The 57,234-nt window shown below is 61.5% G+C and carries 42 protein-coding genes; 19 read left to right on the forward strand and 23 right to left on the reverse strand.

The window, feature by feature from the left end; genetic code table 11:
• Window positions 1–106: 106 nt before the first annotated feature.
• The 3 genes from folD to xylB form a co-directional block, all read right to left on the reverse strand.
• On the reverse strand, window positions 107–988 hold the full coding sequence (folD, locus tag BV034_RS25595) for a bifunctional methylenetetrahydrofolate dehydrogenase/methenyltetrahydrofolate cyclohydrolase FolD (RefSeq protein ID WP_050029801.1): 882 nt from the start codon (window positions 986–988) through the stop codon (window positions 107–109).
• Window positions 989–1,332: 344 nt separating this feature from the next.
• Complete coding sequence (locus BV034_RS25600; protein ID WP_050029802.1) at window positions 1,333–1,986, reverse strand: lysophospholipid acyltransferase family protein; 654 nt, start codon at window positions 1,984–1,986, stop codon at window positions 1,333–1,335.
• A 31-nt stretch (window positions 1,987–2,017) separates the two neighbouring features.
• A complete protein-coding gene (gene xylB / locus BV034_RS25605; RefSeq protein ID WP_050029803.1) occupies window positions 2,018–3,523 on the reverse strand; it encodes a xylulokinase in 1,506 nt (501 codons plus the stop codon).
• Window positions 3,524–3,682: 159 nt separating this feature from the next.
• Between xylB and BV034_RS25610 the strand changes: the two genes are divergently transcribed.
• On the forward strand, window positions 3,683–4,060 hold the full coding sequence (locus BV034_RS25610; protein ID WP_038171508.1) for a VOC family protein: 378 nt from the start codon (window positions 3,683–3,685) through the stop codon (window positions 4,058–4,060).
• Between the two features lie 157 nt (window positions 4,061–4,217).
• On the opposite strand, the gene BV034_RS36445 is transcribed toward BV034_RS25610, so the two are convergent.
• Window positions 4,218–4,433 carry a hypothetical protein gene (locus BV034_RS36445; protein ID WP_265593466.1) on the reverse strand — a complete coding sequence of 72 codons (216 nt, stop codon included), beginning with the start codon at window positions 4,431–4,433 and terminating at the stop codon, window positions 4,218–4,220.
• Between the two features lie 301 nt (window positions 4,434–4,734).
• Between BV034_RS36445 and BV034_RS25615 the strand changes: the two genes are divergently transcribed.
• Entirely contained in the window at window positions 4,735–7,773 is a 3,039-nt protein-coding gene (locus tag BV034_RS25615) for a PVC-type heme-binding CxxCH protein (protein WP_050029804.1), read from the forward strand.
• A 1,028-nt stretch (window positions 7,774–8,801) separates the two neighbouring features.
• On the opposite strand, the gene BV034_RS25620 is transcribed toward BV034_RS25615, so the two are convergent.
• Window positions 8,802–9,686: a sugar phosphate isomerase/epimerase gene (locus BV034_RS25620; protein ID WP_050029805.1), complete on the reverse strand. Its 885-nt coding sequence runs from the start codon at window positions 9,684–9,686 to the stop codon at window positions 8,802–8,804.
• A 186-nt stretch (window positions 9,687–9,872) separates the two neighbouring features.
• On the opposite strand from BV034_RS25620, the gene BV034_RS25625 reads away from it, so the two are divergent.
• Window positions 9,873–10,829 (forward strand): TlpA disulfide reductase family protein, encoded by a 957-nt coding sequence (locus tag BV034_RS25625; RefSeq protein ID WP_050029806.1) that lies wholly within the window; start codon window positions 9,873–9,875, stop codon window positions 10,827–10,829.
• A gap of 11 nt (window positions 10,830–10,840) precedes the next feature.
• On the opposite strand, the gene BV034_RS25630 is transcribed toward BV034_RS25625, so the two are convergent.
• Window positions 10,841–11,821 carry a hypothetical protein gene (locus tag BV034_RS25630; protein ID WP_265593467.1) on the reverse strand — a complete coding sequence of 327 codons (981 nt, stop codon included), beginning with the start codon at window positions 11,819–11,821 and terminating at the stop codon, window positions 10,841–10,843.
• 111 nt (window positions 11,822–11,932) lie between these two features.
• On the opposite strand from BV034_RS25630, the gene BV034_RS25635 reads away from it, so the two are divergent.
• The 7 genes from BV034_RS25635 (at window position 11,933) to BV034_RS25665 (ending at window position 21,071) form a co-directional block, all read left to right on the forward strand.
• Window positions 11,933–13,261, forward strand: a complete 1,329-nt coding sequence (locus BV034_RS25635) for a PQQ-binding-like beta-propeller repeat protein (protein ID WP_050029807.1) — start codon at window positions 11,933–11,935, stop codon at window positions 13,259–13,261.
• 86 nt (window positions 13,262–13,347) lie between these two features.
• Entirely contained in the window at window positions 13,348–14,553 is a 1,206-nt protein-coding gene (locus BV034_RS25640; RefSeq protein WP_050029808.1) for a PQQ-binding-like beta-propeller repeat protein, read from the forward strand.
• A gap of 40 nt (window positions 14,554–14,593) precedes the next feature.
• Window positions 14,594–14,839 carry a glutaredoxin family protein gene (locus BV034_RS25645; protein WP_009960002.1) on the forward strand — a complete coding sequence of 82 codons (246 nt, stop codon included), beginning with the start codon at window positions 14,594–14,596 and terminating at the stop codon, window positions 14,837–14,839.
• Between the two features lie 48 nt (window positions 14,840–14,887).
• On the forward strand, window positions 14,888–16,198 hold the full coding sequence (locus BV034_RS25650) for a Gfo/Idh/MocA family oxidoreductase (RefSeq protein ID WP_050029809.1): 1,311 nt from the start codon (window positions 14,888–14,890) through the stop codon (window positions 16,196–16,198).
• Between the two features lie 314 nt (window positions 16,199–16,512).
• The gene (locus BV034_RS25655) at window positions 16,513–17,898 is read left to right on the forward strand and encodes a DUF4241 domain-containing protein (protein ID WP_050029810.1); all 1,386 of its coding nucleotides are present in this window, start codon (window positions 16,513–16,515) and stop codon (window positions 17,896–17,898) included.
• A 286-nt stretch (window positions 17,899–18,184) separates the two neighbouring features.
• Window positions 18,185–18,724 (forward strand): hypothetical protein, encoded by a 540-nt coding sequence (locus BV034_RS25660; protein WP_050029811.1) that lies wholly within the window; start codon window positions 18,185–18,187, stop codon window positions 18,722–18,724.
• A gap of 127 nt (window positions 18,725–18,851) precedes the next feature.
• The gene (locus BV034_RS25665) at window positions 18,852–21,071 is read left to right on the forward strand and encodes a tetratricopeptide repeat protein (protein WP_050029812.1); all 2,220 of its coding nucleotides are present in this window, start codon (window positions 18,852–18,854) and stop codon (window positions 21,069–21,071) included.
• Window positions 21,072–21,345: 274 nt separating this feature from the next.
• On the opposite strand, the gene BV034_RS25670 is transcribed toward BV034_RS25665, so the two are convergent.
• The 12 genes from BV034_RS25670 to tadA all read right to left on the reverse strand — a co-directional run bounded on the left by BV034_RS25670 (window position 21,346) and on the right by tadA (window position 36,390).
• Window positions 21,346–21,966 carry a hypothetical protein gene (locus BV034_RS25670; protein WP_050029813.1) on the reverse strand — a complete coding sequence of 207 codons (621 nt, stop codon included), beginning with the start codon at window positions 21,964–21,966 and terminating at the stop codon, window positions 21,346–21,348.
• A 56-nt stretch (window positions 21,967–22,022) separates the two neighbouring features.
• Window positions 22,023–24,587 (reverse strand): VWA domain-containing protein, encoded by a 2,565-nt coding sequence (locus BV034_RS25675; RefSeq protein ID WP_050029814.1) that lies wholly within the window; start codon window positions 24,585–24,587, stop codon window positions 22,023–22,025.
• Window positions 24,588–24,622: 35 nt separating this feature from the next.
• The gene (locus BV034_RS25680) at window positions 24,623–26,425 is read right to left on the reverse strand and encodes a BatA domain-containing protein (RefSeq protein WP_050029815.1); all 1,803 of its coding nucleotides are present in this window, start codon (window positions 26,423–26,425) and stop codon (window positions 24,623–24,625) included.
• A 45-nt stretch (window positions 26,426–26,470) separates the two neighbouring features.
• On the reverse strand, window positions 26,471–26,878 hold the full coding sequence (locus BV034_RS25685) for a hypothetical protein (protein ID WP_050029816.1): 408 nt from the start codon (window positions 26,876–26,878) through the stop codon (window positions 26,471–26,473).
• A gap of 112 nt (window positions 26,879–26,990) precedes the next feature.
• Window positions 26,991–27,911: a DUF58 domain-containing protein gene (locus BV034_RS25690; RefSeq protein ID WP_050029817.1), complete on the reverse strand. Its 921-nt coding sequence runs from the start codon at window positions 27,909–27,911 to the stop codon at window positions 26,991–26,993.
• The gene (locus BV034_RS25695; RefSeq protein ID WP_265593468.1) at window positions 27,908–29,413 is read right to left on the reverse strand and encodes a hypothetical protein; all 1,506 of its coding nucleotides are present in this window, start codon (window positions 29,411–29,413) and stop codon (window positions 27,908–27,910) included. The genes BV034_RS25690 and BV034_RS25695 overlap by 4 nt, the downstream gene beginning before the upstream one ends.
• A gap of 125 nt (window positions 29,414–29,538) precedes the next feature.
• Complete coding sequence (locus BV034_RS25700; RefSeq protein ID WP_265593469.1) at window positions 29,539–29,919, reverse strand: four helix bundle protein; 381 nt, start codon at window positions 29,917–29,919, stop codon at window positions 29,539–29,541.
• A 170-nt stretch (window positions 29,920–30,089) separates the two neighbouring features.
• A complete protein-coding gene (locus tag BV034_RS25705; RefSeq protein WP_265593470.1) occupies window positions 30,090–31,130 on the reverse strand; it encodes an ABC transporter ATP-binding protein in 1,041 nt (346 codons plus the stop codon).
• A gap of 79 nt (window positions 31,131–31,209) precedes the next feature.
• Window positions 31,210–32,982 (reverse strand): hypothetical protein, encoded by a 1,773-nt coding sequence (locus tag BV034_RS25710; protein ID WP_050029820.1) that lies wholly within the window; start codon window positions 32,980–32,982, stop codon window positions 31,210–31,212.
• Between the two features lie 112 nt (window positions 32,983–33,094).
• Entirely contained in the window at window positions 33,095–34,114 is a 1,020-nt protein-coding gene (locus BV034_RS25715) for an AAA family ATPase (protein ID WP_050029821.1), read from the reverse strand.
• A 378-nt stretch (window positions 34,115–34,492) separates the two neighbouring features.
• Window positions 34,493–35,812: a hypothetical protein gene (locus BV034_RS25725; protein ID WP_265593471.1), complete on the reverse strand. Its 1,320-nt coding sequence runs from the start codon at window positions 35,810–35,812 to the stop codon at window positions 34,493–34,495.
• A gap of 92 nt (window positions 35,813–35,904) precedes the next feature.
• Window positions 35,905–36,390: a tRNA adenosine(34) deaminase TadA gene (gene tadA, locus BV034_RS25730; RefSeq protein ID WP_050029838.1), complete on the reverse strand. Its 486-nt coding sequence runs from the start codon at window positions 36,388–36,390 to the stop codon at window positions 35,905–35,907.
• Between the two features lie 160 nt (window positions 36,391–36,550).
• Between tadA and BV034_RS25735 the strand changes: the two genes are divergently transcribed.
• A complete protein-coding gene (locus tag BV034_RS25735; RefSeq protein WP_265593472.1) occupies window positions 36,551–37,186 on the forward strand; it encodes a ribulose-phosphate 3-epimerase in 636 nt (211 codons plus the stop codon).
• Window positions 37,187–37,456: 270 nt separating this feature from the next.
• On the opposite strand, the gene BV034_RS25740 is transcribed toward BV034_RS25735, so the two are convergent.
• Window positions 37,457–38,932, reverse strand: a complete 1,476-nt coding sequence (locus BV034_RS25740; protein ID WP_050029824.1) for a DUF1501 domain-containing protein — start codon at window positions 38,930–38,932, stop codon at window positions 37,457–37,459.
• A gap of 253 nt (window positions 38,933–39,185) precedes the next feature.
• Between BV034_RS25740 and BV034_RS25745 the strand changes: the two genes are divergently transcribed.
• From BV034_RS25745 to BV034_RS25760, 4 genes are all read left to right on the forward strand, one after another.
• Window positions 39,186–40,565 (forward strand): PEP-CTERM sorting domain-containing protein, encoded by a 1,380-nt coding sequence (locus tag BV034_RS25745; RefSeq protein ID WP_050029825.1) that lies wholly within the window; start codon window positions 39,186–39,188, stop codon window positions 40,563–40,565.
• Window positions 40,562–41,146: a prepilin-type N-terminal cleavage/methylation domain-containing protein gene (locus tag BV034_RS25750; protein WP_050029826.1), complete on the forward strand. Its 585-nt coding sequence runs from the start codon at window positions 40,562–40,564 to the stop codon at window positions 41,144–41,146. Before BV034_RS25745 ends, BV034_RS25750 begins: the two co-directional genes overlap by 4 nt.
• A 28-nt stretch (window positions 41,147–41,174) precedes the next feature.
• A complete protein-coding gene (locus BV034_RS25755; RefSeq protein WP_050029827.1) occupies window positions 41,175–42,380 on the forward strand; it encodes a cytochrome c peroxidase in 1,206 nt (401 codons plus the stop codon).
• Between the two features lie 135 nt (window positions 42,381–42,515).
• Window positions 42,516–44,195, forward strand: coding sequence for a glycosyltransferase (locus BV034_RS25760; protein ID WP_050029828.1), 1,680 nt, complete (start codon window positions 42,516–42,518; stop codon window positions 44,193–44,195).
• 274 nt (window positions 44,196–44,469) lie between these two features.
• Here the strand turns inward: BV034_RS25760 and BV034_RS25765 are convergent, their stop codons facing one another.
• Complete coding sequence (locus BV034_RS25765) at window positions 44,470–49,650, reverse strand: DUF1549 domain-containing protein (protein ID WP_050029829.1); 5,181 nt, start codon at window positions 49,648–49,650, stop codon at window positions 44,470–44,472.
• A gap of 297 nt (window positions 49,651–49,947) precedes the next feature.
• On the opposite strand from BV034_RS25765, the gene BV034_RS25770 reads away from it, so the two are divergent.
• The 3 genes from BV034_RS25770 to BV034_RS25780 all read left to right on the forward strand — a co-directional run bounded on the left by BV034_RS25770 (window position 49,948) and on the right by BV034_RS25780 (window position 52,273).
• Window positions 49,948–50,376: an Ig-like domain-containing protein gene (locus BV034_RS25770; protein WP_265593473.1), complete on the forward strand. Its 429-nt coding sequence runs from the start codon at window positions 49,948–49,950 to the stop codon at window positions 50,374–50,376.
• A gap of 103 nt (window positions 50,377–50,479) precedes the next feature.
• Window positions 50,480–51,295, forward strand: a complete 816-nt coding sequence (locus tag BV034_RS25775; RefSeq protein WP_265593474.1) for a GDSL-type esterase/lipase family protein — start codon at window positions 50,480–50,482, stop codon at window positions 51,293–51,295.
• A 72-nt stretch (window positions 51,296–51,367) separates the two neighbouring features.
• Entirely contained in the window at window positions 51,368–52,273 is a 906-nt protein-coding gene (locus tag BV034_RS25780; protein WP_050029831.1) for a PPK2 family polyphosphate kinase, read from the forward strand.
• A 226-nt stretch (window positions 52,274–52,499) separates the two neighbouring features.
• Here BV034_RS25780 and BV034_RS25785 read toward each other — a convergent pair whose 3' ends face one another.
• Window positions 52,500–53,777, reverse strand: a complete 1,278-nt coding sequence (locus tag BV034_RS25785) for a hypothetical protein (protein ID WP_050029840.1) — start codon at window positions 53,775–53,777, stop codon at window positions 52,500–52,502.
• 1,529 nt (window positions 53,778–55,306) lie between these two features.
• On the opposite strand from BV034_RS25785, the gene BV034_RS25790 reads away from it, so the two are divergent.
• The gene (locus BV034_RS25790) at window positions 55,307–55,588 is read left to right on the forward strand and encodes a hypothetical protein (RefSeq protein WP_050029832.1); all 282 of its coding nucleotides are present in this window, start codon (window positions 55,307–55,309) and stop codon (window positions 55,586–55,588) included.
• A gap of 760 nt (window positions 55,589–56,348) precedes the next feature.
• Here BV034_RS25790 and BV034_RS25800 read toward each other — a convergent pair.
• Together BV034_RS25800 and BV034_RS25805 are read right to left on the reverse strand one after the other, a co-directional pair.
• Window positions 56,349–56,897, reverse strand: coding sequence for an SMI1/KNR4 family protein (locus BV034_RS25800; RefSeq protein ID WP_050029834.1), 549 nt, complete (start codon window positions 56,895–56,897; stop codon window positions 56,349–56,351).
• Window positions 56,894–57,234: hypothetical protein (locus BV034_RS25805; RefSeq protein WP_265593476.1), on the reverse strand; the 341-nt coding region annotated here is incomplete at its 5' end. The genes BV034_RS25800 and BV034_RS25805, both read right to left, overlap by 4 nt.

A 57,234-nucleotide genomic window follows, 5' to 3' on the forward strand; every position in this document is an offset into this window, starting at 1 on the left:
GACGCACCGACGCACCGACGCACCGACGCACCGACGCACCGACGCACCGACGCACCGACGCACCGACGCACCGACGCACCGACGCACCGACGCACCGACGCACCGACTAAGCCCCCACCAACTGCTTGCAGGCCTTGATCGTGTTGGCCATGAGCATGGCAATGGTCATCGGCCCCACGCCACCGGGCACCGGGGTGATGGCACGGCACTTCGGGGCCACTTCATCGAAGGCCACGTCGCCCACGATCTTGTAGCCTTTCTCGGAGCCGGGATCTTCCACGCGATTGATGCCCACGTCGATGATGACCACGCCTTCCTTGACGTGCTCGGCGCGGACAAAGTTCGGCCGACCGATGGCGGCGATGATGATGTCCGCCTCACGGGTGACTTCAGCCAGATTCTTGGTGCGGGAATGAGCCACCGTCACGGTCGCATCACCGCCTTTGCCTTTGGCCATGAGGAGCAGTGCCATGGGCTTGCCCACGATCATGCTGCGTCCCAACACCACCACCTTGGCCCCGCTGGTTTCCACACCGGCATCCAGCAGCAACCGCTGGCAGCCCGCCGGCGTGCAGGGCACAAATCCGGAGGAATCTTCCAGCGCCAGCTTGGCCACGTTCACCGGGTGAAATCCATCCACGTCCTTGCGGGGATCGATGGCCAGCACCACCGCGCTTTCGTCGATATGCTTGGGCGGTGGGCTCTGCACGAGGATGCCGTGAACGGCAGGATCCGCGTTGAGCGCAGCGATGTGCGCCAGCAATTCCTCTTGAGTTGTCTCGGCCGGCAGTTCCAGTTTCACCGAGTGCAGCCCCAGATCCCGGCACTTCTTGTCCTTGCTGCGCACATAGGCGCGGGACGCGGGGTCATCCCCCACCAGCACCACGGCGAGCCCGGGCTTGTGCCCCAGAGCGGCCAGGGCGGCGATGTCCTGCTGGCACTCCGCCAGCACCTTGGCGGCCACTTCAGATCCTTTGATCAACTGCATGAGTGTCCCTAGCACGCGCCAGGCTGGGCGGCAAGTGCCGGGGCGGGAAATGGGGAATGCCGTCAATTTCAGCACAACTCAGAATGCCCTGAGCCGACTAAAGTCGGTACTCCAACACTGAGGTCTTTCCGCAATGCAACGCACTGGGTATTTGTGACCCGACCGTCCCGCATGCGGGACGGAACTCCAACTCTCTCCGTTCCGCCAGCAGGGTTGGAGTTCCGCGTTTACGCGATCACTCCACTCCAGCCCATGATTTCCCATTCACCAAGAGATTACCTCGAACCCCAACTGACGCACTGACGCACTGACGCACTGACGCACTGACGCACTGACGCACTGACTTACCTCACCGACTCACCGAAAAACTCTCGCGTCCCCTCTCGCATGATCCGCTCCAGCTCAGCCCGCTGTGCTTCGCACTCCTCCTCGGTCATCCGCCGGGGAACTGTAAACGGCTCCGCGAATTCGATCTCCACGCTGGAAAAAGGCAGGGGCAACTGGAATCCGTCCCAGGTCTTAAAGGTGAAGGCCTTGTCGTAGCGGATGTGCACCGGCATGAGCTTGCCACCGGTGAGCTGGGCGAGCTTGATCACGCCCATGTTCATATGGTATTTCGGCCCGCGAGGTCCATCTGGAGTGATGCCGATGTCATGGCCGGTCTTCACATAGTGAGCCAGCTCCACCATGGCCTGCGCACCCCGCTTGGAGCTGGATCCGCGCACCGGCTTGAGACCAAAGTCCGAGCATGCCTCGGCAATGATCTGCCCATCCCCACTGGGGCTGGTGAGGAAGGCTCCCTCCTGACCGGGAATCAAGTTCTGCCGCAGCCAGGGAATGAGGAACATGCGGTTGTGCCAGAACACCCAGATGTGCCGCTCATCCGTCGGGTAGGCCATGCCAGCCCGGTTGATGATGCGGTACTTCAGGGTGTTGCCGATGGCACGGATCAACCATGCCACCGGGCGTCCGGGATTCTTGAGCCTTATCTTTGCCACGCGATTCTCTACGAGTGAAACCTCGCCAAGGCTAGAGGTATTCCACCTCGTGCAGGCGCCGGGTCAGGCCCGTGAATTTCTCCAGCTGCGCATCGTAGAAGGCCACCGCCTCCGGCTCCGGCTTGCAGCGGGTGCTCTCGTCCAGCGTGACAAGGCGGTCCGTTAGTTCCTGATACTTGCTCACCTTCCCCTGCTGCTTGAGCAGTGCGAAGGCTGCCTGGATGGCGGAGCCAAGGGCAGCGCCTTCTGCGGTGGCCAGGGTAACCACTTCCGCATTGAAGACATTGGCCGCGATCTGACGCCACACGGCGCTCTGGCTGCCCCCGCCGGTGAGACGGATCTCACTGGGTGACAGGCCGAGTTCGCGGAAACGCTTCAACCCGTAGGCGAGGCCGAGGGTGGCCCCTTCCACGGCGGCGCGGGCCAGGTTGGCCGGGCTCATGTTCGTGGTGCGCAGTCCATGGAGCACGCCCGTGCCGTTGGGCAGGTTCGGCGTGCGCTCCCCGTTGAGGTATGGCAGGAAGATCACTCCATCTGCTCCCACCGGAGCGCTGGCCACCGCAGCCTCGAGCTGCGGAATCGTCCAGCCGAACATCTCGCGGATCTGCTCTGTCACCACCGTCACGTTCATGGTGCACACCAGCGGCAGCCACTGGTCGGTGCTGTCGCAGAAAGCCGCCACCTCGCCCTGGCCATCCACCACGGGCGAATCCGCCACGCCGTAGAGCGTGCCACTGGTGCCGAAGCTGGCAGTGATCACACCGGGCTTCACGTTGCCGGTGCCGATTGCGCCCATCATGTTGTCGCCCCCACCGGCACTGATGATGACGCTCTCGCTGAGGCCCCATTGTTTGGCCAGATCCGGGCGGAGGGTCCCGTGCACCTCATTGGAGGAGCCCACTGGAGGGAGCATGTCGATCAAGCGTGGATCGATGAAGTCGGCCAACTCCTTGGACCACTCCCTCGTCCGCACATCCAGCAGGGCCGTGCCGCTGGCATCGCCGTACTCCATGCGCTTCACCCCGCTGAGCCAGAAGTTGATGTAGTCATGCGGCAGCAGGATGGTCTTCACCTTGTCAAAATTCTGCGGCTCATTCTGCTTCAGCCAGAGGATCTTGGGTAGGGTGTAGCCGGGCAGCATGGCATTCCCAGCCAGGGAAATGCAGCCTGGTTGCCCGCCGAACTCGTGGGCGATCTGCGCGCACTGCTCTTGGGTGGAGGTGTCACACCACAGTTTGGCGGGGCGCACCACCTGATTCTCCCCATCCAGTACCACCAGACCGTGCTGCTGGCCGCTCACGCCGATGCCCGCCACCTTGGACCGCTCGGCCCCCAACTGGTCCAGACAGTCCGTGATGCAGCCGTTGATGGCATCGATCCAGTCCTGCGGATGCTGCTCCAGATGGCCCGCTGGCAGACCGGGGATCAGGTCATACTCCCGCTTCGCGTGGGCAACAATCCGACCGGTTTCAAATTCCAGCACGATCGCTTTGGAGCTCTGGGTGCCGCTGTCGATGCCGAGGTAATAGGTGGACATGGAAGTGAGGTGAGGAAATGAAAAAGAGAGACGAATCGTGCCTATAGCGGGGTCTTTTACCGCCCGCCATGAAATCTTATCTAATACGATTGTTTCATCTCGTCCAGTCCACCAAACGGTCCTTGCCCGTATTCCAGTTCTACCCTATTCCTCAAGGCCATGGTCACCAAACTTCTTCATACCCGCTATCGTGTCGCCGATTTGGACAAGACGATCTCCTTCTACAAAGACGTCCTGGGCCTGGAAGAAGTAAGGCGTCACAAGTCCCCGCGAGGCTCTGAGCTCGTCTTCTTGAAAACACCCGGCAGTGAGGAACTGCTGGAGATCTGCTGCTATCCCGCCAGCGGCCCCGTAGTGGTGGGGCCAGACCTCACACACCTCGCCTTCCAGGTGGATGACCTTGAGGCGTTTGCCAAGCATGCCGCTGAAAAGGGCTACCCGCTTTCAGACGGTCCCACCCAGAGCTCCAGCGGCAAATTTGCGTTCATCGATGCCCCTGAAGGCTACGAGATCGAGCTGATCCAGTACGGTTCCTAAACCGCAGCGGGTTTACCCTGCCAGACGGTTGTTGAAAAACTGCCAGACCGCCGTCTGAAATGTCACATTTGTATGAGAAAGACCCGGTGGGGCGCATTGCCGCCACCGGGCTGTTCTGGGGGATTCATCTGCCGCCCGACCTGCATAGAGCGCAGGTCTAGCGCACGGTCGTGGTTTCTGTGGTCGTCACCGAACGGCGCGCCGGGCTATGATAGGTCGTCACGTTGCCCGTCGTGGTCGTGACCGGGCTTACTGTCGTACGGACAGTTTCCGTCGTCGTCTGGGTGGACACGGTCGGCGGAGGAGGCGGAGATTCGCAACTGCTCAGTGCCAGGGCGGTTCCCAGGGTCAGGGCCGAAAGAATGAGTTTCATGGGTATCAGGGTTTGAATTCCGGCCGCCCCGGGTGGGGCTGCCACTCTCATCCCTTTCTAGCGATGAACATGCCACGCCACTCGCCCCGACATAATTCATTCACTCTGAGCACCTTTGATAGTACATTCCAATTTCTTCACGCCTCTTCCTCTTGCTGAATGCAACGATGACCTCACCCTTCTGAGCAAGTTGCACGACAGGGTTTCAGTTTTGGGACCGTTGTAAATCTCCCGCCCGCCCGGAAGCGCCCTCACCGCTGCCAGCGGCTGTGCCTTGCTTTTTCAGCTCCTAGACCTGCCCATGCCCTACTGCACCACCCTCTCACGAATCGCCCTCTTAGGGGCGTCCTGCCTGACGGTCGCGACGGCCCTGCCCGTTTTCGCGGCGGGAGACTTCCCGGTCCCTCCAGACAATCAACCCCTCACGGTTCCCTTCCCGACCCCGGAGGAGTCCCTCAAGAAGCTGAACCTCCCGCAGGGCTTCAAAGCCTCGCTCTTCGCAGCGGAACCCGACATCAACAATCCCATCGCCTGCTGTTGGGATGAGAAAGGCCGCCTCTGGGTCGCGGAGAACTTCACTTACTCCGACAGCAAAGAGCGCTACGACATGAAGCTGCGGGACCGGATCCTCATCTTCGAGGACACGGACAACGACGGAAAGTTCGACAAACGCACCGTGTTCTCGGACGACGTCCAGATGCTCACCAGCATCGAGCGCGGTCTGGGCGGCGTCTGGGCCGTGTGCCCGCCCCACCTGCTCTTCATCCCGGACAAGGACGGCGATGACAAACCCGATGGCCCACCGCAGGTCATGCTGGACGGCTTCAGCACCCAGGCCGCGAGCCGCCACACCTTTGCCAACGGCCTCAAGTGGGGTCCCGATGGCTGGCTCTACGGCCGCTGTGGCATCAGCAGCACCTCCTATGTAGGCACGCCGGAGACTCCCACGGAGAAGCGCCAGGGCATCGCCGGCGGTCTGTGGCGCTATCAGCCCGGGCAGAAGAAGTTTGAGATCGTGTGCTACGGCACCACGAACCCCTGGGGACATGACTGGACCGCCACGGGCGACCTCATCTTCATCAACACCGTCATCGGCCACCTCTGGCACGGCATTGATGGAGCGCACCTCAAGCGCATGCATGGGCAGGATCTCAATCCCCGGGCCTACCAGCTCATGGACCAGATCGCTGATCACTACCACTGGGACACCGGCAAGAGCTGGACGGACTCCCGCGGTGGCGTGGGCGTAAACGACCAGCTCGGCGGCGGCCACGCCCACGTCGGCATGATCATTTATCAGGGCACCAACTGGCCCAAGGAATACCGCGACAAGGTTATGACCTTAAACCTGCACGGCCGCCGCATCAACGTGGAGCGTCTGGAGCGTCAGGGCAGCACCTTTGTCGGCAAGCATGAGCCCGACATCCTGAAGAGCGACGACATCTGGTTCCGCGGCGTGGAGCTCACCTACGGCCCAGATGGTGGCGTTTACCTCCTGGACTGGAGCGACATCGGCGAGTGCCATGAGAACGACGGCGTGCACCGCAACTCCGGCCGCATCTTCAAAGTGACCTATGGCGATGCCGTGAAGCCCAAGGAAACGGACGTCACCAAGCTCAGCGATGAACAACTGGTGAAACTCCAGCTCAGCGACAACGAATGGCTCGTGCGCATGGCCCGCTGGGAGCTGCGCGAGCGCGCTCACCGCGGCCAGGTGCCGGCCGTGGCCTCGCAGGTGCTCGACATCTTCAAGAACGCCCCCAACCCGGCCAAAAAGCTCAACGCCTGGTGGACCATGGGTTACGCGGGACTGCTGGGCTCGGACTCCCCTGCCGCCCAAGATGCCGTCGCCACCTTGGTGGCAGGGATGGTCAAATCCGACAGCGAGTTCCTGCGTCGTTGGGTATTGCAATCCATCATGGCTGAGGGCCCCACGCCGCGCACCGCGGGCATCCTGGCAAGCCTTGCCAAGGAAGAGGACAGCGCGTTTGTCCGCCTGCACCTGGCCTCCGCCCTGGGCCGACTGGCAGATGCCGAAAAGCCCGCCCTCGCCAACCAGCTGCTGAGCCATGCTGACGATGCCAAGGATGCGTATCTGCCGCTCATGTACTGGTACGGCATCATGGACATGCCCCCGGCAGAACTCGCCAAGCTGGCCGCTTCCTGCCAGATCCCGCTGGTGCGCCAGTTTATCGCCCGCCGCTGCACGGAGGACATCGAGACCAACCCGGCCCCGCTCAACACCCTGCTGGGCAACGTTGCCACCTCGAACTCCGCCGACATCCTGCAAGGGATGACCGACGGTCTCAAGGGCTGGGCCAAGGCGAAGAAGCCTGCCGCTTGGGATGCCTTTGCCGCCAAGGTGACAGAGGCCACCCAACAGGAACAGCTCCGTGCCCTGAGCGCCCTCTTTGGCGATGGCCGCGCACTGGACGACATCAAGAAACTGGTGCTGGATGACAAAGCCGACTTCACCTCCCGCCGCAACGCCCTGCAGTCCCTCATCGCCGCCAAGGCCGACGGCCTGCGCGAGGTGTGTGAGAAGCTGCTCAAGACCCGCGACCTGAACATGACCGCCGTGCGCGGTCTGGCGCTGTATGATGACGAGAAGATCGGCGAGTCCCTGGCCAAGAGCTACCGCAGCTTCTACCCCAACGAACAGCCTGCGGTGATGGACACCCTCACCTCCCGGGCGAACTTCGCCAAGGCCATGCTGCGGCAGGTGGGCACCGCCCCCAACCAGATCCCCCGGAAGGACATCACCCCCTATCAGGCCCGGCAGATACGCAGCTTCAAGGACGCTGCACTGGACAAGCAACTCACCGAAGTGTGGGGCGATATCCGCGAGTCCAGCGCCGACAAGCAGCAGCTCATCGCCGCCCTCAAGGGCAAGCTGACCAAGGAGCTCGTCTCCAAGGCAGATGCCAGCGCTGGGCGCGTGATCTTCAACCAGGTGTGTGCCGCCTGTCACAAGCTCTATGGCGAGGGCAACCTCATTGGCCCCGACCTCACCGGCAGCGGCCGCAAGGACGTGAACTACCTCATCGAGAACATCGCGGACCCCAGCGCCACGCTGGCCGCCGACTACAAGATGTCCGTGGTGAACCTCAAGGATGGCCGCATCCTCAGTGGCAACATTGCCGCCAAGACCGACCGCACGCTTACCATCAAGATGGTGGGCCAGGAGCAGGTCGTGGAGCGCGGAGACATCACCAGCATCCAGGAACTGCCCGTGTCCCTGATGCCGGAGGGTCTGATGCTGGCGCTGTCAGATGAGCAGGTGCGCAACCTCATGGCCTATCTGACGAGCGACTCCCAAGTGGCGCTGCCAGGGCAGTAGGAGGAAATAAAAAAAACTTCAAAATTCAAACGCCAAACTTCAAAGGACCCCGGGAGGCAACTTCCGGGGTTTTTTGTTGGTTGAGGGGAGGCGCGGGCACACCGTTCCGGTCAGAGTCTCCCGGCCTACAACACGCCGACCGCCTGCGCGTTGGCGCAATAGGGAGCGGGCCATCCAGTCAGCACCCCCGGAACCTCGCTCTCTGCGACACCATCGACACCCTTTTTGGAGGTTCACAGAAAAAGAGAGGGGGTATTTTTTGGGGTAAGTTGTAAAAAGGGTGTCGATGGTGTCGCAGAATACCTGTTCACAGACGCCCCTGTGGCTGACGACCTAAGGGAAACCGCCCAAGCCCCACGCTCGGGGTGGCCACCAAGGCACCAACCGTCCACGCGCTCAGTCGAAGTTCTTCCTCGAAGAGGATGGGGCCACAAGCCCAACGTTGACGAGCTTCCAGCGAGTCTACGTTGGGTACGGGCGTTGGCGGTTTTTACTCCGAAGGAGTTGTAGCGGTCTGGCAGTTCCTCAAATGACCTGTGCATGGGAAGCTCGGGGAGCGCACGCAGCACCTGACATCGCATCCGTCTGACGTGGAGGCGTTGAAGGCGATGGCAAGAAAGCAAATGCTGTCGGCCTTCCCACCTGATCATCCTCTGCGGAGGTACCCAGGGTTGACTCGCTTAAGGCTCGTCCAACCATTGGGCTGTGCTAGATATCCCCTTTAGGGATAAACTGCGAACTGAACCGGAGTCGGTTTCTTGGCAGGCAGCCTATGCGCTCGCGCAATAGGGAGCAGGCCATCCAGTCAGCACCCCCGGGACCTCGCTCTCTGCGACACCATCGACACCCTTTTTACAACTTACCCAAAAAAACACCTCCTCTCTTTTTCGGTGAACCTCCAAAAAGGGTGTCGATGGTGTCGCAGCGCACTGGTTCAGGCGTCTAGTCCTCACCCCCTCAAACAAAAAAGGCCGGAGGTTCGCACCCCGGCCTCTAAATTCACTCGCTAATCAGCGCGCAACCCAATCTCACTCAAATCCCTGGGACTTCATGTACTTCAGGCTCTGGGGAACCTGCTCCATGACGGAGGGGGATTCGTCTTCGATGAAATAATGTTTCACGCCCACCTTCTTGGCTGTTTCCAGCACGGCGGGGTAGTTGGTCTGGCCGGAGCCCAGCACCACATCATTTTCCAGGTCCGTCTTGCCGGACAGTGAGCCCGTGGCCACGCCCTTCTTCAGGTCCTTCAGGTGCATCAGCTTCCAGCGGTTGCTGTACTTCTCCAGCAGCTTCACCGGATCCTGGCCGGGGAACACGATCCAGAGCACGTCCATCTGATAGCTCACAAACTCCGGCTTGGTCTCGGCAAAGAGCAGGTCGAACAGAGTGCCCTCGCCATGAGGCACGAACTCATACCCGTGCGGGTGGTAGAAGAAGGTGATGCCCTCCTTCGCCAGCGCTTCCCCGGCCTTGTTGAAGACGGAGGCGGCTTCGCGACACTCTGCTTCATCGAACCCGTCCTTGTGGTCGATCCAGGCACACCCGACGTATTTCAATCCGAGCGCCTTGGCATCCTTCACCACGCCGGCGATGTCCCCCTTCAGGCGGCCAAAGGGGAAGTGGGAGCTCACGGCCTTGAGACCGCGCTTGTCCAGCTCGCCTTTGAACTGTTCCGGCGTCTGGTCATAGGTGCCAGCCAGCTCCACTTCGGTGACGCCGAAGCTCTTGACCTGGTCCAGCGTCCACGCCACACCGCGCAGCTTGAACTGGCTCCGCAGGCTGTAGAGTTGCAGGCCGGTGGTCGGCTTTTCAACGGCAACGGCAGGAGCATCGGCCGCTTGGGAGGTCAGCAAGACAGCTCCGGCCAGGAGCCCAATTGCAGAGGCAGTGAGGAGAGGCAGACTTTTCATCATGGATAGGGATCGTAGTAAAGACCCCGGATAGGCGCAAGGTTGGACTGGATTTCTGGAGATTTGCCCACGCCCAGCGCCATTGAAGCTGCGTTTCGGCAAAAACACGTTCGGAGATCGCTCGCATAGTACGTTTTAGTCTGACCCTTTCGATAGCCTCCCCATTCCCTCCCTGCTCTGAACGCTTCCATGAAACCTGCCCTGCCTCTCTTTGCCGCCCTGCTGCTTTCACTCACCTCCTCTCTCCATGCAGCAGACGCCTCCCCTGCGGACGCTCTGTGGGAAAAAGTCAGCGCCGCGAGACAGGCTCTCACCAGCCCGACCAAGCAGTTCCAGAACAAGGAGGAAGCCAAGGAGTACTACAAGACCAGCATCGCAGCCTATGACGCCGCCTACAGCGAGCTCGTGGAGAAGTTCCCCACGGACCCGCGCCGCTGGAGCGCACTGCTCTTTGAAAGCCAGACCAACAGTTCCCGCGAGGAGCTGGGCGTGCCCGTACGCGAGGGCTCCAAGGACGCCATCACCCAGATCTTGAATGCCCCAGACGCCGACAACCGCACGAAGTCTGAAGCCAGTGCCCTGCGCGTGATGCAGGATGAGACCAATGATGGCAGCACCGCCAGCGCCGCCGCCTGGGAGAAACTGGCCGCCGAGCACCTGGAGAAGTACCCGCTCTCCCCGCGCAACGCGATGATCAAGCGCCTGCTCGCCAGCAGTCAGCTCACCACCCCGTATCGTACCAAGCCTCTGGATCTGAAGTTCACGGCCCTGGACGGCCGTGAAGTGGATCTCGAAACCCTGCGGGGCAAGGTGGTGCTCATCGACTTCTGGGCCACCTGGTGCGGCCCATGTGTCGAGGAACTCCCGCATGTCACGAAAGCCTATGAAAAGTACCGCGACAAGGGCTTCGAAGTCGTCGCCATCTCCCTCGACCAGGATCGCGGTGCACTGGAGACCTTCGTCCGCCAGAACAACCTGAAGTGGCCCCAGCACTATGATGGCAAGGGCGGCGACGGGGAGCTCTGCAAGCGCTTCGGCATCGAGATGATCCCCGTGATGTGGCTCATCAACAAGCAGGGCCTCCTCGCCCAGACCAATGCCCGCGGCAAGGTCGAGAGCGAGGTCGAGCGTCTCCTTGCTGAGTAGCCCTCCGAGCTCTACTTCACTACCGCAGGCGGCACGCTGGCACCTTCCGCTGGCGCTGCCGCCTTCTTGATTTTGGCAGCAAACACTTTCCGGTCCAGGTTCGTGCTCAGCGAGGCCGCGTCCCACTTTACCGTGACGCCACCGGCAGGCACGTCCAGCCCGGCGCTCCAGAGCAGGGAGTTCAGCAAGAAACGACGCTGGCTCTCCCACCCCCAACCGATATGCAGATCGCAACCGGTGAAGCCCACACTGCGCCCGCCGTTGGGGCGCTCATAGGCCCAGGCGATCACTTCCGCCCGCCCGGCATGGCTTTTGGCATCCACCGTGGATCGCCCTGAGTCCGGTACCGCCCCTGCCAGCAGCGGGGTCACGCCCTGCGGAGCAAAGTGCAGGTTGAACAACCAGCCATCCTTGGGCGCGGCAAAGGCCTGCACCCCACGCGTGGCCGCATGGGAGGGAATGCTCTCGAAAGCCATGTCCCAGTGCCCACGAGAGCCGATGTCCTTCTGCCACACCGCTCCCAGCCAGGATTGGAACTCCTGGGCCTGGGCCGCTGGCACCTCCACGGCCTGATGCAGCATCACCAGCCCCGCCTTCTGATCCATGAGGCCTTTGATCTTCGCCCACCGGGCGGGCTCCAGCAGGGCCAGCTTGTCCCCGCCATCCATGTAGCAGAGCACGGCCTTCGCCCCGTCCAGCACCTTTTCATTCTTGGGCCAACCGTCCGCCACCAGCACCGGCCACACGCCCGGCACCTCTTTCAGCCACTGTCTCATGAGGGCACATCCGGCAAAGTACTCGTGCTGCAGCGGTTTATTGCTCGGCGTTCCGGCGATGAGGACGATCTTGGCCAGCTTGGGGTCGGGGCTATCCTCCTCCAGCGGCACCTGCTGCTGCTCAGCCGTGAGCTCAGCCTGGCCGGGGGTGGCCATGGCGAGGGCGAGTCCGGTGCAACCAGCGAGGACGAAAAATCGGGAGAAAAGTGGAATCATGAGAGGAACGGGTGCGGTGGTGGGAACATCCCTTCAACCAGCGAGAGATTGCCTTTCTGTCAGCGTTTTGTTTTTCTTGTTCGCCCACACCTTTACCCCTGCCCTTGAACCATGCCTGTGAACGCCCTGTCTTCCTTCCGTTTTGCCGCCCTTCTGCTCACCGTGGGCTATACCAGCATTCATGCGGCCACCCCGGCGGTGACCCCGCTGTTCTGGCCAGACCGGCAGGGCCCCACCAAGGATTGCCTGATCCCGGAATCCGAGGCCGCCAAACTGCCGCTGGAGTGGGACGAGGCCTCTGGCAAGGGCATTGCCTGGTCCACCCCGATCGAGGATGAAGGCCACTCCACACCCGTGATCGGTGGCGATCTCATCTGGTTCACCTCCGCCTCCAAGGACGGCCACAAGATGTTCCTCTACGCCATCAACCGGCAGGACGGGAAGATCGTGCACCACAAGCTCCTCTTTCAAAACGAAGCTCCCGAGGAACTGGGCAACCCCATCAACAACTATGCCGCCCCCTCCTGTGTCCTGGAGGAGGACGCCCTGTACGTCCACTTCGGCACTTACGGCACAGCGCGGCTCGATCCCAAAACGGGTGAAGTCGTATGGCAGCGGCGGGACATCAATGTGCGCCACTTCCGCGGCCCAGGCTCCTCACCCATCATCTATGACAACCTGCTGATCCTGACTTTTGACGGGATCGACAAACAGTTCGTCACCGCGCTGGACAAGACCACGGGCAAGACGCTCTGGACCACGAACCGGACGACCGACTACGGCGACCTCGATAAAGAAGGCAAGCCCACCCGCGACGGCGACCTGCGCAAGGCCTATGGCACCCCCTCAGTGATGAAGGTGGGCAACACGCTCCAGCTCCTCTCCGTAGGCTCCCGTGCCGCCTTCGGCTATGATCTGAACACCGGCAAGGAACTCTGGACCATCCGTCACAAGGAGTTCAACGCCTCCGCCCGCCCCCTCTCCGTGGGTAATATCGCCTACATCAACACCGGCTCGGAGCGCGCCCACCTCATGGCGGTGAAGCTCGATGACACTGCCAAGGGTGACATCACCGAGAGCCACGTGCTCTGGGACCGTGAGAAGCGCAACGCCACCCTCTCCACACCTGTAATGGTGAACGGCCACATCTTCCAGGCCACCGGCGCTGGCGTGGGCGTCTGTGTGAATCTGCAGGATGGTGCCGACATCTGGAGTGAGCGCATTTCCCCCGGCAAATTCGTCGCCGCGCCGATCGCCACCAAGGAGCGCATCTACTTCGTGAGTGATACGGGTGATGCCACGGTCATTGCTGCGAGCCCCGAGTTCAAGGTATTGGCCCGCAACAAGTTCAATGAACCCGTCACCGCCTCGCCCGCCGTGGCGGACGGAGCCATCTTCTTCCGCACCAAGACCCATCTGGTGAAAGTCGTGAAACAGTGATGCAATGGATGCCTGCGGGAGCCCCGTCCGGAACGTAGCGTAATCAACCGCCCGCCGTCGGCCGGGCCAATTCGATCACACCCCCAATGAACCCCTTCTCTACCTCCCTCTGTCTCGCCACCGCCCTCTGTGCTCAGGCCGCTCTTGCTGCCGACTGGCCGCAATGGCGCGGCCCGGATCGCAATGGCATCTCCGCTGAAAGCGGGTGGAACGCAAAGTGGAGCAACGCTCCCAAGGTCCTCTGGAAAGCCAATGTCGGCACCGGGTTCGCCTCCTTCACGGTAGCCAATGGCAAAGTTTACACCACGGGCAATGCCGACAACAAAGACACGGTTTTCTGCTTCGACGCGACGACAGGCAAGGAAATCTGGAAACACGCCTACGATGCTGATCTGGGTGACAAGTACTTCGAAGGCGGCACCACCGGCACGCCCGCTGTGGATGGTGACAAGCTCTACCAACTGAGCCGTTGGGGGGACGTCTTCTGTTTTGAAGCTGCCACCGGCAAGATCATCTGGTCCAAGAATGTGCAGCAGGAGACCGATGCCCGTATCCCTGACTGGGGCTTTGGCGGCTCCCCTCTCGTGTGGAAGCACCTGCTCATCCTCAATGTCGGCCAGGGCGGTCTGGCCTTGGACAAGACCTCCGGCAAGATCGTGTGGGAGTCCGATGACCGGAACGCAGGCTACTCCACCCCGTTCCCCATTGAGCGCAACGGCAAGACCGAGATCATCCTCGGCTCCGGACGTTCTTACGTCGCGGTGGATCCGGTCAATGGGCAGAAGCTCTGGGAACACCCCTGGAACACCAGCTACGGTGTAAATGCGGCGGACCCTGTCGTGCAAGGGGACCTCGTATTTGTTTCCTCGGGCTACAACAAAGGCGCCGCCCTCCTCAAGACCGCCGGCAGCAACGCCGATGTCGTCTGGCAGAGCCGCGTGATGCGCAATCAGATGAACCCCTCTGTGCTGATCGACGGCCATCTCTACGGCATCGATGGCAATGAAGGCAAGGACGCCTCTCTGAAGTGCATCGAGTTCAGCACCGGCACGGAGAAGTGGTCCGAGAAGAGCGCGGGAGCCGGGTCCGTCACCGTGGCGGACGGGAAGCTCATCGTGCTCAGTGAAAAAGGCGAGCTCATCATCGCGGAGCCTTCCAAAGACGCCTTCAAGCCCCTCTCCCGTGCCCAGGTGCTGAGCGGACGCTGCTGGACCGTGCCCGTGCTCGCCAACGGCCGCATCTACTGCCGCAATGCCGCTGGCGACGTGGTCTGCCTGGACGTGAAAGGCTGACCTTCACCCCCCTACAATATTTCCCGAATCCTTTCTTCAAATGAGTATCCGCCTTTTCATCAAACCCGGCTGCCCCTGGTGTGACGAAGCCATCGACTGGCTCGAAGACCACAACGTGAAATATGAGGTACTGGACGTCACCAGCGATCGCGAAGCACGCGCCGAGATGCATGAACTCACCGGCCAAAGCAAAGCCCCCAGCATCGATGTGGACGGCCATATCCTGGCCGACTTCGGCGCCGACGAGCTGGAGGCCTGGTGGAAGAAGATGAAGTTCCCCGGTTAGTCCCTTTCAGCCCCTCGCACTCCGCCTTTCCCTTCCGGTCCGTCTCTCATGCAACGCCGTCATTTCCTCCAATCCGCCGCCGCAGCCTCGGCCGCCTTCGGTGCCATTCCCCTGCTCGGGCAGAAGTCGGACAAGAAATACCGCACCGCGCTCATTGGCTCCGGCTGGTGGGGCATGAACATCCTGCGGGAGGCCATGGCCTCCAAGCGGATCGACGTCGTCGCCCTCTGTGATGTGGATGAAAACGTCCTCACCAACGCCGCAGGCGACGTGGCCATCGATTCCGGCAAGGAGCCCAAGACCTACAAGGACTACCGCGAACTGTTGGACAAAGAGAAGCCAGAGGTGGTGATCATCGCCACCCCGGACCACTGGCACGCCCTGCAGAGCATTGCCGCCGCGAAGGCAGGTGCCCACATCTATGTGGAGAAGCCCACGGGTCACACGGTGAAGGAAAGCTCCGCCATGGTGCGAGCCGTTCGGGACGCGGGAGTGAAGGTGCAGGTCGGCCTGCACCGCCGCATCGGCCCCCATCATGTGGAGGCCATGAAGTTCCTCAAGAGCGGAGCCCTGGGCAAGATCGGCGAGGTCCGCTGCCTCGTCGCTGGCAAGGGCGGCCCGGAGGCTCCCAAACCCAACAGCGAGCCACCCGACGGCATGGACTGGGACATGTACTGCGGCCCTGCCCCGCTGCGCCCCTTCAACACAAAGATCCACCCCGGCGGCTGGCGTAATTTCCTCGACTTCGCCAACGGCACCATGGCCGACTGGGGCGTGCACTGGCTGGACCAGGTGCTCCTCTGGACCGATGAGAAGGCCCCCCAGAGCGTCTATTGCACCGGCGGCCGCCCCATGGCTGGCCCCATCGTGCTGACAGACAAACAGCAGACCAGCGACGCCCCGGACCACCAGGTCGCCGTCTTCCAGTTCGAGCAGTTCACCGCCACCTGGGAGCACCGCAAGTTCGCTGGCAGCGGCGACGACAAACACCCGATTGGCACCCGGTTCTTTGGCGAGAAAGGCGTGCTTCATATCGGCTGGCGTGATGGCTGGACCTTCTACCCGGCCAACAGCAAGGACGCCGGAGCCCACGGTGATCACCAGCTCCAGGAGCCCGATGGTCACAACATCGCCCTGCTCTGGGCCGACTTCCTCGACTCCATCGAGCAGAAGCGCGAGCCCGTCGCCGGCATCGAAAGCGCCCACCGCTCCTCCTGTCTTCCCCTTTTGGGCATGCTCTCCTACAAGCTGGGTCGCAGCATCGCCTGGGACGGCGAAAAGGAAGTGATCCCCGGCGACGCCGAGGCCAACAAGCTCCTCAGCCGCGCGTATCGCGGTCCGTGGGAGTATCCGGTGTAGGAAGGCTGCGAGGGATCCCTCCTCCGACATCGCAAGCAATTCGACGTTTCCGAGCCATCTCAACGCCATCAACACCTGATCCTGCACAGCAGGATTGTGGAGTGCGTGTGGGAACCGCCGCTTGGGCCACGCCTTGTGACGAGCGGGAACTCTTGAACATCCAATGACCACCTGAAGGCGGAACCCCAACCCTCTCCGTTCCCGCCAGCAGGGTTGGAGTTCCGCGTTTACGCGGTCAGGATCCTGACACCGAGCACAAGCATCCCGCCAAAAAACTTACCTCGAACCGCGACTGACGCACCGCCCTCCTCGCTATGGCAGACCTGATTTTCGAAAGCCCCGAGGCCCGCGTCCGCGCCTACATTTCCGATTTGCATCTGCAATGGCTTGCAGCCAGGGACTACATGGGCAGCGGCCCTTTTGACTACGACCCGGTGGCGTTCAGAAAATGGAACGAGGCCTGCAAAGTCATCCATCAACGTCACTTCACCCCCGATGCCCCAAAAGATGAATTCGGCTTCGGCTACTCCTGGAGCCAGCCAGCCCACCATTCAGAGCAGGAGAGCATCACCAATGTCCGCACTGAAACGGATTTCGCGGTCATAGAAACGGAGAATGCCGAACACTATCCCGCCTTCTATGAGTATGAGTTGAAACACGTGGGCAACGACTGGCGGATCACCAAGGTATCACCCTTCTATGCGCCGGAAGGTGAGCGATTGTTCTCGGACTCGGTCAAGAACCAAGTCCTGGCGATGGTGAAACCCGATGCTCCCCTGCCAGATTTGCCGCCCGGCATCAGCCCAAATTGCGGTCGGCTTTTTGAAGACAACCGGATGATCAGAGTCATGGGTCTCGAAACCCCTTTGAAGGTGGCTCCCGCTGGCCTCCTTCATCTGGTCTCCGGCATCATTGGAGTCTGTGACCTAGGGAGAGACAATGATGACTTCCTTCCCTTGAGCCGCTCAGTTGCGCCAGGTGATTATCCCGTAGAGCTCGCCATCGCCCATGGGTACGGAGCTGCCGCGCGTGTCGTTTTCCAACCCGACCGCGAAGTTGCCACATGGGCGCCAGCCCCAACTGTGAACGGAGGCTCTCACCACACGCAGATAGCCTATATGAATCTCGCCTTTGTGGATGCCGGGGCCATGATGTCACTGGAGAAAAGAGAGAAAGAACGTCTTTTCAATCTCTCGTACCTCGAACCGATACGACAGAACATCACTGAGACGCACCGGTCCATGCATTTGAGGTCAACACCGCCGGAGAATCCAGACGCAATCTGTGTAAATGTTGGCGATACTTCCGGCGAGTCACCTTGCTATTGGGGCCTCGCTGCTGACGGCAGCATTGTCAGCTTGGTCGCGGATTTTCAGTTCATCGCTGAACATCAGCACGAAACCATCCAGGTCCCCTGGAGTTCTGGCCAATTGAACATGCCCATCGACCATCCCGTGCTCACGCAGTGGAATGTGATGATCTTCCTCGGCGGCGATATCAAGGGCACTGGATTCCATGTCATTGGTGCAAACTTTGACTCTGCCCGGCTGCTGGATCCCTCTGGCAATGTCATCGCCAACTCCGAAGAAGGCCCCAAAGTTGACACCCACTTGGGAAGCGTCCACTTGATCAACGAAGTACTGACCGATGTTAAGAACGCCACCCTGGAAATCACGATCTCCACGGGGTACAGGAATTGATGAAAAGTCTCCGCCACCGGAGCGACGACCTACAGCCTCCCTGAGCCGACTAAAGTCGGTACTCCAACCCTCTCCGTTCCCGCCAGCAGGGTTGGAGCACCGCGTTTACGCGGTCAGGATACCTCCACGCAGCGCCCCCTCCCTGTCTACAACTTACCTCGAACCCCAAACTGACGCACTGACGCACTGACGCACTGACGCACTGACGCACTGACGCACTGACGCACTGACGCACTGACACCCAAAATCCCCTTTCCACACCCGCCCCCCCATCTACCCTGCCCCCGTGGAAACGGTCGCCCTGCGCTGCAATCACTGTGGAGCCCCTCTCGAAGTCGGCCCCGCCACCCGGTTTGTCACCTGCCAGTTCTGCCACAGCCAGCTCGCGGTGAAACACAGCGGCTCGGCCGCCTACACGGAGGTCATTGAGCAGATCGCAGCGGCGACCAGCCAGATGGCGGGAAACCTGAAGGTGATCGAACTCCAGAACGAGCTGGAGCGCCTCGATCGCGAATGGACTGACCACCGGGAAACCTTCTATGTCTCAGGAAAAAACGGCCACCGCAGCCCACCCAGCCCCGCGGGAGCCGTGATCGGGGCGGTGATCGGCATCCCGTTTCTGATTTTTTGGATCAGCACGGCCAGTTCCATGGGGGCTCCGGCAGTGTTCCCCATCTTCGGACTGGTGGTGGCAGGTTTGATTGCTTATCAACTCTTCTCCAACTTCCAGAAAGCCGAAGGAATGGAATCCGCGAAAGCGGAATACCAGGCCCAGCGAGACCGTCTGCTCCGCCAGATTGCTGAAGCACGGCAAGGCCAGGCATAAGAATGCCCCCGGCCGGAACGTTGATCTCTGCTGCCTCTATGAGTTTCCGGGGTTAATTCCAAACCAGATCTCGCGGGGGGAAATTTCCCTGTCCACCCTGCGCGAAACTTGCTACACCTTCCTCATCATGCGCCCGTTGCTTTTCACCGCGCTGTGGCTGGCCCTCGGCAGCGGCCTCGTCTTGGCCAAGCCCAAGCCCAAGGCTGACTCGGCCGCAGGCTCCCACGCCCATTCCGTGGAGGAGCTCACCGTGGCGGCCCGCCCCTCATTGGTCACCGTCACCCAGATCGGCCGCGGAGGCAGTCAGGAGGCGCTCGGCACAGGGTTCATCATCAGCTCGGACGGACTCATCGCCACGAATCTGCATGTCATTGGGAACGCCCGCCGCATCAAGGTGCAGCTCTCCGATGGCTCCATGCACGACGTCACCGAAATACATGCCACCGACCCCACGCTGGACCTCGCCATCATCCGCATCGGCAAGAAAGACCTCACGGCGCTGCCCTTGGGCGACTCCGACTCGGTCAAACAAGGCCAGCCAGTGGTCGCACTGGGCAATCCCCAAGGGCTGGAATTCAGCGTGGTAGAGGGGGTGATCTCCGCCCTCCGGGAAGTGGAAGGATCCAACATGATCCAGATCGCGATCCCAATCGAAGAGGGCAACAGCGGCGGCCCCCTGCTCAACCTCAAAGGGGAGGTTCAGGGCGTGATCACGCTGAAGAGCGCGGTCACGAACAATCTCGGCTTTGCCCATGCAGTGAATGACCTGCGGCTCCTTCTGGAAAAGCCCAACCCCATCCCCATGCAGCGCTGGCTCACCATCGGCCGCCTGGACGACCGGCTGTGGGAACCCCTGCAAGGAGCCAGCTGGACCCAGCACGCAGGCGTCATCCAGGTGGACGGATCCGGTGAAGGGTTCGGCGGCCGCTCCCTGTGCCTCAGCAAGGAGAATCCGCCCGCCATGCCGTTCGAGGCCAGCGTGACCGTGAAGCTGGACGAAGAGAGCGGGGCGGCAGGATTGAGCTTCTGCGCAGACGGCAAGGATGTGCACTACGGCTTCTACCCCAGCGCTGGAAAACTGCGACTCACGCGTTTCAACGGACCCGATGTCTTCTCATGGTCCATTCTCAGCGATGCCCCCAGCTCCGCCTACCGTTCGGGAGACTGGAACACCCTCCGGGTGCGAGTGGATGAGAACAAGATCCAGTGCTTCGTGAACGACACCCTGGTGACGGAGCAGCAGGACTCCGGGCTGCGCGGTGGCCGGGTGGGCCTTTGCAAGTTCCGCCAGACCAAGGCCTACTTTAAACACTTCCAGGCAGGGGAGAAGGTTTCCCACAGCCAGATCTCCGACCAACTTGCCTTGCAGCTCAACGCCGAGCTCACCGACTACCTGGCGCACAAGGGTCCCAAGGACAAGACGATGGAGAAACTCCTCGCCGAGCCTGCAGCTTCCCGCAGTCTGCTGGAGCAGCGCGCCAAGACGCTGGAGGAACAGGCCGCCACTCTGCGCAAGCTTGGGCGGGAAGTCCACCGCCGCAATACCGCGGAAGAACTGGTGAAAGTGCTGCAACGCCCCGCCGACCAGACCGAACTGATGCGGGCCGCCCTGCTCGTGGCGAGACACGACAATGCCGAACTGGACACAGACGCCTACTTGCGAGCCGTGGAGCGCATGGCCAACGAGTTGAAGAAAGATCCCGAGATCACCTCCGGCTCCACCTCCAAGGCTGCGGCCCGCCTCGCACACTACCTCTTCAAGGAAAACGGTTTCCACGGGTCTCGCAGCGATGCCATCGACGACCTCTCCAACAGCTACCTCAACCAGGTGCTGGACGACCGTGAAGGCATCCCCATCACGCTCTCCATCGTTTTCCTCGAACTCTGCCGCCAGCTTGGCCTCAAGGACGTCTACGGCGTCTCCCTCCCCGGACGGTTCATGGTCGCCTACCGCGAGCAGTTTGGCGGCGAGAAGGTGGAGACCTACATCGACGTCTTCGACGGAGGTAAATTCCTCCAACCCTCCGAGGCCGAGCGTTTCATCATTCAGACCACGGGACAGGTGGTAAGCGAAGCCCAGCGGGAGCCTGCCACACCACGGGCGATGATCCTGCGACTGCTCTACAACCTGACCAGCTTCTCCAAGAAACCGGAGCTGTCTCTGCCCTATCTGGATCTGATCCTGGCCCTGGAGCCAGACTCTCCCGGTGAACGTCTGAACCGCGCCTTCACCCGCATGAAGACCGGCGACAGCCCCGGAGCCAAAGAGGACCTCAAGAAGCTGCTGGAAACCGCGCCGGCAGGACTGGATCTGCAGCGCATTGATGCGTTGTATCAGTCGTTGTGAGGGAGAGAACGTGGGGAGCGAAGGATTGCGCCCCAAGGAGCGGCGGTTTGTGCTTGCACAACCGCCGGACGTGGCCGGAGGAAGCTTGCCCACAAGCCAACCTGCAGCGATGAGGCCTCATACGGTGGATTGAATTTGGCGGACAATTGCTCCGCTACTCCTCGGCGGTTGTGCAAGCACAAACCGCCGCTCCTTGGACAATCGGATCTGCCGAACCGTAATCGCCAGACACCTGAACCGGCTGATGCCTGTGACTACTTTGGATCACATAGGATCACTTCGCCCCCTCAGCCGGCAGTTCCATGTACTTCGGCCGTTTCAACATCTTCGTCAGCGTCATGCCATCAGAAAACTCCACCTCGGCAATCCGCCAGGCTCCGTTCTCCTGCACCATCACCACCTCCTCCTTGCCCTGGTCATAACTCTTCCCATCGGCCCTGGACGTAAACTTCACCTCAAACCGCGCTTTATTCTCGTCCTTATCTTTGTCCTTCCCCGCCGCCTCCGTCACCGTCGCACTCATCTCACCCTCCATCGTGGCGCTGATGAAATAACCTGAATCGGCAAACAGCGGCTTCTCTATCGTGGCGGGGTCGCCCTTGGCGGCAGCGAAGCCTTCCAGATAGGCCTTGCCGCGGGCCTTTTCCACTTCCAGGAGATGGGCCAGCTCCAGAGTGCACCAGGCTTTGATAATTGTCAGGTCGGCACCATCCCCCTTCGAAAGGCGGCCCAGCTCCTCCTTCATGAACGTCTCCAGCCGCGTCTTGGCCTCGGCCGCCGGTGCCGTATTGCTGACGTTGTATTTCACCTCAAACTGGCTGTTGCAGCCCACCGTGCCCAGAGAGGCCACTGCAACAAGACCGGCGAAAACCAAGGGAGAAAAAGAACGCTTCATGGTGACCGCAGCTTACAGGCATGCGTGGCAAAACACAATTCCTTGCGCCCGACACTTCAAGCCACGGCCTCGGGCGCCTGCTTGTCTGCCCGCTTGAACCATCCCGCTCCCCATCCGGTCCGGGTCTGCCACGCCTCCAGCAGCAGGACCAGCACGAGGGCCACCGCCAGCCACCTTCTAAAATCCTTCCACGCCGGCGGGCGCGGAGCATTCCACACATCGCTCAGATCCACCCGCTCCGCTCCGCCACTGCGGGAGCTTACGGACTTCAGTTCATCAAGCCGTTTGCGATCAAAGCTCCATTCGGGGTTCGTGACGGCATTCACCGGTCCGAACGCGAAGGCAGCATCGCCAATCTTCACCGCCCCACGCAGATAAGTCCCCGGCACCAACTCCACCGTCGCGCGATAGTGCCCCGGTGCCAGGCGCTCCCACTCCGCCGGTGCCGCCTGGATGTTATCCCCTTGAACCAGGACCAGCTCTGGAGCATGCGCGGCGATGCGCTGGTTCCAGCTCTCGTCGTAGAACAGATCGGCCCTCAGCTTGCTGCCTTCCAGAGCCGTGCGCAGGCCCACGCCCGGCGGCACAGTCTCCCCCATCAACCAGCGGGCCAGACTCTGGGCAAAACCTCCGTAGCCCTGCCAGCTCCGCGTCGTGGCGGAGAAATCACCCCCTAGAGGAAACGACACCGTAGCCACCCTCCCAGCTCCACGCTGCCAGAAGGCGACCAGCGGTGCAGCGTACTCGTCCCCACTCACAGCGGCCTGGGTGGCCCCTGGCCGCAGGTAGCTCAAGTTGTAGCCGTCCACCTTGGGCAGCCACTCCAGATTACCCGAGGCCATCTCCATCCAACCGGGTGTGCCCTTGAGGGCAATAGGCTCCTCGATGAAGGCAGAGCGGGCCACCGCCACGGTCTCTTGGGCAAAGAGAGCCGGCAGCTCCTTGGGATCTGAGTTGAAGAAGATGCGCCCATTGCCACGCAGCGCCACATCCTTCAGGAAATCGGCGTCGCTGTCTTTTTCCGTGCCCAGACCGATGACGCTCACCGTCCCCTTCTCCTTGCTCATCTTCTCCAGCAGGGCCTTGTATTCGCCGGGCTCCTCAGCATCTGCCGCATCCGCGAACAGGATGATGTGGCGCTGCCCCACCTTCGCCTTTTCCAGCTCAGCCCAGGCCCGCTTCAGTCCCTGGTAAACATAGATGCCCCCACCGGTGCTCTCCACGCGGCGCACGGCATTCTGGAGCGTGCCTCGATTGCTCCCCACCGCCACCAGCGGGCACACCTCATGCGGCTCACTGTCCACGGCATAGACACACGCCATATCGTTGTCGCCCAGCAGTGCGATGCCCCGTGCCGCGCCTTCGTTGGCCAGTTGCATCTTCACCAGGGAGGTGCCCGGTGCCGTCATCGACATGCTGCCAGAGCGGTCCATGACAATGGCCATAGCCACCGCCAGCTTCCGGTGCTCCTGTTTCAACTCCATGCTCACCGGGAGCAGCGGCTCCACCGGGGATCCAAAATAGCCACCCGCAGCGAAGCTGTGCTTGCCGCCGATCATCGCCAGACCACCGCCCTGATGGTTGACAAAGAAATCCAGGGCCTTGGTGAACCGAGGATCCAGGCGGTAGGCGGGCACGTTGTTGAGCACCACCACCTTGGTCCCGGTGAGCGTGCCCACATTGAGCAGCCCCAGATCGGTGATGGCTTCAACCTCGAACCCCTGGGCCCGGAGTGCCTGGGCCAGAGGGTCATTCTCATAGGCAGTCGCCAGCACCACGCGCGGGCCGCCCTGCACCTCCACCCACTGGGAGGCCGCATTGTTTCCTGCTACCGCATCATCCGCCGCCATGAGCCGGGCCTCGTAGTGGAAGGCCCCTGCCACGCCGAGACGATCGGTGAAGCGGAGACGACCCACACCATTGATGACCTCCACATCCCTCCGGCCAATGCTCTGGCCGTTCCGGGTCAGCTCCACCGGGATCTTGCCATCGCGATCCCCCAGCACCACCACCTCAGCCAGGAAGGCCTCACGCAACTGGACGCGACGGGGCAGGGCCAGCGCGGCAATGCGCCAGTCCCCCACGGTGCTCTGGGCCGCGAGGCGGTAGTCCAGCGGCACCCCCTGCTCACGCAGGCGTTCAGCCAAGCCGTCGAGAGGCTCCGTACTGAAGCCGTCGGTCAGCACCAGCAGGCGGCTCGCCCGGCTCTCAGGGATCTGCGCCAGGGTATAGGAAGCTGCCGACTTCAGCCGCGTGGCCCCGCGAGGGCCCGCATACTGGGTGCCGGAGCCCGCACGGATCTGCGCTCCACGAGTCACCGCCTCCCCTGCAAAGTCCACGAAGTGGAGCCGGTCAGACGGACGACGCGACTTCTCCAAAATAGTCTCCCACTCCGAGATTCTAGGGCCCAACAGATCACCAGCCGACTCGGACTGATCCACCAGCACCCAGAGGTCCAGCGCATCACTCTGCTTGCGCACCTGAGGCTGCACCAGCAGGGCGGTCACCACCAGGAGACAAAGCGCACGCAACGGTCGCGCCAGCTTCAGTCCACGCCAGAACCACCCCGCCACAGCCAGCACGGGGATGAGAAGCAACCATTCAGGGGAAAGAAGACGCATGAGAAATTCAGAGTTTCAGGAAACAAACGCGCAGCTCAGCTTCGGACGGTGACGATGGAGCCCGCGGAAGAACGTGCCGGACCGGACCGCCAGCCCCAGGCCCCCAGCAGACAACCCAGCACCAACAGCACCCACAGGCCCGTCAATGGGTCGGCCTCCGTTTGTTTGAGCGCCGCCTCCCAGCGCCGCGCATCCACCGTATCCAAAGGGGCGGCCTCCCGGAAATCGGCCTCGCGGGTGTCTGCAAAGTGGATCGCTCCCCGGATCATCGTCTTCCCCCCCTCCTCCAGGTCAAAGAAGCCGACTCCATCCGGGACGCGCCCAGTGAACTCCGCGCGAGTACCATCATCGCGACGCAGCGTGAGCGCAGCCGGGGCGGCCCCAGAAGCGGCCAGCGGCGCTGGCACCTCGAGATTCTGCCCCGCCTCAAAGTTACCCGCCCAAGGTTCCCGCTTGGCCTTGCGAAGCTGCTCCACATACCGATGCAACATCACGAGCAAGGCCGGGTGCCGGGCGGCATTCGACTGGGAGAGGTCCCAGGCCAGGAGCAGGCGGCGCACCGGGGTGCCGGTGGCAGTGAGGTCGTGCCGGATCAGCGCGAGCGGGCGGCCGCCCTTCCAGAGCAAGGGTTCGTCCCGTTCCGTCAGGCCCAGCTCCATGGGACGAGGAGTCAACAGGCTCATCCAGTTGAGGTCGCGGGTGAGCGGATGGTCCTCTGCCACGGTGTAGCTGCCGTCCAGCGGCAGGTTCTCGCCTCCGCCTCCCAGAATCTGCACCGCATCCGTATTCACAGGATTGCCCAGTTCCGCCACGGTCAGGTCCGGGTTCTGCGTGACGGGGGCCACCGCCACGCCGTCCAGGGCTTGAAGCATCTTCTTCATCACCCCGCCAGGGGCCGAGCTTGCCTCAAACGCAAGATTCACCACCCGTTCCACGGGGCGCTGCAAGGGCATGCGGTCATCCCAGGTGAACTGGTCTCCGCTCAGCACCAGCGTGGCCCGATCCACGCCCGGCGGCAGCTCGCCGCCCAGTTCTCCGGTCTGCCCAGGGGCTAGAGTGAGGCTGGAACGCTTCGGTTCCGTACTGCCCTCCTGCTCAACCCACCACTGGCGGGTCTGCGGTGCTTTGCCATAGTTGCGCACCAGCACCGACCACTTCACGCCAGAGTCGGGCACTCCCGGCTTGACCAGAGTCGTCTCCACCCCGGCCCAACCAACATTCTCGATCTCCTCTCCCGCAGAGAGCACCGCCACGCCGGCAGCCACCTCCGCTTTGCGGTCCGTCACAAAGATGACGATGCCGTGTTCTTTCACCAAACCCGAGCCCACTTGCAGGGCTTCATCCGGCCGATGGGTGCCGAGCACGGGCTTCCAGCCGTCATACGCCTTTAGCACTCCGGCCAGCTCCGACCCGGTGTAAAGGGTGGGCTTGCGTACATCCGTCTCCAGCAGGTGCCATTCCGTCCGCGCTGCCGCCCGGCTCCAGCCCCGCAGTTTTTCTGCCAGCAGCTCACGCGTTGGCTCCTTGAACGCCTCCATGGAGACGGAGCTGTCCAGCACCACCACCACGGTCTGGCGGGAGTCTTCCTTGATCCAGCGGGGCTCCACCAGCAGCCAGGTCAGCAAGAGGGCCGCCAGGAGCTGGAGCCAGAGAGGCACTGAGTTCCGCAGCCGCTCAAACTTCGCCCCACCCGTGCTCTCCGGCCTCACTCTTTCCAGGAGGAAGAGCGTGCTCACCCGCAGCCGCCGGGAACGCTCCTGGAGGAAATGGATGACCAACACAGCCGGGATGGCCAGGAGGGCCCAGAGGCCGGCGGGATTGGCGAGGAGCAGTCGCATGGGGGGCGGATCAGCAGTCGGTCACGAGCGTCACATCACATCACATCAGGGCTTCACGGTCGGGGTCTTGTCCAGGATCTTGTCCAGCGCGGCGCGGGTGGCGTCGTCGCTGCCTTTTGTTTTCACCTCGAACTCCACCTCCTTGCTCTCGCCAGGTACCGGTCCTGTGCCTTCATCCGTGCCTGCGGCACCCAGCTTGGCGGGGGCATTGGGAGCCGCTTCTTTCAGACGGCTGCCGCCTTCCGCAGGCTTTTCCTTCTCGCTGCCGGCTTCCTTGGTGTCTTCACCGGTGACCATGCGGTTGCGGGCCGCGCCCGCGCCAGTTGTACAACTGGGGCCGTCCTCAGCGGGTACGACAGCGCCGGTGCTGTCGCCTTGGGTTCCCGTTTTCTTGTTGCAGGAGGACAGTGCAGCGGTCAGGAGGACGGCTGCGGTGAAGTGGATCAGTTTCATGTGGATGAGAAAGGTGGGATGAGGATTCAGAGAAGGTTACGATGGAGCCGATGCGGGCGGTGCCAGAGGCGGAGACGATCAGGTTTCATTCAACATCAACTCCGCGTCCGGGTCAGCCCATTTCCACCACGCCTGCACTCAGGGCCTCCGCCCGGAGAGCAACCAGGAAGGGGGGCTCCGCCGCCACCCTGGCCAGACCCGCCCCGCGGCGCACGGCCTGTTCTCGCCAGAGGGAGAAATGCATCTGATACGCCCGGAGGTAGCGAACGAGGATGTCTTTGTCCACCCGTCGCTTGTCGCGCAGGGCCGACTCGCACTCTTCGAACTCGATGTTGCCGTCCCAGGCCGGATGAGCCTCCTCAATGCAAAAGGGGGCAAACACCAGCGCCCTCCCCTTCCCATGCAGCAGGGCGTTCATCATCCGCTCCGGCGGAGTCTCGCTCAGCAGATCGCTCACCAGCACCCGTAGAGATCCAGCGCGGAGCGGGCTCCGCTCCAACAGCCCCGCGACATCGGCTTTGGTATTGGGGTTCGTTGAAACTTCGCCACGGGGCCAGTCATGCGCCAGCGCCCGCTCGATCGGCACATCCACCGCATCCCGGCCCAGTGCGTGAATCCGCACCGCCGCGCCAAGACGCAGGGCGCTTTCGAGACAGAAATAGACCACCTCCCAGGTGCGCAGCGCCTTGGCAGGCGTGAGGAACATGGAGGGACTCAGATCCAGCAGCAGATCCACCTTGGGCGTCACCTCCTGGCGGTAGAGCTTCATCGTGTAATTCCCCGTGCGCGCATAGGCCTGCCAGTTGATGTGGCGGGGATCATCTCCCGGGATGTAGGGACGCTGGTCCTGGAAGTCGATGGAGCTGCCAGTCCCCTGCCCCAACACGCTGCCCGCCACACCGCTCCAGTGGCCGCTGCGCAAGGGGAGCCGGGCCACGGCCGCCGCGCCTTTCATCCGCTGGTGCACGACTGCCAGTGCCGAGGGCTGGAAGTCCGCAGTGTGGAGGTCCATCTGAATCGCTGCCGTGCTCATGAGGATGGCTGAGTGGCTGGGGTGACGCGGTCCTCACCATCAGGCCGCGATTGATCTTCCAGGCGTGAGATGGCGCGAAACTCCTTGATCATGCGGAAGCCCAAATAGCCCACTAACACGACCACCACCGCGAGCGTCACCTTGAAATAGAAGTCCAGGGGAGTGCCGTCTGTGCCCCCCTCCATGAACGCGAACAGAGCACTTGAGGGGAATGGAGCCAACCAACGGTAGGCCGCCTCCTTGGTCACGCCAGGAGTGCCCGCCACAATGGAGGCAATGGCAAACAGCAGACCGAAAAGAGCCTGAATGAGGACATACAGCCAGATGGGCTGGCGTACGCGCGGAAACAGAAGCAACACCGGCAACGGCGCGATGGCCGAGGCATAGATGAGCACAAAGGTGACGATCAGCTCCACCTGCTTCATATCAGTCAGCCCGGCGCCGGAACGCACCGAAATCTGATAGACTGCGTTGAACTGGGCGATGTACAAGATGCCCGTGAAGAGCAGTGCAGTCGCCCAACCGGGATAGAGCACCCGACCCGCAATCCGGCCCAGATAACCCCGCCGTGCCCAAGATGAATAGAGGCTGGGCAGTCGAACGGTGTGTTCACACAGGGCCTCCAGCACGATCCAGCCCCAGACGGGCGAGCACAGCAGAAACCACAAGCCAGACACATCATCATCCGTCGTGTAGGCCAGCACATTGGCCACGACCGCCATGCCGAGGGCCGTCAACCGCTTGCGCGCGGCATGGTTCTCGGAAACCGGGGCAATCCGGGTGGCAGCGATCTCCAGCAGCAGGTACACATAGAGCCCCACCACCGTGGCAATCAACCACACCGAAGGCGAGGCACCTGACATGCCCATGAATCCAAGGCGGTTGGCAAACAGGCTGCTGATGCCGACGGAAAATATAAAGGGCAGAAACAGCACCAGGGCAATGATACGAAACACCATGGGTGCACTGGAGAGCGCCACGGCGAAGGCCGTGAACACAAACGAAATGGCCACCATGATCGCGATGACCGTCAGATCATCCACCACATTGACCTGACCGAAGAAGTAACGCAGCACCGCATAAGGCAGCACCGCCGCCACCAGCAACAGAGACTGCGCCACCAGCGCCACCCACTTGCCCAGCACAATGCGGAAGGCGCTCATCCGGGTGAGTTGCACAAGGTCCAGCGTATTCGCCTTCACCTCATCACTCACCGCCATCAGCCCCCGAGCTGGCATGAGCACCAGCAGAGGAATCCAGACAAAGGCCCAGAAGAATCCGTCGAAGCCCACCATCGCCCCTCGCGAAGCCCCATTGGCCAGCGCCAGCAACTGCATGCCCACCAGCAACGTCATGACCACCTGCACCAGAATGAAGATGGAAATAAACGCCTTCGTCTTCAGCCCCTGCCGGAGTTCTTTGACCAAGATGGGACTGAGCCAATCGGAAAAGTCTGGCGGCGGGAGGGTGTATAGAGGGGCTGTTGTGGCAGGTGAGGACATGGGGAGTCAGGGGGCGGGAGTTCAGTGGGCAGTGGGCAGTTGCCAGTGCGTCAGTATCCGCAGCTTGGAAGTGCTTCGAGAAATTGGCGGCTGCTTGAGATCACGATTGGAAAGAGGCGAAGGGGTTAGGTCGGAGGTGCAATGCAGAACCTCTGATGATTGGCAATCATGGAACCAAGGATGCGCCCCAATTCAGAAGCCTTGTTGACAAGGGTTTCGCACGTTTCTTTGGAAAGGTATTTGCACGAGTAGGCCGTGCGCAGCCAGTGGAGGGTCTCTTGCAACTCGCCATCGGCATCCGTGAGCTTGCTTAGAAAATGGGCTTCGTACCGCCTCTTGGACCAGGCCTCGGCAATGTTGGCTCCAACAGCCCGTGAGCTTCTTCGCACTTGGTCAGTGAGCGAATACCGCTCCTCCTTGGGGAACGATTGGGACAGCTTGAACACTGCCTGCTGAAACAAGAAGGCCTGACGATACAGCTCCAGATCCCGATAGGACCGAGCCACTTTCAATATCTTCTTTGAACTATTGACTTCGTCTGCACTCATCATTTTCAACGGTAAAACTGCCCACTGCCCACTGCCCACTGCCCACTGCCCACTGCCCACTGCCCACTGCCCACTGCCCACTGCCCACTGCCCACTGCCCACTGACTCACTGCCCACTGCCCACTGACTCACTGTTTCTTCAGCATATCCACGAACGCATCCTCCAGCCGCCGGACCTCGCGGTGGAACTCCACGACGGGGATGCCCTCGTTGACCATTTTCTTCAGGCCTGCGGAGAGGAGGTGCAGGTCATCACTGGCGAGGGCGAGGCGGGCACCATCGCGGCGTTGCTCGACCAGACTCCAGCCGGGGTTCATACCAGCCCAGAGGTGGAGTTCCTCCACCTTGCCGAGCACGGTGATGTCCACCACCAGTTGGGAGTCGCCGTTGCTGGCACGACCATTGCCACGACGGAGCGCCTCGGCAGCACCGTGATACACCAGCTTGCCACCGTCGATGAACAACAGCGTGTCGCACATCTCCCCGAGTTCACTGAGGATGTGACTGCTGATGAAGAGCGTCTTGCCGCGCTGAGCCAGGAGACGGACGAGATTCTTGAACTCCAGGCGCGCTTTGGGATCCAGACCCGCCGCCGGTTCGTCCAGGATCATGAAATCTGGATCGGGCAGCAGCATGCGGCCGAAACACAGACGCTGGCCCATGCCCTTGCTGAGCTTGTTCATGGGGCGGTCCGCCAGCACCAGCAGATCGGCAAAGTCCATGACCTCCTCCACGCGAGCGCGGCGCTCGGCCCTCTTGAAACCATAGGCGCGGGCGAAGAAGTCAAGGTACTCATACACTGTCATGCACGAGTAGGTGCCGTAGTGGTCAGGCATCCAGCCGATGAGACGTCGCACCTTCTCCGGCCGGTCCATCACATTCACGCCAGCCACCCGGACCATGCCGCTGGTGGGCGAGTCCAGTGTGGCCATGATGCGCATGGTCGTGGTCTTGCCCGCCCCGTTGGCGCCGATGAACCCCACCACCTGCCCGCGATGGATGTCAAAGTTGAGATCCTTTACGGCATGCACATTGTCGAACACCCGGTGCAGATGCCGCACCTCTACCAGGGTCTCCGGCAGGGGTGGTGGAGGCGGTGCCGAACGAACGGCCGCTGGGGCAGTCTGCGGCGGTTCGACAGCGGGGGCGGCAGCAGTGGGAGTTTCCATGGTGGCGGAACAAACTTGGGTTGAATGGAGTCGGCGTGGCGGTGGTTCAATGAGGCAACAGCATCGCCCGACGGGTGAGTTAGAGCTTCTTCACGTAGTTGCCCAGGATGATCAGGCGGTCGTCGTTCCAGCGGATGGAGCCGAGCGTGGGCACGGCCAGCTTTTCAGCTTCAGCCGCCTCAGCGTAGATCCGGCCTGGTAGTCCCTTGGCGGGCCCCAGCACCTGCTGAGCGAGCGGTCCGCCATCAAACTCCACTTTCTCCCGAATCCAGCCTCGAAAGTCCTGCTCGGTGGCGGCACGCAGCGGCTTCTTTTCGCCGGTGCCGAGATCATCCGCCACCCAGAAGCGCGGCCCCTCCTCCACAATGAAGATCTTCTTCAAGGGCACCTCCAGACTGGACAACACCACCGGCGTGGCATCGCCCACCGCTGGCTGAAACTCGACCGCAGCCCGTGTCGGCCGCACCGTCTGGATGAGCTGCCCCTGCACTGACCGGCTGGCGTACCAGTCCCCCCAACGGGATTCTCCATTGTCGGCAAAAGTACCATCACGGTTCGAGGTGCCAAAATTAGGCACACGCTCGTCATCAATGTCCAGGGGCATCATCCACACCGGCTCAGTAACCGGGAAGCTGCTGCCCATGAGCACGCCCGTGCGGGCCACCTGCTCCTGCAGCACGGTCATGCGCTTCTGGTCCGGCATGAGCGTGGCCAGGATCAATCGAGATCCCGATCCTCCCGTACCATCCTGCAAAACCATGAGCGCGACCAGCAACGCACTGCCCGCCAGAGCTATGGCCGGCGTCGTCCAGAACAGCCGGTGTCGCCGTCCCCCACCCGCCAGCCAGAACAGGTTCACAGGACCGATGAGCACCCCAAACGTGAGGATGAAGGTGAAAATCAACCCGGACTTCAGCGTGAGTTTGCCCACCTTCTCCTTCAGGTTCCACTTTTGATCGTAGTCGTCCAGCCGATTCCAGCTTCCGAGGTCGCCCCCGCTCTTCACCCGTTTTGTCACCTCATCCAGCGGGAAGGTGTTGCCGTCCCAGGTCAGCACCTCCAGCCGGCCCGCCCCGTGCCGCATCTTACCCGGGCGCTCCTCCGGGCCATTCACCATGGGGAACAGCTCCTTCACGGAATCTCCTCCAGAACCGGCGTTCAAAACATAGAGCCGGCCTCCGAGCGAGACCCAGTCCAGCACTGCTCCTTTGGTCTTCGCATCCATCCCCTGCCATTCCCCGGCATCCAGCCAGAGATGCGCCAGCCCCGTGTAGCCACGCCAGTCATCCGGCGCATCCTTCGCATCCACCTCACTCCCGATGAGCTCATTGTTAGAGCTAGAACTCCCGGTGCCGCCGTTGATCTTGCCGCGCAGTCCGCTCCATCCTTTGGTGGAGAGCTTCCTTCCCATCGCGATGAACTCCGTACTGTTGCTGCGGTAGGCCGAACCCTGGCTGTGCAGGTTCCCCGCCTGGGGGCGGTTGATGCCCGGCCCCTCCACCGAGATGCCGAGGTTGCCGTAATAGTAGGCGTTGTCCGTCTGCGGTGTTACCGGGGCATACACCATGAGACGCCCGGAGGACTCTGCTTCCACCGTGAGCTTCGCCTCGGTCGAGAGGCCGCCTCCATACAGATTGCCCGCCCGCAATGTCCAGGTGTGGGGCCGGGAGTCGCCGTTGCGAATGCGCAACTCCAGCGGAACCAGCCCGTACTGTGGACACGTCTCCAGCCAGGATTTCACCTCTACATGGAAGTTGGCCCCGGTCTCCACTCCGGGCGAGTAGGATGTCCCGCCGTACAGTGGCAAAAACAGGCCGCCTGCCAGCAGTGAACACAGAAGGATGCGGATCATAGGAAACAATGCAGTGGGGAAAATGAAATGATTGGATCATGCGCCCTCATGACCAACCCGATGATGAAAGCGGCATGCAAACCAGGTCACCGGGGCAGGGCGGCGGGAGAGGTCAGATCTTGGCCGCCTTCAGACTGGTGGGCAGCGGCTTGTCCTGCGCGGGCACCTGCTCCAGCAGACGCGCCACGATGAGGTCCGGCGTGAGCCCTTCCAGCTTGGCTCCGTAGTCGAGCAGCAGTCGGTGACGCAGGACGGCCGGAGCCACCGCACGGACATCTTCATAGCTGGCGTTCAGGCGTTGATCCATGAGCGCCCGCGCCTTGGATGCAGCGGCCAGTGCCAGCGCGGCACGGGGGCTGGCTCCGTACTTCACCCCGCCCGCGTGAGGTTCACCGGGATGCGTGGCCTTCACCAGACGGGCGATGAAATTTGCGACTGGCTGCGGCATGTAAACCCGGCGGGTCATGTCCAGCACCTGGTTCAAGGAATCAGCGGTCATCACCGTGTCCACCGTGGGTTCAACGCCGATCTCGCGATGCAGCACGATCTTCTCCAGAGTCTCGGCATCGTTGCTCTTCACATCCAGCTTGAAGAGGAAGCGGTCCAGCTGCGCCTCCGGCAGAGGATAGGTGCCCTCAAGCTCGATGGGGTTCTGCGTGGCCAGCACAAAGAACGGCTGCGGCAGCGGATGGGACTCTCCCATCACCGTCACGCGACGCTCCTGCATGGCCTCCAGCAAAGCCGACTGCGTCTTGGGCGAGGCGCGGTTGATCTCATCCGCCAGCACCAGGTTGGCAAAAAGGGGGCCCGGCTGGAACACAAAGCGACGCCCGTCCGGCGTGTCCTGGAGCATGGGGTTGCCCGTGATGTCGCCCGGCAGCAGGTCCGGCGTGAACTGCACGCGCTTGGCCTCCAGCGCCAGGGCCTTGGACAGGCCTTTCACAAGCTCCGTCTTGCCCAGACCCGGCAGGCCCTCCAGCAGCAAGTGTCCCCGCGCCAGCAGGCCGGTGATCACATGATCGATGAGGGCTTCCTGGCCAAAAAGCACCTGCTGCAGCGCGGTGCGCAGGCGGTTGATGGAGGTGGCACCCTGGGCGGCTTCTTCTTCAGTGAGTGGCTGGATGGGGGTCATGAGGAGATGGCGGAAGTTTGTCAGAAAGGACGGTTTTGTGACCTGCTAGTCTTCCCACCCACCAGGCAAGTGAGTGCATGACGAGCATCACCGAGAGGATGCAGGTGCCAGCAACGAAGAGATCTTCAATTTCCCCAAGCTTGGCTTGAACATGTGGCACATCGGGAATCGACGGATGCGCCCGGAATTGAGCAAGCCTCATCCAGGCGATGGACAACGGAACGCTCAAGGATACAAAAACCAGGACCAGGCGTGAGGATATCCAAGGCGATCTGCCGCCCAGACTGGGCATGCAACGTGCGGCAAAAATGGCAAAGATCACCAATTCCACGGCCCAGAGCCCCATTTCCAGATGGTAACCGGGTGGAGGCGCTTTGGTCATTTGAAATAACGCTTCAGCGCCTCCCGTTCACCGGGCAGCAGGGAGTTCTGCCACACCGCTGCCCCGCCATCGCCTGCATTCTGAATGGTGCCCCCCTGCTTCGAGCCCGAGTAGGCGTTTTCATCCACCTCGTGCTTGCCATCCTGCACCCCCATGACGTCGCCGGGGGCGATGCGATTGAGGTCGAGTTGGGAGTTCAGGTTCTCGAGCTTCTTGGTATCCAGATTGGTCTCATCCTTTTTAAAGGTGAGCGGCGCAGTACCTGGCCCACGGTTGATCCCGCCTTTGCCAGGCTTGTCCCCCTCTCCTTCACAGCCAGCACACTGGCTCAGTTTCAGTTCCGGGGAGTTCGCCAGGGCCTCAGCCAGCGCTTTGGCGTTGTCCCGTAGCATTTGAGCCAGCTGCTCAAGCTGCTCCTTGGAGAGATTGCCCAGGCCATTCTGCCCCTGCCCGTTGGAAGCTTGTTGAAGCTGTTTCAAGAGTTGTTCGCCAGGCTTGATGCCCCCGGTGCGCAACCCCTGGGCGGCATTGGCCAGCTCTCCGCCGATCGCCTCCTTGGCCTCCTGCGGGAAGGCATCGCCCGCGGCACGCAACGCGGAAGCCGCTCGCTCCGCGTCGGCCAGGTTCTCAGAGAGCTCCCGCAGCATTTCAGAGGTCTGCTCTTTCAAATTGCCAGCGGCCTCCAGACTGCCGTGCTCATACCAGTTCTCCGCAGGACGCTCCAGGAGCTCGGCGATCTTCTTCTCCAGTTCCTTGAGCGACTCCTCGTCGGCTGCGTCCTTGTGACGCATCTCATCGATCCACTGCTCCACCTCTTTGACGGCGGAGGGCTTTTCAATGGTCCGTTTCTTGGAGGCTGCCCGGGCCTCGATGGGCACCCACGCCGCCAGCGCCAGCAGCGCGGCCACCAGACCCACGGTAATAACGGGACGCTGCCACCTCCAGCGCACGGGCCAGGTGATCTTTTCGGCAGGCTCCGGCCAGGGACCCACGCCCTGAGCCGCAGCGGTCAGGCGGGTCTTCAAACCCATCGCGTCCTCAAGACGGATGCGCGATGCCTCCGCAGACTCAAACTTCCTTCGCACCGTACCCCAGGCCACGAGGGCGCCCGTCGCGAGCACGGCTCCCAGCGCTGCCCACACCCAGCGCAGTTCCACCCCCTCCATCCATCGCACCAGCAGAATCGCCACCGCGCCAGCGAGCCCGGCCGAGACCACCCAGGTGAGCCAGCTTTCCAACCACCAGCCCAGGTTCACAAATTGAGCCAGACGCTTGGCTGCCGATTGCCAGTAGCGGGCAGAGTTTTCCATTGGCATGGGGGAAAACTAACGACCCCATGCCCGCTTTGGCAACGGCTAAGTGGGGCTTCACACCCTTTTCACCCGATCTTCACCGGGCCTTCACGCACCTACTCGGCCCCTGTGTCAGCGATGCCCTTTTTGTGGTTGATGCCGTTGACCTTCCTCGCCCTTGCCTCGCGGAAGAAGCTCTTCAGCACCTCCACACACTCCTCCCCCAGCACCCCGGCGGTGATCTCAGAGCGGTGATTCAGGTTCGGTGACTGGAGCAGGTTCCAGTACCCGCCGGCCGCCCCGCCCTTAAGATCCGGGCAGCCAAAGATGACGCGCCGGACGCGGCAGTGCATGATGGCCCCGGCGCACATGGGGCAGGGCTCCTTGGTCACGTAGAGGTCACACTCGTTGAGCCGCCAGTCCCCCAGCGCCCCCTGGGCCTGGGTGAGAGCGATCATTTCCGCATGGGCGGTGGCGTCTTTCAGCGTCTCCACCTGATTCCATGCGCGGGCAATGATCTGGCTGCCGTGGACAATGACGGCCCCAATCGGCACCTCATCCTGCCGGGCCGCCTTGCGCGCCTGGCGCAGGGCCTCCCTCATATAATGCTCATCACCCGGGGGGTCTTCGAAGTTGATCTCAAAATCCACCGGCCAACATGCGCAATCCCAGGCCAGTGCGCAATCGGTTGTGACCAGTTCTGACGACGCCCCCTCACCTCACCGTTTGAAAAGCCGCCCAGGCCGCGCATACTGCCCGGTAATGGACTGTTTTACGCCTCTCATCCTCCCCTCCCTGCTCGCTGCCGATTTTTCCAACGTCGCTGTTGAAGTGAAACGTGCCGAGGAAGCCGGTGCCAAATGGCTCCACCTGGATGTGATGGACGGAAATTTCGTGGACAACATCTCCTTCGGCCCCGCCATGATCGAGGCCGTGAAGCGCCACACGGACATGTTCCTGGACGTGCATCTCATGATCCAGCGCGCCGACCATTTCCTGGACCGCTTCATCAAGGCCGGTGCGGGCAATATCAGCGTGCACGTCGAGGCCCGCTACGACACCTCCCTGCTCTCCACCCTGCAGCGGATCAAGTCCGCCGGGCTCAGCGCGGGTCTCGTGCTCAATCCCGCCACTCCGTTCGAAGCGGCCATCCCCTATCTGCACCTCATCGACCTCCTTCTCATCATGACCGTGGTGCCTGGCTTTGGCGGGCAGCCCTTCATGGAAAAAGAGACCATGCCAAAGCTCGCCGCCGCCCGCGACTACCGCGAGGCTCACGGCCTGAAATACCATCTCCAGGTGGATGGCGGCATCTATGTGACCACGCCCCCATCGCCCGCCAGCACGGGGCCAATCTCTTCGTCGCGGGCACCTCCTCCTTTGGACCGCCAGACATGAAGGCCTCCATGGCCGCCCTGGCGGAGTCGGTGAAATAACTTCCCGGGAATCCTTTCTGCCGCGCCCGCCTACATTGAGGCAGCGCGGCAATTTTTTGATATGAGCCCGGTTTTGCGGGGAATCGAGCCTGCGACTGAACAGGCTGAAGCCTGTGACTACTTTTCCGGCAGCGATGCAAAAAAGTAGTCCAGAGCTTTAGCTCGGTATTGGGAGACATGGATAGCCCGACTGACGGACTAAAGTCCTGTACTACTTTGTCGAGCCCTCTCCCTACGCAAACAACTGCGTCACCGCCTTGGCCTTCACCAGCTCGCGAGGCTGATTGAGGTGATTGTACACAATCGTCTCCGGATCGATGCCGAATGCATGGTAGATGGTCGCCAGCAACTCCGCCGGATGCACCGGGCTCTCTGCTGGAGAGGACGCCGTGGCGTCCGACTTGCCGTGCACATAACCGCGCTTGATGCCCGCACCGGCCACAATGCTGGTGTAGCAGTAGGGCCAGTGGTCGCGCCCGTCTGCGCTGTTGCCATTGCCGCTCGTGCTCACGCCCTTCTCCGGGCTGCGGCCGAATTCCCCAATCGCCACCACGAGTGTCTCGTCCAGCAGGCCGCGACTGTCCATGTCGTCAAAGAACGCGGAGAGACCGGCGTCCAGCATGGGCCCGCTCTGGTCCTTCATACGCTTCGTCAGGCCCACATGATGATCCCACGAGTGATTGTCTGAGTTCGCCACCTTGGGCCAGATCACCTCCACCACGCGGGTGCCAGCCTCGATGAGACGACGGGCCAGCAGCAGGCTCTGGCCGAAGGTGTTTTTCCCATAACTCTCGCGCACCTTCTCGGGTTCGCGGTCCAACGCGAAGGCATCGCGGGCCCGGCCACTGGCGATGAGGTTGAGCGCACGGCTGTAGTAGTCGTCCAGGCTCATGTCCTTCACTGCATTTTCGATGGCCGGCATCTGGTCGCTCAGGGCCTCGCGCAGGCGGGCGCGACGCTGCAGGCGCACGCTGAAGAGATCCGGCCGCAATTGCAGGTCATCGATCTTGATGCGGCTCATCTTCAGCATGTCCATGTCATCGCCGTCCGGATACAGCGTGTAGGGATCGTAGCTCTTGCCCAGAAAGCCGGCCGTGCCGCCCTTGCCGATCACGTTGGACTCCTGCAGCGGACGCGGCAGCATCACAAACGGCAGCATGGGTTCATCCAAGGGGCGCAGGCGGATGATGTTGGAGCCGAAGTTCGGGTAATCCTTTGCATTCGGCGGCTCAAGCTGGCCGGAGGGGCTCACCTTGTCCGTGGTGTAGCCCGTCATGATCTGGTAGATCGCCGCCGTATGGTTGAAGAGCCCATTGGGCGTGTAGCTCATGCTGTTGATCATGGTGAACTTGTCGTTCACCTTGGCCAGACGGGGCAGGATCTCCGTGAAGTGATGCCCGGGAATCTTCGTGGGGATGGTGTTGAAGGCACTGCGCACCTTGTCCGGCACGTTTTGCTTCGGATCCCACAAGTCGATATGGCTCGGCCCACCCTGCAGGTAAATCATGACCATGTTCTTGGCCTTGCCCCAGCCCGGAGAACCTGCGGCGCTGGTGCCACTGGCCGCGGCGGCAGCCTGGGCACGGAAGATGTTATTGAGCGTCATGCCCACCATGCCGGCCCCGCCGATGCGCAGTACATCGCGCCGGCTTAGCCCCAGATGGGAATCACACAGATCTTTGGCAAGCTGGCCGGGGATGCGGAACATGGCAGTCGGGATGGATTGATGACACGATGATGCCGGAAAAAACGCCGGCCGTCACCCCTGCATTGCACCCCACCTGCCTGAGGCACTGCACTATCCTGCTCCTGCAATTGAGGATCTTGCTCAGAGCAACCGCGGACCAGAACCTCCCAGAAAACACGAGACTGCATCAGGTCACAGCCTACGCTAACAAGATTGAGACTTAGTAGCAACAAGTATTGCTAATGAGACCTGTTTGCATAAATGACACCCACCTATGCGGCCCCCCATTCTCTCTCTTGGCCTAATTCCCCTCATTGCCATGACCTTGGCGATGACGCCAGCTCACGGTGCCACCATCACCAAGCTCATCGATTTCAACAACACTGGCACCCGAGAGAGTGTGCAGAACCCCATGAGTACCCCCCTGGTGATTGGGTCGGAGCTTTGGTTCACCTCAGAAGGAGGGGGTGAGGTGGGGTTCGGAACTCTGGCGAGCTACAATCTGGCGACCAATACCCTGACAAAGCGATTGGATCTGGGCGTGCCCGATGAGGAGACGTTCTACGATCAGGGAAACTCACCCACCAGCAGCTTCACCCGGGATGGCAACCTTCTCTACTACACCACCACGCGTGGAGGCACTGGAGACCGTGGCACGCTAAATGTGTACAACACCACCACGAGCAGCAATACCGTCCTGTGGAACTCCCCCACCAACAGCCCCGCCACCAATCCCAATACCCCTTCAGGGAATGTTGCCGTCGTGGATCGTGGTGCCGCTGGCAAGGATGTCTATTTCATGACCGGCAACGGCGGTGCCAGCGGCTCCGGCTTCGGCACCATTCAGCGCTACAACACGGTGTCTGGTGTCACGAGCACGGTGTATGAATTTGCGGGAGGAGCCACCGCGGGCCGCCAGCCCTTCGAGGGCTTTACTCAGGTCGGTAACAAGCTCTACTTCAATACCTTCACCGGCGGCAACGCCACCACCACGGGTCAGACCCCAGCCTCTGGAAACGGAGCCGGAACGCTCTCCGCTCTGGATGTAACGACAAGCGGAAGTGAATCCCTCACCACGCTGGCGCTCCTGCCGCTGGGCGACGGCTCCACGCGCCTCCCCGCGCACAACCCCTTCTACAGCGCGGCGCAGAACGCCTTGTTCTTCACCACGGTGGGTACCGCAGCCCAGCCCGGCAGCCTGCAGAAGTTTGACTTTGCCACCGGCACGCTCACCACCCTCTACGAGGTGACCGGTGCCCCCACATCCTCCGGTCCGTTCCCAGATGGTCGCTACATCTACGGCTCCGCCTTTGAGTGGGGCGGCTCCCTCTACTACGCCACACGCCAGGGTGGAGCCCTCGGCGGAGGCACCATCAACCAGTTTGACCTGGCGACCTCCACGAACACGGTCCTGTACAACCTCAGCTCCGATACAGGAAACAACTTGGGTGGAGACGTGCAGAGCGGCTTCGCCTTCTCCGACTGGGACGGCATTCCCGCCCTCTACCTGCTCACGCGCCAGGGCGGCCTCTACGACCACGGCACCTTGCTGCGCATCGATCTGGTGCCAGAGCCCTCCCGCGCCCTGCTCCTCATGGCCGGACTGGCCACCGCCTTCCTTCGCCGCCGTCGCCCTGCTCCTTCTATTTCATGAAACCTACATCGTCCAAAGCATTCACGCTGGTGGAACTGCTGGTCACCATCGTGATCCTCGCCATTCTGGCGACCATCGGCTTCAGTGGCTACAACGCCATCAAATTGAAGGCGCTCTGCGTCAAGGACATCTCCCAGATGCGCAAGATTGGCAACGGCGTCCTGGCGCGCGCGGCAGAGAACAACGGCTACTTTTACACGCGTGAGGAGATCGGAAACTCCTCATTTCGCGCCTATGAAGACCGCTTCAGCCTCTGCCAAGTCATTGATCCCTGGCTGGAGGATGAGCAAGTCTGGATGAGTCCGCGCCCAAATCCCAAGCTGGTTCGGTATGGCAACACCTACGCATGGTCCCGCGCCCCGGATGTCACCCAAAAGTCTCTGGGAATGCAGAAAAATCTGGGCAAACTTCTCCTGATCTGGAACGCCCACACCTTCACCATCCCAAGCGTGAGAAATGTGGCTGAGACCGCAAGCAACGGTGGCCCCCGCAATGCCTCCAAGCAGTATTACTACTACCCGTGGAAGAACGGGACGGCGATCAACTGGCTGTATGCCGACGGCCATGTGGAAACCCGCTAGTCCGTTCCAACTGTCAGCCGTCTTGAGCATGCTGGCCATCCTGGGTGGCAGCATGCTTCTGCACGCCCAGGATCCAGGTGCAGAGGAAGGAGAGAGCGCGGAAGCCGCTGATCGCTCCGCGACTGCTGCCCTGCCCGAACGCGATCCCGCCCTGCTTGCCGCTCTTACCGCGGACTTGCGGCAACGTTACATCAAGCCCCCCAAGGAGTGGCCGGCTCCGGACATTGATCCCGGCGTGGTCTATGCGGAACTGAGCACGCCCACGATCCCAGCAGGTCCTGCCGACAATCCCACCTCGCCCGCCAAGGCCACGCTGGGCTTGAGCCTCTTTTTCGATCCGCGGCTTTCCGGCAGTCAACAGATCTCCTGCGCCAGCTGCCACAGCCCTGAACTGGGCTGGGCCGATGGTCGGTCCTTTGCTGCCGGGAACTTCCGGCGCACCCTGAAACGTCACACCCCCTCCCTGCTCGGGATAGGTCATGCTGCCACGTTTTTTTGGGATGGCCGACAGAGCACGCTGGAAGATCAAGCGACCGAGGTGATCACCAATCCAGATGAGATGGCCGGCGATCCCGCAGAGGTCGTGGCGCGTCTGCAAAAGGAAGCTGAATTCTACGCCCCGCTTTTCACCAAGGCCTTTGGCGATGCCAGCATCGACTTCCAACGCGTGGTCCAGGCGCTGGCCGCCTTTCAACGGAGCCTCAAGGTGGGACGCTCCCCGTTTGACAAGTTCATGGCGGGCAAGCCTGAGTCACTGAGCGATGCCGCCGTCCGGGGGCTGCATCTCTTCCGAACCAAAGGACGCTGCCTGAACTGTCACCAGGGTCCCATGCTGCAGAGTGACACCTTCCACAACCTCGGCCTCACCTACTACGGCCGGAAGTATGAAGACCTGGGGCGCTACAAGGTGACCGGCAAACCCGAGGACGTTGGCAGGTTCAAGACCCCAACACTCCGCAATGTCGCCCGCACCGGCCCCTGGATGCACAACGGCCTGTTCCCGTCGCTCGACGGTGTCCTGCGCCTCTACAATGCCGGCATGCCCCGGCCCCGTCCGAAACCCGGACAGGAGAGCGATCCGCTCTTCCCAAAAACCGACGCCCTCCTGAAGCCATTGAAAATGGACGCCGGAGAGCTGGCGGACTTGAAAGCGTTCCTGGAGGCGTTGAACGAGCCGCAGGTGCGCATTCTCTCCCAGCCGTTCCCGCCCATTGCCTCCTCGCAAGGCAGCTGATACGCAGGAAAAGGATTCACGTATCAGGCAGGTCAGTACACCGTTGGGCGCAGGGCCGGGGCTTTCCCCGGCCCACCAATGCATTGCAAAAAAGAGTTCCGGGCCTAGCGTGACCGCATCGCTCCCCGAACATCCATGCAGGCCCGGCATTGTGTCGTCGCCCCTTTTGATCCCGCCGCCACCGCTGACGAGTGGCTGAAGCCCATTCGTACCCATTGCCTGGGACTCGCAACATGGCTCCAGAGCCAGCACCAGCAGGTGACCCTCTTGTATGCAGTAGGCGACGTAACGCCCGGTGACGGCTCTCCCCTTCCCGGACTCGCGGGAGTGGAGCAGTGCTTCTTGCCCAACCCAGAGGGCACCCATCCCCATCTTCCGCCGTGTGCAGACCTCGAACTCTCTGTGCGGGTGTCAAACTTTCTTGGCAGTCGGGAATTCGACTTCATCCACTTTCAGGACTGGAAAGGCGCGGGCTTCGTCGCCTTGCAACGACGCCGTACGCTGGGACTGCCTGGCGAACCGGTGATCACCTCCACAGTGCATGGCGGCACCGAACGCGAGATGGAATGCCGCGGCACATTCCCCGCCGGCACAATGGGCCATCTCATCAGCTGTCATGGGGAGCGTTGGTCCGTCCTGCATGCGGATGTGGCCATCCTGGCAAACGCCGACCTGAAAACCTGGGGCCAGCAGCATGCCTGGGAGTTTCCTCCAACCCGGGTGACGCTTCCGCTCTTTGGATCTGGAAATGAGGGAGGCACTGTGTGGGCCCAGTGGCTTCAAGAATTACCGGGCTTAAGGTCGCGCAGTGACGTCCCCGCCACTCCGGCGGGAACACCACCAGCGCTCACCGTCTGCATGGCCCATCACAATCACGGCGCTTATCTGGCGGCGGCCCTCGCTTCACTGGCCGCTCAGACGTTTGCAGACTTTACCGTCATCGTCGTGGACGACGGCTCCACGGACGCAGACTCGATCGCAACCTTCGATTCGCTGGAAAGTCAGTACCAGCATCGGGGCTGGCAGTTCATCAGGTCCATCAACCGGGGGGCGTCAGGAGCTCGAAACCATGCCGCAGGGCTGGCTGAAACATCTCACATGGTGTTCATGGATTCCGACAATGTCGCCCGCCCGGAGATGCTGGAAGTTCTGGGCAAAGCCGTGCACCGGTCCGGAGCCGACGCTCTCTCCTGCCATTTTCTGTTGTTTGACGGAGATATCCCCTCCCCTGCAGCCTCCTGGTTCGCGGAGTATCACGCGGTGGGCCCCTGTCTCGAAGCGGGATTTCTGACCAATGTGTACGGCGACACCAATTTCATCATCCGCACCGAGGTGTTTCAAAAGCTCGGAGGGTTTCGCGAGATCTCCGGCTTTAGCCTTGAGGATTGGGAGTTTCTTGGCAGGCTCGTCCAATCTGGATACGATCTGGACGTCGTCCCGAAATCGCTTTTTTACTACCGTCATTTGCCCGACAGTTTCAGCCGTAGAGGGGACTTTCATACAAACCATCTGCGTGTCATCCAACCCGTGATGGGTGACTCCCCCTTCTGGGTCAAACGAGCGCTGCTTGGCTGGTTTGGCAGCGAAGGCCCGGGCGGAGAAAGCACGCGGCAGGAATTGTTACAACTGCAGGAGAAGATCGCCCAGTTGTCCACTGAGGTGGAACGCCTTCAACAAGCACGCCTCGAAGACAAGGTGCGACTAAAAGCTGCCAAGGAGAAAGTGTCCCGCCTTCGGGAAAAGCTGCTGACCCAGCAGGTGAAGGCCAGCAAGTTCGGACAGAAACTACGGCGGTTGTTTTTCCCTGGAAAGTGAGACAGAGGATTGAGCGAGGCTTCCCCCGCATCCCCTCGCGCTGCATGGTAGAAGAACCGTCCCACCACATCCGCAAACCGGTAAGGGAGGCGGGAGATCTCCGGTCCCGCGAGCAAACGGAGCGAACCACCGCCACCCGTCTCCACATCCCCTCACCGCCCAGCACCTCAGGAGACACGCGACTGAGCGGGGCTGCCCCCCGGCCTCCTCCAAGCCCCCCTGACCTCAGGTCTTGTGTCTTCTGTCTTCCAGTCTTCTGTCTGCTGCGAAGCAGCTAATGATTGAACAAGAACGCCGGCGAATTGATCAACGCCCACGCCAGATCCTGCGCGGCCGTGAGCCTTTGATTCGCCATCTGTTGCTTGCTCAGCTCCGCATCACGACGCAATTGCAACAACTTGGGGTCAAGCTGAATCGGATTCTTCGCGACCGCGAGCACGCCATCGAGCTCATTGAGCTTCGCGTCCTCCGGCAACGGCTTGCGCGCTGCCACTACCTGCTGCTGGGCCTTTTGATAGCCCAGATCGGTCACCAAGTACCCATCCTTCAGAGCAGCCTGTTGCTCTTTGCTGCGCTTGTCAGGAGCGAGACGAACGGCATCCGCCACGATCTGGGAGGCTCCGAATCGCAGGGGGGTTTGAGCAGTGGTCACCGAGATCTTGAACCGGCCCAGCTGATACCGCTGCCGCTGGAAACCTTGCTGCATGACGATGGTGAACTGTGTACCTTCCTCGTACCCGGTGGTTGCCGGATCCGTCTCAAACACGGCCTGCTGATAGCGACCAGTGTTCGGAGAGACCGCCCAACCCCGGTCTGCGACGTCGCGATTGCCATTGACCGATGCGGCGGCGGAGAAGTCCTTCTGTTCAAAGGTGGCCTTGGGAGCCAGGAGCTTCACCGCCCCCTTCAGGTCCGTATTGCGTTTGGGCGCGCCTGGAGCCTTCTGCCCCGCAGGAGTCTGGCTCACCATGAACTCAGTGAGCACGAAGTTGCCGTCCGGTGCGAGGCCCGGCCCGTTGTTGGGCAGGCGCACATCCGGCAGGGCCTCGATCTTGATCCCCGTGATGCCCTTCAAGTTCGTGCTGCCACGCAGCGTGTAGATCGCATCCACATTGGGCCCCTCAGGGGTACCCGTGACGAAGAGCGAGCCATCCGTCTGTTTCTCAATCTTCTGCACTCCCTTGGCATCCACCACCGTCAGATCCAGCGGCACCCACACGGTGGAGAGATCCACATACGGCTCCCAAGCTTCCTGTTTGGGCGCGGCGGCCTGCACCAGCGCAGCGGAAGCTTCCTCCGCTTTCTTGATCGCCGCGGCCCGGTCGGCCTCTTTCTTGGCCACCACGGGGGCTTGTTCTTTCTTATAACCTTCCAGCGTGTTCTCCGCGGCAGCAATCTTGTCGCGGCGCTCCTGTTCCATGCGGGCGATCTCCGGGGCCTGCTTCACTTCTTGCGCGCTCCACTCGGCCAACAGGCCTTTGTTCTCCGCATCCATCCCCGCCATGGCGGCCAGGGCGGCATTGGTTTCCTGCGGCGTGGGCGGGCGATTCAGGATGCGCATGAAGAGCTCCTCCACGAGTTTCGCATCGTCGGGGATCTCCTTGGCCAGCTTGGCAATGGCATTGCCAGGATCACTGATCGCATCGCCCACCGTGGGTCCGCTGATGAGCGCCATCACGGGGCCAAGCTGCACATCGTTGCTGCGCTCGCACTCACAGGCGCTCTCCCGCACTGGGCGGCCGAAGTTCCCCAGGAAACCGTCCGGGATGTTAGTCTTCGCGTCAGCGAGTTGAGCAGCTCGCGTCCCTGGGGCCACTCCAGGAATCTTGCTGGTCGCGCCGGTCACCGTGTAGATGGCGTCAAAAAGCGCCTCCGCCGGCAGACGACGGGCCTTCGCGTGGCTGTAGTTGATCTTGTCGTCGTCGTTCCATTTGTTGGTCGAAATTCCCAACTGGTAGGTGCGCGATTTGCAGATCATCTGCATGAGGTGGCGCACGTTGAATCCGCTGTTGCTGAACTCCTGGGTCAGATAGCTCAGCAGTTCGGGATTGCTCGGCGGGTTGCCTGCGCGGATGTCATCCAGCGGCTCGATCACACCTGTGCCTGTGAGATAGCCCCAGATACGGTTGGCATAGCTCATGGCGAAGTACTGGTTGTCCGCACTGGTCATCCATGAGGCCAGTTGCTCACGGCGCGGAGCCTCCTGCGGCGTGGCAAACTTCGCCGGGTACGGGAACTCCGGTGCGGCGGGCTTGTTCGTGCGCAGGTGGATCATCTCACCCTTGCCTGTGTCTTTCACGATCTCGAACAACGGCTTGGCCCCTTCCACGGCCGTGCCACCGATGTTCCGCTCCCCACTGGCCGGGTCGCGGTCAAAACCAATCTGGGAGAAGAACGCCGCGGTCTGGTAGTACTGGTCCTGGTTCCACTTCTCAAACGGGTGGTCGTGGCACTTGTTGCAGTTGAACCGGATGGCCAGGAAGAGGTGTGTGGTGTTCTCCATCGTCTCCTCCGGCGTACGCAGGATCTTGTAGTAACTCGCAGCCGGATGCTCCTTGTTGGACCCTGAAGCCGTGAGGATCGAGTAAACAAACTTGTCATACGGCAGGTTCGACTCCACCTGCGCGCGGATCCATTCGCGGAACATTTTGGCCCCTTCATCTCCCAGGAACTTGCTGTTCACCTGGAGCATGTCAGCCCACTTGTTGGCCCACTGGTCCACGAAAGCAGAGCTGCCAATCAGCTTGTCCACCAGTTGATCCCGCTTGGCGCGGGACTCGCCGGGATCGGCCAGGAAGGCGCGCACCTCTGCGGCCGAAGGCGGCAGGCCGGTGAGATCCAGATAGACGCGGCGGATGAAGTCGGTGTCGCTGCACAGCTCGGAGGGCAGGATCTTCATACGCTGCCACTTGGAAGCCACGTATTCATCGATCTTGTTGAACTTGGGCGGCTCCACCCAGGCAAAGCCGGAACGGTCCCCCATGACGGTGATGGTAGTGGCCGCATAGGCCCCCTCAAAGCGGGCCAGCATGGGAGCCTCGCCACGGCGGAGTGTCGTCACTAGACCCTGCTTGTCAGATTCAGCCACTTCGATGTTGCCGCTCTCAATAAAGGCCTCGGCAGTGACGTCCTTGGTCACCCCATCCGCATAGGTGGCCAGCACCCGCATCTGCTGGCGGTAGCCGATGGCCTCCACCACGGGATTGCGCGGCAGCACCTCGATCCGGGTGACGCGCGGCGAGTCCATCTTCAGACGGGTCCCGTTGGCGATCCACGCCTTGATCGTCTCATAATAGAGCTCACCGGGCACCGTGACCTGGCCGCCTTCATGCGGCACGCTGCCACTGGCCTTCAGCAACATCAGGCTGTGGCCCGGTGCAGCGATGTTGGCGCGTCGGCTCCAGAGTTCCTCGGAGAAGGCGGACACATCATAGATGGGGTCATAACCACGAAGGGAGAGCTTGAAGCCGTTCTTCCCATCCTTGGATCCATGGCAGGTGCCCATGTTGCACCCCGCCTTGGAAAGCACCGGCATGACGTCCCGCACGTAGTCGGGCTCGAACTTGGCCTTCACCCCCGACACCTCCATGGGAACCTCCACCTGATGCGTGCCCAAAGATACCACCAGCGTGCCTTTGCCATCCTCCTCCGGACGCACCAGACCGCGTGCAGACACGGCAACAGGCAAACCTTTGGCTTCCATCTTCACCTGGCGCGTCACGTCCGCCCGGGTGCCATCGGTAAAGTTCGCCGTCACCAGCACCTGGGCGTACTCGGTCCGTTTGCCGATCTGAATGTTCCGCGGGCTCACTTCCAGCGAGCCAATGACCGCGCCCTTGGGCAGGGTTTCAGGAGTCAAAGACTTCTCCACACTGCTGCGCACCGTTTCATCCGGTGCCGAGGCTTCCAGCGCGGCCAGGGTCTTCTCATCCGCCAGAGGCACACTCACGATCTCTTTCACCACCGTGCCGGCGGCCACGTCCACCAGGCGCAAGCGGCCATCTTCGCCGCCCACCGCCACCGTTTTGCCATCGGGGCTGAAAGTTAGGGCAAACACCCCACGCTCCATGGGCACGGACTTGAGCTGCTTCACGTCCTTGGTCACCCAGGCCTCCAGCTGCTTCTTCTCATCCGCACTCTGCCCGCTCACCACCTTCTGCACGATGGCCTGGATCTCCTTGGGCATGGCGGGATCAAACTCCGCACTGTACAGGGTGATGCCCCCGCGGCCCTCATAGCTGCTGCCACACGCGATGAGCTTGCCATCCGGGCTGTAATCCACGGAGAAGATGCGACCCTCCACCGCAGGGAACCGGCGGATCAGGTTGGCGTTGTCTCCAATAACCCGCTTCGTCTCGCGGAACACGCGGTAGATCTGGGGAGCCCCGTCCGCGCCACCAATGAGAATTTCATCCCGCAGCGGGTGCCGCATCACCGCGTGCATGCCGCCCTTGAGAGCCCCCGGCGTGATGGAGGTGATGTTGTCCACGAACCGCTTCGTGGCCACCTCGGTCAGTTTCGCGGACATGTCCCGGCCCGCACCGATCACGTGGCTGCCGTCTTTGCTCCACACCGTGTCCAGCACCCAGTCGTTGGCCGACCCCGTGAAAAGCACTTCCTTGCCCGTGGCGGCCTCGACCGCCCGCAGGGAGTTGTCCGCCCCGCCAAAGGCGATGAGCTTGCCGTCTGGAGACCAGCTCGCACCGTACAGCGTGTCGAACGTGACGCTGGCGCTCACCTCCAGCTTCCTCTTCGCCACATCCCACACCTGGATCTCCCCCATCCGCCCGGGGCTGCCGCCCGCCACGGCGAGCCGCGTGCCATCCGGGGAGAACGCCACCTTCTGGATTCGCTCCGACAGCCCCACCAGCCGGGCCTCAATCCCGCTGCCATCCGCCCGATGCAGCAGCACTTCATGGTACCCTGCCACCGCGATGAGCTTGCCATCCGGTGCATAGTCCAGGGAGGTGATCAGCGGGGCGGTCGCGTACACAGGCGGATGCTCCATGTCATATTGCTGCCGTGCCGAGGCTGGCGTGTCGTCCTTGGCCCCCTCAGTGATCCACCGTTTGATCAGCGCGATCTGGGTGGCGTGCAAAGGGTCAGCCTTTTGCGGCATCTCCGCCTTGCCCGAGGCATCGGGGGTGATCTCCTTGAGCAGATGGCTGACATCCGGCTGCCCGGCCACCACGGCATGCCCCTCCTCCCCACCCTTCATCAGGCGGGTAAATTCCGTCATGATATAGTCCCCCTTGGCCTTGGAAGGCTGGTGACACCCGTAGCACTGCCCTTGGAAGATGGGGCGGATCTGCTTGTAGAAGCTGACGGGTGCGTTCGGGTCCACCACCTCCTCTTTCTTCGGGGCGGCATCTCCCTGCACAGGCCAGGACAGGGTGGTGGCGATTGCCAGCAGCGACGCGAGCCGGGCGGGAGCAAATCGGAAGGTAGGTATCATGGAAGACGGGCGGGGTCGTGTTCTGTCTGAAAAGGGGATAGGCGACACTGGACGATCCAGACCGCACGGAGGGCGATGGCATGCGCTTCCCCGCGGCGGCATCAGATCATGTCACCACACGTAAATCGTCCGGGCGATGTGAATTCCCACACGCCAACCAGATTTCCCATGAGGGATGCGCAGATCATGCATGGGCAGCAGCGGGCCGAAGGGAGAACATTCCCATCGTGGCCAACTGCCATGCCATTCACTTCAGTGTTGCCAAAACATCGCCAACGCAGGGATGATGGGCTGGTGATGAAGCGCACCGCTCTCATTTTTGGCTGTAGCCTCGCATTCGCAGCCTGCTCATTGGGGGTGGCAAACTCGTGGTCCACTGCCGTTGGCGTCGGGCGCGTCACAAAAAACCTCCACGTCACCGTTCTGGACAACGTCAACGGGACGCCGCTCTCAGACATCGAAGTGATTTTTCGAGGTGATCGCGACGATCTCTCGACGCAAGTCACGGATGCGCAGGGGCAGGCACTCCTCCAGATTGAGCTCCCCTCCAACACTGTCTCAGACTTGTTCAGGCGAGACAGTCACTACGGCGTCATGGGCAACCTCGAACTGCGGAATGCCACCGGACCTCTCATTAGCGTTCCTCTTGGCGAGTTGGTACCAAAGGGCCGACGTTCGCTGGAGACCCCGCTCCCACCGCTGACGCTTGTGACCAGTGGGCGGTGAGAAGTACCTGTGCAGAAGGGCGTCACCAGCCATTCTCCCCATTCACTGTGAATCCCGAAGGCGACGCTTGCACTCCCCGGAATCAGCCTGCTGAATAATGCCCATGCGCATCGCCTGGCTTTCCCCGCTCTCCCTCGCCTCACTGCTGGCCCTCAGCTCGACGCTGCATGCCGAGCCTGCGGCCCCGACCGCACCCGCCGTCGCACCAGCAAGCCCGCCCGCAGCCGCGCCGGCAGGGAACACGGCCATCATTCCTGTGGGGAAACTGGAGAAGGACATGTACGACTGGGACCAGCGCCATGCCGCGATCCTCGCAGTCAAAGACCAGGTGAAGCCCCAGGTCGTGCTCATCGGCGACTCCATCACCCACTTCTGGGGTGGACCGCCCAATGAGCCCAAGGGCAACCGGGGCAAGGAAGCCTGGGCAGCCACCTTCGGCGAGCTGCCCGTCCTGAACCTCGGCTTTGGCTGGGACCGCACCCAGAACGTCCTCTACCGCATTCAGCAGGGTGAGCTGGACGGCCTTATTCCTCGGCTCGTGGTGATCCACATCGGCACCAACAATCTGGCGGGCACCAAGAACGCCCGAGCCAACACTCCTGCGGAAATCGCCGAAGGCGTGGGGGCCATCGTGGACCGCGTGCATGAGAAGTGCCCGGATGCCGCCATCGTGCTCATGTCCGTCTTCCCCCGCGGTGAGAAGCCGGACAACACCTACCGTGTAAAGATCAAGGAGATCAACGAACACCTCGTCCCGCTGGGCAAGCGCAATGGCGTGACTCTGCTGGATCTCACCAGCAAGCTCACCAACCCCGACGGCACGATTTCACGGGATGTGATGCCTGATTTCCTGCATCCCGGTGAGAAGGGCTATGCCATCTGGGGCGCGGCGCTGAGGCCGTATCTTCCCAAACATTGAGCTTTGGTTTTGCCCTTTCCTCCACGAAGATGGTCTACGGCGAGACTCCGCCTGACCTCCCCATCCCAGCCCATGAGCAAAGGCCCCGATCTCGATCAATTCCGCGTCACCCAAGGCGAAGGCTTCAAGCTGGAAGACTTCCCCACCAAGATCTCCAATCTCTACCTGGATGAAACGGACTACCTGGAGAAGCTGGGGAAGTATCGTGACGATCTGCACGAGATGCAGCTCCAGATGTATGCGCATGATCGCTACGCCATGCTGGCCATCTTCCAGGCCATGGATGCAGCGGGCAAGGACAGCACCATCGAGCATGTCTTCAGCGGGGTGAACCCTCAGGGCGTGGATGTTTACTCCTTCAAGAAGCCCAGTGAGGAAGAGCTGGATCACGACTTCCTCTGGCGTGCCAACACCCTCATGCCGGGCCGCGGGAAGATCGCCGTCTTCAACCGCAGCTACTACGAAGAAGTGCTCGTGTGCAAAGTGCACCCGGAGATCGTCACCAAGATCCAAAGGCTCCCCGAGCGTGCGGTCAAGAACATGGGCAAGCTCTACGAGCAACGCTACGACAGCATTCGCGACCTGGAAAAGCACCTGCATCGCAATGGGACCCATGTCGTGAAATTCTTCCTCAACGTCTCCAAGCGAGAACAGGCCAAGCGCTTTCTCTCCCGTCTGGATGACCCGGAGAAGAACTGGAAGTTCAACGAAGGGGACCTCTCCGAGCGGCAGTACTGGGACGACTACATGAAGACCTACCAGAAGGCCATCCGGGAAACAGCCACTCCCAACTCACCCTGGTACATCGTCCCTGCCGACAGCAAGAAGAACATGCGCCTGCTCGTCGCCTCAATCATCCGTGCCGAGATGAAGAAGTTTCACCTTGCCTGGCCCGAGTTCCCCCAGGAGCATCGCGACGCCCTCACCCGCAGCCGCGACGTGCTCATGAATGAGCTTGAGAAGAAGCCCAAGGGTTAGAGGAACCGACCACGCAGTCCGGTTCGCGAGTTCCTTTGGCAAACTGAACGGCTGAGGCAGCCGGACTACATTCGGCTGCCGCCAGCGGCGTAGTCCGGTTGTGTCAACCGGCTGCGGGAGCGGAGCAGTGCAAGGTGGAGGACCGCCAGACGTAATCCCCGCCTGCCACCTCAGGGACAGACGTCCAAACCGCCTGTCAGCCCCCATCCAACGACAATCTGCCCCGTTATTTCCCAGACCTCAACCCCGCCGTGTTGACTGCGATCACCCGGAACCCATCCGCTTTCACCCCATCTGTCACGGCAAAGCTCATCCTCACCAGCGGCATGGCCGGCGTGTCGCTGTACTGCAGCCCTTGAAACAGCGGCCTGCCGAATGGATTCTTCGGCTGCGCAGGCACTGTGGCCACTTCCTTGCCATCGCGCTCAACGATGAAATGGCCCACTCCACTCTCCAAATCCGCCTCCGCATCCCACTTCAGTTCTCCTCCCTCGATCCGCACATTTTTCGGCGCGGGAGGTGGGGTGGTATCCGTCACTGCCGTGTCTTTGACATATTGCATCCATGCCTTGGCTGCCGCTTCATCCGGTAACCAAACAGCCTTCGCCACCTCTCCAGTGAACTTTGCCGCAGGAACCGCCTCCGTCCCAAGCAACGGAGCGAGCCACGCGCCTTCCTTCGACATCAGTTTCAAAGCGCCACCACTCTGATCCGGCAAACGCGCCGTCAGACAAGCATCCAGCCAACGAATCGCGAGATAGCGCTGGTTCCCACACTCGTGGCTGGTGAGCGGATCCACCGCCACTCCCACCAGACCGCCTTTGGCCCGCAGTTCGCTGAAAAACGTCTCATTGCCCGGCCATACTCCGGCAAAACGACCCTCTTTGACGGTGACTCCCTCCTTGGTGCCCAGGTTGCACATGATCGGCACCTGCACCGCTTCATCCGGAATGACATGCGCTTTGATTGCCGCCCGCTCCGGATTCACCTTCAGCAGTGGAACCCCGCTGCGCAGCCACGCCGCCGCCACCCGTTCTGGATGCAGAAGCGTCATCCCGCCAGCCCAGTGGCCACCACCACTGTGTCCCCATAGCGCCCACGGCACGGTGGCGAGCTCCGGATGACCGCTCGCCTTCCCCAGGTCCCCCAGCGCCTTTTCAAACGCCGCCCCAGAGCCATTGCGGGGATCGCACCACATCTGGCAGTCCGCCTTCTCCGGCTGCTCATAAGCTGGTGAAAGCAATGCGCAGTCATGCTTCTTCGCCAGCGCCTGCCAGTGCAGGTCAAAGGCCCCCGTCAGTCCTGATTTGCATGAGCCCTCACCGCAACCGTGCTGGTGCACGATCACCCCACGCAAGGTCTTCACGCCGGGCGGAACCCAGACCGTGTAGTTCACCGGAAAGATCAGTCCACCCGGCTCCTTTGATGCCTCATACCTCACCCGGTAGTACGGCACCTCCGCCGCGGGAAAGACATCATACGGCACGCTCTGGGCATGGAGCATCGGGAGCGGCGCGGTGGCAAAGACGAAGGAGAGACAGAGAAAATGGCGCATGCTTGGAGCATACGTGCCCCACTCGCTGAGCTTTGCAGCAGCTTCGCGGCACATTCACAGTCTCCATATCATCCATCCGGTCTCCTCGCCCTGGCCCGTCCGCACTTCACGCCAGTGTCCTGGAGTGCTGGCGGATCGACGCTGCTTTCGGCTGCTGGAGATGCGTCAGGTGCCCCTTGATCTTTGTCAGCTCGCCTACAACCACTCTGGGTCTGCCTCAAAACCTTCTGCTGAGACACCCACGACACCGACCGTAGTAGACGACGTGAGGAGAACAGACCAACCGCGCGCATTTTGGGGTGGGTTGCCAAGGAACCGGCTCTGGCTAATCAGCCTCAGTCCCAAACTAATCCCTCATCGCGAAGTAGAGGTGTTGAGGGGTGCTTCTCGACCGGGATGTTGCTTCAGATGATCTGATCCCGCCTCTTGTGATGCCAGCCGATGCCGGAGGCATCACAGCCCTTAGCCGGAGGTTGAAGGAGCGTAGCGACTGACACCTCCGGATGATTAGCATAGGAATTGCATCCCGGAGCGGATGCCAGCGACGTCCCTTTGCTGGCGCATATTGCTGTCACCCCTCCGGGGTGAACGCGAGGTTGTTGCTTTCCGGGGGTATCGCTACGCTCAACCCCCGGCTAAGGGCTGGGATGCCTCCGGAATCCAATTTCCCTGTCACACTGTTCCGATCGCAATCGGTTAAGCGAGTCAACGTTGGGTGCCTTGCGTAGAGAATGGTCGGGTGGGGAAAGCCGACAGCATCCGCTTCCTCCCCATCGCCATCAACACCTCCACGTCAGTCCCCCCGAGGTTCCTTGGCAGCCACCCCAAAACGCGCGCGGTTGGTCCCTTCTCCTCACGTCGTCAACTACGGCCGGTGTTGAGTCTGCGATGGCAGAGGGGCGGGCGCTGGGGCGGTTGTGAGTCGGGGCTGCCTGGATGGTTATGACTCTTGCTGACCTATTGGGATTACAGGAAATCACCACGGCCGCCAAATCGGTGTCGAGCCAAACACGCACTCCGAAGACGCTTCGCGAAACCACATGCGCCGGAGCTCCTCACACTACCATTGTTGACCCGTTCTCAAAGCCCCACCACCCCGTCCCCAAGAAGCTGTTTGGATAAAAACGCTGGGTGTGTTGCGAGGCATTTTGAGTCTGTACAAGGCGCGAAGAGGGCGTGAATCGAGATTCACAACCGATGAGCAACGCAGTCCAGACTCAAAAGGACCGCAACCCGGAGGGGGCAGTTCTCAGGCTCGGCGAAGCCGCTTTTATCTCATTCCCTTAATTGAACCTGCCACACCCGGATGTTTTCATCCAAACAGGTTCTAAGGGACGGCGGATCGCATGTCCCCGGCTCCGGTTTTCCCACGAGAACTTCCAGGCCGTTCTAGCGGGACATCCTCGATGGCTTTGCCATTGCAGCCCTTAAAATTCGCCGTTTATTCGACCCCAACACTATTCTCGCCTGTACTTCCCATGCCCCCGCCCTCTGATCCCTGCCCCAAGTGCGGCAGCCACGACCTGCTCCATGCCGAGCCTTTCAAGCGACACTTCAGCATCTGGGCCTGGCTGTTGGGTGGTTTTCTCCTCTCCCTGCTATGGAGCGCCAGCAGCAGCAAGGCAATGCGCTGCCAGAGCTGCGATCATGTCTTTCGCCTGTCCTCCGACGTTACCCAGATAGCAAGAATACTGCTGGTGGGTCTGATCATCCTGATGCTGCTGAACGTCCTGGCCCAGTACTATGGCTGGGCAGAGTGAGCGAGCGGGCGAGCAACAAAACACAAGCCCGCCCCCCTTTGCAGAAGCTCGCCCCCACCCTGGCACCGCCTTGCCGCACGCCAGTGTCTTGGAGTGCTGGCGGCTCGACGCCGCTTTCGCCTGCTGGAGAAGCATACAATCCCATAGCGACCGTTGCCAGCCGGCGAAGCCTACTCGCTAGGCCACAACCAATCCCAACGCTTCTCTCACCCGCGAAAGCCCCCCATCTCCTTTAGACAACGCGTCCACCCCTGCTCCCCATACCAAGGTTCTATCCCATCACTCCGGCCGCCAAAGCGGTGTCGAGCCACACGCACTCCAAGACGCTTCGCGAGGCTGCAAGCGCTGAAGCTCGCCACACCTTGCAAACCTTGCCCCCTTCTCAAAGCCCCCGTCCCGGAGGGACGCCGGAAATTAGCCGGTGGTGGAGGCCTGTCATCAGGCCGGGAACCACCGGACTATGAACGCAACACTCTCCCGTCCCGGAGGGACGGCGGATCGCGGTGTTCATACTTCTCCTGCTCTACCATCTTCTGAATCGCAGCCTGATAGTCCGCCTCTAGCCATTCCGGAAACTCCGACCTTTCGGCACGCCAAATGGGAAATGCAATGTCTCCCGCATAGATGACAAAGCCAGTTTCAGCACGCTCAACAGTCCTCGTCCAACTCTCCCTTTTGGACCACAACCTAAATCTCAGCGAAACCGGATCATCCACCGTAAACCAAAGTCACATGATCGCCTGCCCCTTGCGTCCACTGGTCAAGGAAGCTCCCTCGGCTGCGACTTCCCCTGCAATTTCAGCACGCTGTTCGGCTGCCCAAAGAAACCATAGAACTCATCCTCCCAGAAATATCCCTCCTGCCGCCAGGCGACGAGCTTGTTGAGCATTTCAGCAAACGATAGTGTTATAACACGACTTCCCTGCGTAGCGTGGTCACCAGAAAAGCTGTCAAAGCAGCGCCCCAATCGGGAGGGATGCGTATCGATACTGATGTAGTCCGGCCCATCACCTCGGACCGCGATGACATACAGTCCTTCCGAGGCAGTGCCGTCGTAGTACTCCGGATGGTCTTTGTAGCTCAGTTCCAAGATCACCTTATCTGCTCGAAGAAACTCCTTGGGCCCCACCAACCGCCAACCCCAATCTTGCTGGGGAAACAGGTCGATACCGCCGCAATTCCCATAGAATTCAAGCAGGTCATCCGGCAAGGCAAAACCCAATGGCAACCCAGGAACTTCGCCGGGCGGCTCCACCGTGCATTCCGGCGTGCCTTGGAGTTCTCGAATGATTTCAGAAACCGATTTCATGAGGGATTCCGGTAATACTGTCCGCCGAACTCTTGAGCACCCGGCAGAGGCTCTGCAGCATCCCGATGATAGATGAGGTCAGAAAAATCAAACTGATTCAAAACTACATCTCCTCTTCCGTCTACGAATGCTTCATGCACCTCATACCCGCATAGCGCCCGGCGAATTCCATTCTCGCTCGTTAGACTCAAGTAGAGTTCGTCAATGATCCGCGCAACCATGGCAGGCTCATTCATCCCCTCCACATAGCCGAAGGTCGAGTATCCGGGCCCCACTGGGCACGCTGTCACATACCAATAGTCGGACTTGAATGGCACTGACTTTAGGGTTGTTTTGG

It is taken from the genome of Verrucomicrobium sp. BvORR034, assembly GCF_000739635.1.
Lineage (GTDB): Bacteria > Verrucomicrobiota > Verrucomicrobiia > Verrucomicrobiales > Verrucomicrobiaceae > Verrucomicrobium.

Excerpts from the sequence above, each read along its gene's own strand:
- BV034_RS25750 (WP_050029826.1), top strand. The coding sequence starts at position 40,562 with ATGAAACCTACATCGTCCAAAGCATTCACGCTGGTGGAACTGCTGGTC.
- BV034_RS25705 (WP_265593470.1), bottom strand. The coding sequence starts at position 31,130 with ATGGAAACTCCCACTGCTGCCGCCCCCGCTGTCGAACCGCCGCAGACT.
- BV034_RS25610 (WP_038171508.1), top strand. The coding sequence starts at position 3,683 with ATGGTCACCAAACTTCTTCATACCCGCTATCGTGTCGCCGATTTGGAC.
- BV034_RS25790 (WP_050029832.1), top strand. The coding sequence starts at position 55,307 with ATGCCCCCGCCCTCTGATCCCTGCCCCAAGTGCGGCAGCCACGACCTG.
- BV034_RS25760 (WP_050029828.1), top strand. The coding sequence starts at position 42,516 with ATGCAGGCCCGGCATTGTGTCGTCGCCCCTTTTGATCCCGCCGCCACC.
- BV034_RS25695 (WP_265593468.1), bottom strand. The coding sequence starts at position 29,413 with ATGTCCTCACCTGCCACAACAGCCCCTCTATACACCCTCCCGCCGCCA.
- BV034_RS25685 (WP_050029816.1), bottom strand. The coding sequence starts at position 26,878 with ATGAAACTGATCCACTTCACCGCAGCCGTCCTCCTGACCGCTGCACTG.
- BV034_RS25675 (WP_050029814.1), bottom strand. The coding sequence starts at position 24,587 with ATGCGTCTTCTTTCCCCTGAATGGTTGCTTCTCATCCCCGTGCTGGCT.
- BV034_RS25615 (WP_050029804.1), top strand. The coding sequence starts at position 4,735 with ATGCCCTACTGCACCACCCTCTCACGAATCGCCCTCTTAGGGGCGTCC.
- BV034_RS25785 (WP_050029840.1), bottom strand. The coding sequence starts at position 53,777 with ATGCTCCATGCCCAGAGCGTGCCGTATGATGTCTTTCCCGCGGCGGAG.
- BV034_RS25735 (WP_265593472.1), top strand. The coding sequence starts at position 36,551 with ATGGACTGTTTTACGCCTCTCATCCTCCCCTCCCTGCTCGCTGCCGAT.
- BV034_RS25745 (WP_050029825.1), top strand. The coding sequence starts at position 39,186 with ATGCGGCCCCCCATTCTCTCTCTTGGCCTAATTCCCCTCATTGCCATG.
- BV034_RS25765 (WP_050029829.1), bottom strand. The coding sequence starts at position 49,650 with ATGATACCTACCTTCCGATTTGCTCCCGCCCGGCTCGCGTCGCTGCTG.
- tadA (WP_050029838.1), bottom strand. The coding sequence starts at position 36,390 with ATGAGGGAGGCCCTGCGCCAGGCGCGCAAGGCGGCCCGGCAGGATGAG.
- BV034_RS25710 (WP_050029820.1), bottom strand. The coding sequence starts at position 32,982 with ATGATCCGCATCCTTCTGTGTTCACTGCTGGCAGGCGGCCTGTTTTTG.
- BV034_RS25635 (WP_050029807.1), top strand. The coding sequence starts at position 11,933 with ATGCCTGTGAACGCCCTGTCTTCCTTCCGTTTTGCCGCCCTTCTGCTC.
- BV034_RS25650 (WP_050029809.1), top strand. The coding sequence starts at position 14,888 with ATGCAACGCCGTCATTTCCTCCAATCCGCCGCCGCAGCCTCGGCCGCC.
- BV034_RS25665 (WP_050029812.1), top strand. The coding sequence starts at position 18,852 with ATGCGCCCGTTGCTTTTCACCGCGCTGTGGCTGGCCCTCGGCAGCGGC.
- BV034_RS25655 (WP_050029810.1), top strand. The coding sequence starts at position 16,513 with ATGGCAGACCTGATTTTCGAAAGCCCCGAGGCCCGCGTCCGCGCCTAC.
- BV034_RS25780 (WP_050029831.1), top strand. The coding sequence starts at position 51,368 with ATGAGCAAAGGCCCCGATCTCGATCAATTCCGCGTCACCCAAGGCGAA.
- BV034_RS25645 (WP_009960002.1), top strand. The coding sequence starts at position 14,594 with ATGAGTATCCGCCTTTTCATCAAACCCGGCTGCCCCTGGTGTGACGAA.
- BV034_RS25620 (WP_050029805.1), bottom strand. The coding sequence starts at position 9,686 with ATGATGAAAAGTCTGCCTCTCCTCACTGCCTCTGCAATTGGGCTCCTG.
- BV034_RS25775 (WP_265593474.1), top strand. The coding sequence starts at position 50,480 with ATGCGCATCGCCTGGCTTTCCCCGCTCTCCCTCGCCTCACTGCTGGCC.
- BV034_RS25640 (WP_050029808.1), top strand. The coding sequence starts at position 13,348 with ATGAACCCCTTCTCTACCTCCCTCTGTCTCGCCACCGCCCTCTGTGCT.
- BV034_RS25800 (WP_050029834.1), bottom strand. The coding sequence starts at position 56,897 with ATGAAATCGGTTTCTGAAATCATTCGAGAACTCCAAGGCACGCCGGAA.
- BV034_RS25770 (WP_265593473.1), top strand. The coding sequence starts at position 49,948 with ATGAAGCGCACCGCTCTCATTTTTGGCTGTAGCCTCGCATTCGCAGCC.
- BV034_RS25690 (WP_050029817.1), bottom strand. The coding sequence starts at position 27,911 with ATGAGCACGGCAGCGATTCAGATGGACCTCCACACTGCGGACTTCCAG.
- BV034_RS25625 (WP_050029806.1), top strand. The coding sequence starts at position 9,873 with ATGAAACCTGCCCTGCCTCTCTTTGCCGCCCTGCTGCTTTCACTCACC.
- BV034_RS25670 (WP_050029813.1), bottom strand. The coding sequence starts at position 21,966 with ATGAAGCGTTCTTTTTCTCCCTTGGTTTTCGCCGGTCTTGTTGCAGTG.
- BV034_RS25680 (WP_050029815.1), bottom strand. The coding sequence starts at position 26,425 with ATGCGACTGCTCCTCGCCAATCCCGCCGGCCTCTGGGCCCTCCTGGCC.
- BV034_RS25725 (WP_265593471.1), bottom strand. The coding sequence starts at position 35,812 with ATGCCAATGGAAAACTCTGCCCGCTACTGGCAATCGGCAGCCAAGCGT.
- BV034_RS36445 (WP_265593466.1), bottom strand. The coding sequence starts at position 4,433 with ATGAAACTCATTCTTTCGGCCCTGACCCTGGGAACCGCCCTGGCACTG.
- BV034_RS25630 (WP_265593467.1), bottom strand. The coding sequence starts at position 11,821 with ATGATTCCACTTTTCTCCCGATTTTTCGTCCTCGCTGGTTGCACCGGA.
- BV034_RS25740 (WP_050029824.1), bottom strand. The coding sequence starts at position 38,932 with ATGTTCCGCATCCCCGGCCAGCTTGCCAAAGATCTGTGTGATTCCCAT.
- BV034_RS25715 (WP_050029821.1), bottom strand. The coding sequence starts at position 34,114 with ATGACCCCCATCCAGCCACTCACTGAAGAAGAAGCCGCCCAGGGTGCC.
- xylB (WP_050029803.1), bottom strand. The coding sequence starts at position 3,523 with ATGTCCACCTATTACCTCGGCATCGACAGCGGCACCCAGAGCTCCAAA.
- folD (WP_050029801.1), bottom strand. The coding sequence starts at position 988 with ATGCAGTTGATCAAAGGATCTGAAGTGGCCGCCAAGGTGCTGGCGGAG.
- BV034_RS25755 (WP_050029827.1), top strand. The coding sequence starts at position 41,175 with ATGCTGGCCATCCTGGGTGGCAGCATGCTTCTGCACGCCCAGGATCCA.